55 protein-coding genes, 3 tRNA genes and 1 pseudogene (1 of these 59 cut by a window edge) are annotated in these 54,685 nt (G+C 67.9%); 12 read left to right on the plus strand and 47 right to left on the minus strand.

The features are described from left to right. Window positions 1-340: 340 nt before the first annotated feature. Window positions 341-925, plus strand: coding sequence for a hypothetical protein (locus CSC71_RS01915; protein ID WP_162372661.1), 585 nt, complete (start codon window positions 341-343; stop codon window positions 923-925). Here the strand turns inward: CSC71_RS01915 and CSC71_RS01920 are convergent. The 5 genes from CSC71_RS01920 to truB all read right to left on the minus strand — a co-directional run bounded on the left by CSC71_RS01920 (window position 922) and on the right by truB (window position 5,493). Continuing rightward, complete coding sequence (locus CSC71_RS01920) at window positions 922-1,410, minus strand: YciI family protein (protein WP_162372662.1); 489 nt, start codon at window positions 1,408-1,410, stop codon at window positions 922-924. The genes CSC71_RS01915 and CSC71_RS01920 overlap by 4 nt on opposite strands. A 201-nt stretch (window positions 1,411-1,611) precedes the next feature. Beyond that, window positions 1,612-1,702: transfer RNA gene (locus CSC71_RS01925), tRNA-Ser, on the minus strand. A 131-nt stretch (window positions 1,703-1,833) separates the two neighbouring features. Further along, on the minus strand, window positions 1,834-3,933 hold the full coding sequence (pnp, locus tag CSC71_RS01930) for a polyribonucleotide nucleotidyltransferase (protein WP_162372663.1): 2,100 nt from the start codon (window positions 3,931-3,933) through the stop codon (window positions 1,834-1,836). Window positions 3,934-4,084: 151 nt separating this feature from the next. Further along, window positions 4,085-4,345 carry a 30S ribosomal protein S15 gene (gene rpsO, locus CSC71_RS01935; RefSeq protein WP_162372664.1) on the minus strand — a complete coding sequence of 87 codons (261 nt, stop codon included), beginning with the start codon at window positions 4,343-4,345 and terminating at the stop codon, window positions 4,085-4,087. A 194-nt stretch (window positions 4,346-4,539) separates the two neighbouring features. Beyond that, window positions 4,540-5,493, minus strand: a complete 954-nt coding sequence (truB, locus tag CSC71_RS01940) for a tRNA pseudouridine(55) synthase TruB (protein WP_162372665.1) — start codon at window positions 5,491-5,493, stop codon at window positions 4,540-4,542. Between the two features lie 111 nt (window positions 5,494-5,604). Between truB and CSC71_RS01945 the strand changes: the two genes are divergently transcribed. Continuing rightward, the gene (locus tag CSC71_RS01945) at window positions 5,605-6,051 is read left to right on the plus strand and encodes a nuclear transport factor 2 family protein (RefSeq protein WP_162372666.1); all 447 of its coding nucleotides are present in this window, start codon (window positions 5,605-5,607) and stop codon (window positions 6,049-6,051) included. A 10-nt stretch (window positions 6,052-6,061) separates the two neighbouring features. On the opposite strand, the gene rbfA is transcribed toward CSC71_RS01945, so the two are convergent. The 7 genes from rbfA to CSC71_RS01980 all read right to left on the minus strand — a co-directional run bounded on the left by rbfA (window position 6,062) and on the right by CSC71_RS01980 (window position 13,774). Beyond that, a complete protein-coding gene (gene rbfA, locus CSC71_RS01950; protein WP_162372667.1) occupies window positions 6,062-6,421 on the minus strand; it encodes a 30S ribosome-binding factor RbfA in 360 nt (119 codons plus the stop codon). Continuing rightward, window positions 6,421-9,042, minus strand: a complete 2,622-nt coding sequence (gene infB, locus CSC71_RS01955) for a translation initiation factor IF-2 (RefSeq protein ID WP_162372668.1) — start codon at window positions 9,040-9,042, stop codon at window positions 6,421-6,423. The genes rbfA and infB overlap by 1 nt, the downstream gene beginning before the upstream one ends. 95 nt (window positions 9,043-9,137) lie before the next feature. Continuing rightward, window positions 9,138-10,649, minus strand: a complete 1,512-nt coding sequence (gene nusA / locus CSC71_RS01960) for a transcription termination factor NusA (RefSeq protein WP_162372669.1) — start codon at window positions 10,647-10,649, stop codon at window positions 9,138-9,140. 3 nt (window positions 10,650-10,652) lie between these two features. Then, window positions 10,653-11,240 (minus strand): ribosome maturation factor RimP, encoded by a 588-nt coding sequence (gene rimP, locus CSC71_RS01965; RefSeq protein ID WP_162372670.1) that lies wholly within the window; start codon window positions 11,238-11,240, stop codon window positions 10,653-10,655. A 336-nt stretch (window positions 11,241-11,576) separates the two neighbouring features. Next, a complete protein-coding gene (locus CSC71_RS01970) occupies window positions 11,577-12,491 on the minus strand; it encodes a nucleotidyl transferase AbiEii/AbiGii toxin family protein (RefSeq protein WP_162372671.1) in 915 nt (304 codons plus the stop codon). Then, window positions 12,488-13,225, minus strand: coding sequence for a type IV toxin-antitoxin system AbiEi family antitoxin domain-containing protein (locus tag CSC71_RS01975; RefSeq protein ID WP_162372672.1), 738 nt, complete (start codon window positions 13,223-13,225; stop codon window positions 12,488-12,490). Before CSC71_RS01975 ends, CSC71_RS01970 begins: the two co-directional genes overlap by 4 nt. 204 nt (window positions 13,226-13,429) lie before the next feature. Beyond that, the gene (locus CSC71_RS01980; protein WP_162372673.1) at window positions 13,430-13,774 is read right to left on the minus strand and encodes a hypothetical protein; all 345 of its coding nucleotides are present in this window, start codon (window positions 13,772-13,774) and stop codon (window positions 13,430-13,432) included. Here CSC71_RS01980 and CSC71_RS01985 point away from each other — a divergent pair. Both CSC71_RS01985 and CSC71_RS15720 read left to right on the plus strand, forming a co-directional pair. Then, window positions 13,755-14,327: a hypothetical protein gene (locus CSC71_RS01985; RefSeq protein ID WP_246191927.1), complete on the plus strand. Its 573-nt coding sequence runs from the start codon at window positions 13,755-13,757 to the stop codon at window positions 14,325-14,327. The two genes, CSC71_RS01980 and CSC71_RS01985, sit on opposite strands and share 20 nt — an antisense overlap. Further along, a pseudogene (locus CSC71_RS15720) lies at window positions 14,239-14,601 on the plus strand (recombinase family protein); the annotation flags it as partial. The gene CSC71_RS01985 and the pseudogene CSC71_RS15720, both read left to right, overlap by 89 nt. Before the next feature lie 3 nt (window positions 14,602-14,604). On the opposite strand, the gene CSC71_RS01995 reads toward CSC71_RS15720, so the two are convergent. From CSC71_RS01995 to tpiA, 19 genes are all read right to left on the minus strand, one after another. After that, a complete protein-coding gene (locus CSC71_RS01995; protein WP_162372674.1) occupies window positions 14,605-14,985 on the minus strand; it encodes a hypothetical protein in 381 nt (126 codons plus the stop codon). A gap of 133 nt (window positions 14,986-15,118) precedes the next feature. After that, a tRNA-Met gene (locus tag CSC71_RS02000) sits at window positions 15,119-15,195 on the minus strand. Between the two features lie 89 nt (window positions 15,196-15,284). Beyond that, a complete protein-coding gene (gene nuoN / locus CSC71_RS02005; RefSeq protein ID WP_162372675.1) occupies window positions 15,285-16,733 on the minus strand; it encodes an NADH-quinone oxidoreductase subunit NuoN in 1,449 nt (482 codons plus the stop codon). A 10-nt stretch (window positions 16,734-16,743) separates the two neighbouring features. Next, a complete protein-coding gene (locus tag CSC71_RS02010; protein ID WP_162372676.1) occupies window positions 16,744-18,258 on the minus strand; it encodes an NADH-quinone oxidoreductase subunit M in 1,515 nt (504 codons plus the stop codon). Window positions 18,259-18,277: 19 nt separating this feature from the next. Continuing rightward, window positions 18,278-20,431, minus strand: a complete 2,154-nt coding sequence (gene nuoL / locus CSC71_RS02015; protein WP_162372677.1) for an NADH-quinone oxidoreductase subunit L — start codon at window positions 20,429-20,431, stop codon at window positions 18,278-18,280. Window positions 20,432-20,438: 7 nt separating this feature from the next. Beyond that, a complete protein-coding gene (gene nuoK, locus CSC71_RS02020; RefSeq protein WP_162372678.1) occupies window positions 20,439-20,744 on the minus strand; it encodes an NADH-quinone oxidoreductase subunit NuoK in 306 nt (101 codons plus the stop codon). Then, window positions 20,741-21,382: an NADH-quinone oxidoreductase subunit J gene (locus tag CSC71_RS02025; protein WP_162372679.1), complete on the minus strand. Its 642-nt coding sequence runs from the start codon at window positions 21,380-21,382 to the stop codon at window positions 20,741-20,743. Before CSC71_RS02025 ends, nuoK begins: the two co-directional genes overlap by 4 nt. A 21-nt stretch (window positions 21,383-21,403) precedes the next feature. Continuing rightward, complete coding sequence (gene nuoI, locus CSC71_RS02030; RefSeq protein WP_162372680.1) at window positions 21,404-21,892, minus strand: NADH-quinone oxidoreductase subunit NuoI; 489 nt, start codon at window positions 21,890-21,892, stop codon at window positions 21,404-21,406. Window positions 21,893-21,896: 4 nt separating this feature from the next. Then, window positions 21,897-22,994: an NADH-quinone oxidoreductase subunit NuoH gene (gene nuoH / locus CSC71_RS02035; protein WP_162372681.1), complete on the minus strand. Its 1,098-nt coding sequence runs from the start codon at window positions 22,992-22,994 to the stop codon at window positions 21,897-21,899. Beyond that, entirely contained in the window at window positions 22,991-25,240 is a 2,250-nt protein-coding gene (nuoG, locus tag CSC71_RS02040) for an NADH-quinone oxidoreductase subunit NuoG (RefSeq protein WP_162372682.1), read from the minus strand. Before nuoG ends, nuoH begins: the two co-directional genes overlap by 4 nt. Continuing rightward, entirely contained in the window at window positions 25,237-26,598 is a 1,362-nt protein-coding gene (gene nuoF / locus CSC71_RS02045) for an NADH-quinone oxidoreductase subunit NuoF (RefSeq protein ID WP_162372683.1), read from the minus strand. Before nuoF ends, nuoG begins: the two co-directional genes overlap by 4 nt. Window positions 26,599-26,606: 8 nt before the next feature. Next, complete coding sequence (nuoE, locus tag CSC71_RS02050; protein ID WP_162372684.1) at window positions 26,607-27,134, minus strand: NADH-quinone oxidoreductase subunit NuoE; 528 nt, start codon at window positions 27,132-27,134, stop codon at window positions 26,607-26,609. Beyond that, window positions 27,131-28,360: an NADH-quinone oxidoreductase subunit D gene (locus CSC71_RS02055; RefSeq protein WP_246191935.1), complete on the minus strand. Its 1,230-nt coding sequence runs from the start codon at window positions 28,358-28,360 to the stop codon at window positions 27,131-27,133. The genes nuoE and CSC71_RS02055 overlap by 4 nt, the downstream gene beginning before the upstream one ends. 71 nt (window positions 28,361-28,431) lie before the next feature. Continuing rightward, window positions 28,432-29,178: an NADH-quinone oxidoreductase subunit C gene (locus CSC71_RS02060; protein ID WP_162372686.1), complete on the minus strand. Its 747-nt coding sequence runs from the start codon at window positions 29,176-29,178 to the stop codon at window positions 28,432-28,434. 57 nt (window positions 29,179-29,235) lie between these two features. Continuing rightward, the gene (locus tag CSC71_RS02065; protein ID WP_162372687.1) at window positions 29,236-29,823 is read right to left on the minus strand and encodes a NuoB/complex I 20 kDa subunit family protein; all 588 of its coding nucleotides are present in this window, start codon (window positions 29,821-29,823) and stop codon (window positions 29,236-29,238) included. Further along, window positions 29,814-30,170: an NADH-quinone oxidoreductase subunit A gene (locus CSC71_RS02070; protein WP_162372688.1), complete on the minus strand. Its 357-nt coding sequence runs from the start codon at window positions 30,168-30,170 to the stop codon at window positions 29,814-29,816. The genes CSC71_RS02065 and CSC71_RS02070 overlap by 10 nt, the downstream gene beginning before the upstream one ends. 316 nt (window positions 30,171-30,486) lie before the next feature. Then, window positions 30,487-30,571 (minus strand) — tRNA-Leu (locus tag CSC71_RS02075). Between the two features lie 26 nt (window positions 30,572-30,597). After that, window positions 30,598-31,035, minus strand: coding sequence for a preprotein translocase subunit SecG (gene secG / locus CSC71_RS02080; RefSeq protein WP_162372689.1), 438 nt, complete (start codon window positions 31,033-31,035; stop codon window positions 30,598-30,600). Between the two features lie 35 nt (window positions 31,036-31,070). Then, on the minus strand, window positions 31,071-31,823 hold the full coding sequence (tpiA, locus tag CSC71_RS02085; protein ID WP_162372690.1) for a triose-phosphate isomerase: 753 nt from the start codon (window positions 31,821-31,823) through the stop codon (window positions 31,071-31,073). A gap of 41 nt (window positions 31,824-31,864) precedes the next feature. Between tpiA and CSC71_RS02090 the strand changes: the two genes are divergently transcribed. Further along, complete coding sequence (locus CSC71_RS02090) at window positions 31,865-32,704, plus strand: SDR family NAD(P)-dependent oxidoreductase (protein WP_162372691.1); 840 nt, start codon at window positions 31,865-31,867, stop codon at window positions 32,702-32,704. 144 nt (window positions 32,705-32,848) lie between these two features. Then, complete coding sequence (locus tag CSC71_RS02095) at window positions 32,849-33,067, plus strand: hypothetical protein (RefSeq protein WP_162372692.1); 219 nt, start codon at window positions 32,849-32,851, stop codon at window positions 33,065-33,067. Between the two features lie 210 nt (window positions 33,068-33,277). Here the strand turns inward: CSC71_RS02095 and CSC71_RS02100 are convergent, their stop codons facing one another. The 7 genes from CSC71_RS02100 to CSC71_RS02130 form a co-directional block, all read right to left on the minus strand. After that, the gene (locus CSC71_RS02100) at window positions 33,278-34,216 is read right to left on the minus strand and encodes an isopenicillin N synthase family dioxygenase (RefSeq protein ID WP_162372693.1); all 939 of its coding nucleotides are present in this window, start codon (window positions 34,214-34,216) and stop codon (window positions 33,278-33,280) included. 73 nt (window positions 34,217-34,289) lie between these two features. Then, window positions 34,290-35,669, minus strand: coding sequence for a phosphoglucosamine mutase (gene glmM, locus CSC71_RS02105; protein ID WP_162372694.1), 1,380 nt, complete (start codon window positions 35,667-35,669; stop codon window positions 34,290-34,292). A 46-nt stretch (window positions 35,670-35,715) separates the two neighbouring features. Continuing rightward, the gene (accD, locus tag CSC71_RS02110; RefSeq protein WP_162372695.1) at window positions 35,716-36,609 is read right to left on the minus strand and encodes an acetyl-CoA carboxylase, carboxyltransferase subunit beta; all 894 of its coding nucleotides are present in this window, start codon (window positions 36,607-36,609) and stop codon (window positions 35,716-35,718) included. A 48-nt stretch (window positions 36,610-36,657) separates the two neighbouring features. Continuing rightward, complete coding sequence (gene trpA / locus CSC71_RS02115) at window positions 36,658-37,458, minus strand: tryptophan synthase subunit alpha (protein WP_162372696.1); 801 nt, start codon at window positions 37,456-37,458, stop codon at window positions 36,658-36,660. Then, a complete protein-coding gene (locus CSC71_RS02120) occupies window positions 37,458-37,838 on the minus strand; it encodes a DUF3144 domain-containing protein (RefSeq protein ID WP_162372697.1) in 381 nt (126 codons plus the stop codon). Before CSC71_RS02120 ends, trpA begins: the two co-directional genes overlap by 1 nt. Before the next feature lie 41 nt (window positions 37,839-37,879). After that, complete coding sequence (gene trpB / locus CSC71_RS02125) at window positions 37,880-39,112, minus strand: tryptophan synthase subunit beta (protein ID WP_162372698.1); 1,233 nt, start codon at window positions 39,110-39,112, stop codon at window positions 37,880-37,882. Window positions 39,113-39,326: 214 nt separating this feature from the next. Next, window positions 39,327-39,980, minus strand: coding sequence for a phosphoribosylanthranilate isomerase (locus CSC71_RS02130; protein WP_162372699.1), 654 nt, complete (start codon window positions 39,978-39,980; stop codon window positions 39,327-39,329). A gap of 140 nt (window positions 39,981-40,120) precedes the next feature. On the opposite strand from CSC71_RS02130, the gene CSC71_RS02135 reads away from it, so the two are divergent. Then, complete coding sequence (locus CSC71_RS02135; protein WP_162372700.1) at window positions 40,121-40,480, plus strand: DUF4242 domain-containing protein; 360 nt, start codon at window positions 40,121-40,123, stop codon at window positions 40,478-40,480. A gap of 49 nt (window positions 40,481-40,529) precedes the next feature. Here the strand turns inward: CSC71_RS02135 and truA are convergent, their stop codons facing one another. The 6 genes from truA to prmB all read right to left on the minus strand — a co-directional run bounded on the left by truA (window position 40,530) and on the right by prmB (window position 47,402). Beyond that, window positions 40,530-41,339, minus strand: coding sequence for a tRNA pseudouridine(38-40) synthase TruA (gene truA, locus CSC71_RS02140; RefSeq protein WP_162372701.1), 810 nt, complete (start codon window positions 41,337-41,339; stop codon window positions 40,530-40,532). A 4-nt stretch (window positions 41,340-41,343) separates the two neighbouring features. Beyond that, a complete protein-coding gene (locus CSC71_RS02145) occupies window positions 41,344-43,056 on the minus strand; it encodes a FimV/HubP family polar landmark protein (protein WP_246191928.1) in 1,713 nt (570 codons plus the stop codon). A 125-nt stretch (window positions 43,057-43,181) separates the two neighbouring features. Then, entirely contained in the window at window positions 43,182-44,204 is a 1,023-nt protein-coding gene (locus CSC71_RS02150; protein WP_162372702.1) for an aspartate-semialdehyde dehydrogenase, read from the minus strand. Window positions 44,205-44,392: 188 nt separating this feature from the next. Continuing rightward, window positions 44,393-45,385, minus strand: coding sequence for a 2-hydroxyacid dehydrogenase (locus CSC71_RS02155; protein ID WP_162372703.1), 993 nt, complete (start codon window positions 45,383-45,385; stop codon window positions 44,393-44,395). Beyond that, the gene (gene aroC / locus CSC71_RS02160) at window positions 45,382-46,476 is read right to left on the minus strand and encodes a chorismate synthase (protein WP_162372704.1); all 1,095 of its coding nucleotides are present in this window, start codon (window positions 46,474-46,476) and stop codon (window positions 45,382-45,384) included. The genes CSC71_RS02155 and aroC overlap by 4 nt, the downstream gene beginning before the upstream one ends. Next, window positions 46,473-47,402 (minus strand): 50S ribosomal protein L3 N(5)-glutamine methyltransferase, encoded by a 930-nt coding sequence (gene prmB / locus CSC71_RS02165; RefSeq protein WP_162372705.1) that lies wholly within the window; start codon window positions 47,400-47,402, stop codon window positions 46,473-46,475. Before prmB ends, aroC begins: the two co-directional genes overlap by 4 nt. A 93-nt stretch (window positions 47,403-47,495) precedes the next feature. Between prmB and CSC71_RS02170 the strand changes: the two genes are divergently transcribed. Both CSC71_RS02170 and asd read left to right on the plus strand, forming a co-directional pair. Beyond that, window positions 47,496-48,152 (plus strand): SCO family protein, encoded by a 657-nt coding sequence (locus CSC71_RS02170; RefSeq protein WP_162372706.1) that lies wholly within the window; start codon window positions 47,496-47,498, stop codon window positions 48,150-48,152. Next, window positions 48,149-48,991, plus strand: a complete 843-nt coding sequence (asd, locus tag CSC71_RS02175) for an archaetidylserine decarboxylase (protein ID WP_162372707.1) — start codon at window positions 48,149-48,151, stop codon at window positions 48,989-48,991. The genes CSC71_RS02170 and asd overlap by 4 nt, the downstream gene beginning before the upstream one ends. A gap of 88 nt (window positions 48,992-49,079) precedes the next feature. Here the strand turns inward: asd and CSC71_RS02180 are convergent, their stop codons facing one another. Together CSC71_RS02180 and CSC71_RS02185 are read right to left on the minus strand one after the other, a co-directional pair. Beyond that, window positions 49,080-49,940, minus strand: a complete 861-nt coding sequence (locus CSC71_RS02180) for a hypothetical protein (protein WP_162372708.1) — start codon at window positions 49,938-49,940, stop codon at window positions 49,080-49,082. Window positions 49,941-49,946: 6 nt separating this feature from the next. Beyond that, window positions 49,947-51,521, minus strand: coding sequence for a transglycosylase SLT domain-containing protein (locus CSC71_RS02185; protein WP_162372709.1), 1,575 nt, complete (start codon window positions 51,519-51,521; stop codon window positions 49,947-49,949). Between the two features lie 162 nt (window positions 51,522-51,683). Here CSC71_RS02185 and CSC71_RS02190 point away from each other — a divergent pair, with 162 nt between their 5' ends. The 3 genes from CSC71_RS02190 to greB are packed head-to-tail and all read left to right on the plus strand — an operon-like array spanning window position 51,684 to window position 54,160. Then, window positions 51,684-53,189, plus strand: a complete 1,506-nt coding sequence (locus CSC71_RS02190; protein ID WP_162372710.1) for a helicase HerA-like domain-containing protein — start codon at window positions 51,684-51,686, stop codon at window positions 53,187-53,189. A gap of 5 nt (window positions 53,190-53,194) precedes the next feature. Next, window positions 53,195-53,656, plus strand: a complete 462-nt coding sequence (locus CSC71_RS02195) for a hypothetical protein (protein ID WP_162372711.1) — start codon at window positions 53,195-53,197, stop codon at window positions 53,654-53,656. 3 nt (window positions 53,657-53,659) lie between these two features. Then, complete coding sequence (gene greB / locus CSC71_RS02200; RefSeq protein WP_162372712.1) at window positions 53,660-54,160, plus strand: transcription elongation factor GreB; 501 nt, start codon at window positions 53,660-53,662, stop codon at window positions 54,158-54,160. Between the two features lie 93 nt (window positions 54,161-54,253). Here the strand turns inward: greB and CSC71_RS02205 are convergent, their stop codons facing one another. Beyond that, window positions 54,254-54,685: the 3' portion of a hypothetical protein gene (locus tag CSC71_RS02205; RefSeq protein WP_162372713.1), read on the minus strand. The gene runs 111 nt beyond the window's last position; the window shows 432 of its 543 coding nt (coding positions 112-543); the start codon falls outside the window, past its right edge; the stop codon is at window positions 54,254-54,256.

Here is a 54,685-nt window from a genome sequence, read left to right on the forward strand (position 1 = left end):
GGCTGGCTGGCCTGCTCAACCGCACCGCGCTTGAACTCGGTGCTGAACTTCCTTCGCTTCGACATGAACACTCCTCATGGCCTTGATCGGCCTTCTCGTAAGTGTCCGTGAAAACGGGGGTGAACCCCTGGGTCGGCTGAGGCGCCTGGCTACGATTACGGTCCATTGCTAGATCTTCTCAACGGCCAGCGGGTCGAGCGGGTAACGTTTTACACAGAAGCGGAGCTGGCTCGGCTTGTCGAGCCAGCTCCCTAATAATTCATCCAAGCCGAAGCCACTCCACGGCGCGGCTTAATTCAGGCGCCAAGCACAACGGCTGTACCTCCATCGACCTGGAGTCATGAAGATGCGCAAAGTCTTTCCGGCTCTTCTATGCCTGGCCCCACTCGTCGCCATCGCCGGGGAGCCACTCAGCAAGTTCGGATGGTTCGCCGACATGGTCGGGTCATGCTGGAAAGGGACGCTTCCGGACGGCGTCACCGAGCATTCCCACTGCTACAGCGGCCAGTTCGACCAATTCATCCGCGGCACCGCGACGCTTTCCGCGCAGCAGGACGGCAAGAGGGTGGAGCAATTCCAGGGCGACTCCCTGTTCGCATGGGACGACGAAAACCGGGAAATCATCTACTACATCTGGGGCTCGAACGGCTCGCATAGCCGGCACAAGGCCATGTATGCGGACGGCGACCTGGCATTCCCGATCGAAAGCAAGAAGGAGCCCGGGCGCATCGCGCACCGCCCGCTGCGGCATCGCATCGACAACGACCCGTTCGAAGTGCGGCGCGAAGTGCCCGACGGAGACGGCTGGAAGACCGAGCTGACCGTCCTGTACCGAAGGTCGCCCGGCAACCAGGGCCGCACCCGGCAACCCATCCGGGTCGATGCCGCGTCGCGGCCCGGCTGGATCCGGGCGCTGCGTCCCTAGAACTTCTCCTTGGCGATCTTCCCGTGCAGGCCGTTGACCTGCATCAGTGCCGCCGAGCCGTAGTGCTTGTGGTATTCGGCGACCATCTCGCCGTTGACGATCACCGGGTCGGTCGCCACCAGCTTCTTCGCCTCCTCGATGTCGTCCACCGCAAAGACGAAGATGCCGCGCCAGCCGTCCACCCCGTCGAGCGGCCCGGCGTAGGCCAGCTTGCCCTCGCCCGCCAGCCGCTCGATGTTGGCCATGTGGCCCTTGAACATTTCGTCGCGCGCCTCGCCGTCCGGCACCCGTGTCGGCCCGGTCTTCAGCACCACGAACACGTAGCTGCGCATGCCGTAATCATCGGCGCCCAGTGATTTCGCCAGCTCGGCGTCGTAGGCGGCGGGTTCGCCTTCGGCGACCGCGCCGGCAGGGGGCGTTTGCGCGAAGGCGCAGAAGGCCAACGACAGGCAGACGATGACGGCGGTCGGTTTCGCGATACGCATGGTTCGTCCCCTGGTGGAAGATGCGGGCATCCTACGCCGGGGGATTCACTCGGGCCATCCATGGTCCTCGCCCTGCGGGCGACTGCGCCGTGCGAAGTCGTGCCAATCGGCAATCCTGCCGATTGGCCGAACCCTGCGGCGATTCCCTCCGCCGCATCCTGCAGACAACAAAAAACCCCCTTGCGGGGGCTTTTTGTTGTCTGGCGGGAAGGGGGGGATTCGAACCCCCGGTACGCTATAAACGTACGCCTGATTTCGAGTCAGGTACATTCAACCACTCTGCCACCTTCCCGGGATGGCTTTCCCGGCGCCGTGCGCCGGGGTCGTGCATTTTAGGGATTCGGGGCCTTGCGGACAAGCAAAGCGCCCCTCGCCCGCCCTTCGGGCGCCATCTCCCCACGAGCGGGGAGATGGAGTCGGGGATCAGGCGGTTTCGCCTTCTTCCACGGCCTTCATCGACAGGCGGATGCGGCCCTGCTTGTCGACTTCCCGCACCTTGACCTTGACGATGTCGCCTTCCTTCAGCTTGTCGGACACCTTCTCGACGCGCTCGCTGGAAATCTGCGACACGTGGACCAGGCCGTCCTTGCCCGGGGCGATGGTGACGAACGCGCCGAAGTCCATCAGCTTGGCGACCTTGCCCTCGTAGATGCGGCCCGGCTCGATGTCGCTGGTGATCTGCTCGATGCGCGCCTTCGCGGCCTGCGCGGCGGCGCCGTTGACCGAGGCGATGGTGATGGTGCCGTCGTCCTGGATGTCGATCTGGGTGCCGGTGTCCTTGGTGATCGCCTGGATCACCGAACCGCCCTTGCCGATCACTTCGCGGATCTTGTCCGGGTGGATCTTGATGGTCAGCAGGCGCGGGGCGTATTCGCTCAGCTCGGCGCGCGGCGCGGTCAGCGCCTTGCTCATTTCGCCGAGGATGTGCAGGCGGCCCTGCTTGGCCTGGGCCAGCGCGACCTTCATGATCTCTTCGGTGATGCCGTCGATCTTGATGTCCATCTGCAGCGCGGAGATGCCTTCGGCGCTACCGGCCACCTTGAAGTCCATGTCGCCGAGGTGGTCTTCGTCGCCAAGGATGTCGGACAGGACGACGAAACGGTCGCCTTCCTTCACCAGGCCCATCGCGATGCCCGCGACCGGCGCCTTGACCGGCACGCCCGCGTCCATCAGCGCCAGCGAGGAACCGCAGACCGAGGCCATCGACGAGGAACCGTTCGACTCGGTGATCTCCGAAACCACGCGGATCGTGTACGGGAACTCTTCCAGCGACGGCATCACGGCGAGCACGCCGCGCTTGGCCAGGCGGCCGTGACCGATTTCACGGCGCTTCGGCGCGCCGAAGCGGCCGCACTCGCCCACCGAGAACGGAGGGAAGTTGTAGTGGAACAGGAAGTTCTCTTTGTACTCGCCGGCGATGGCGTCGATGATCTGGCCGTCGCGGGCGGTGCCCAGCGTGGTGATGACGATGGCCTGGGTTTCGCCGCGGGTGAACAGCGCCGAGCCGTGGGTGCGCGGCAGCACGCCGGCCTTCACGCTGATCGGGCGCACGGTGTCGAGGGCACGGCCGTCGATGCGGACCTTGGTGTCCAGCACCGAGTCGCGCATGGTGCGGTATTCGAGCTCGCCGAATTCCTTCGACAGCTCGGCCTTGTCCCAGCCTTCGGCCTCGATGCGGCCGGCCAGCTGCTCGGTCACGTCCTTCTTGATCGCGGCGATGGCGTCGCGGCGCTGCAGCTTGTCGTGGATCTTGAACGCATCGGCCAGCTTGCCGCCGATGGCGGCCTTCAGCTCGGCGATCAGCGCGTTGTTCTTGGCCGGGGCGACCCAGTCGCTGGGCTTGGTGCCGGCTTCGACGGTCAGCTCGTTGATCGCGTTGATGACCTTCTGCAGTTCGCGGTGGCCGAAGGTCACGGCGCCCAGCATCACTTCCTCGCTCAGCAGCGCGGCTTCGGATTCGACCATCAGCACGGCGTTGCTGGTGCCGGCGACGACCAGCTCAAGCTTCGATTCCTTCAGCTCGGACACGGTCGGGTTGAGGATGTACTGGCCATCCTTGTAACCGACCTTGGCCGCGCCGATCGGGCCCTGGAACGGCGTGCCGGCCAGCGCCAGCGCAGCCGAGGCGCCGATCATCGCCGGGATGTCGCCGTCGACTTCCGGGTTCAGCGAGATCACCTGGGCGATGATCTGCACTTCGTTCTTGTAGTCCTCGGGGAACAGCGGGCGGATCGGGCGGTCGATCAGGCGCGAAACCAGCGTTTCCTTCTCGGTCGGACGGCCTTCGCGCTTGAAGAAGCCGCCGGGGATGCGGCCGCCGGCGTAGAACTTCTCGACGTAGTCGACGGTCAGCGGGAAGAAGTCCTGGCCCTCGCGCGCGCTCTTGGCGGCGACGGCGCTGACCAGCAGTACGGTGTCGTCCATGTTGACGATGACGGCGCCGCTGGCCTGGCGGGCGATCTCGCCGGTCTCCAGGGTGACGGTGTGCTTGCCGTACTGGAAGGTTTTGGTGATTTTTGCCACGTTGGTTCCTTGATCTCTGGTTGGACCGCGCGCGACCCCTGCCGCGGGCGGGTGGCCGGATGGCCCGGCCTGTAACTATTGGCGTGAAACTGCTTTTGGTTCCGGAAAAACGAACCGCGGCGCATCGCTGCGCCGCGGCGGGTATCTCGAATTAACGACGCAGGCCGAGTTTCTCGATCAGGGCCTTGTAGCGCTCGACGTCCTTCTTCTTCAGGTAGTCGAGCAGGCTGCGGCGGCGGTTGACCAGCTGCAGCAGGCCGCGGCGGCTGTGGTGGTCCTTCTTGTGGATCGCGAAGTGCTCGCCGAGCTGGGTGATGCGGGCGGTCAGCAGGGCGACCTGCACTTCCGGCGAACCGGTGTCGTTGGCGCCGCGCGCGTTGTCGGCGATGACTTTCTGGGTGTCGATGGACATGGTGTTTTCTCTGTGATGACGCGTGGCCGGCAGGAACGCGGGCTGTCCTCCGCGCGCACCACCTGGTCCGCCTGTCGCTTGTGGAATGGCCGAATGGCCGGGTGCCCGGAAATGGGCGCGCATATTGTAGACGCAGGGGCCTTTTGGAACAAGGCTTTAACCCGCGTTCGGCAGGGGGACGGGCGGCGCGCGCGCTACGGGACCTGCCAGTTGAACAGCCGCTGCGGGGCCAGCCGGCGTTCCGCGTTCAATTCGCCCAGCCCCAGCGCCCGCCCGCTGGCGGCGAACACCGCCACCGTGCCGGCGGGGCCCGGGACCCCGCCGATGCGCTGGCCCTGGACGAAGCGGGCCGCCGCCTCGTCGGTCAGGTCGATCCGTGGCAGGCCGATCAGCCCGGCCTCGACCGGCAGCAGGCAGGCGTCGAGCGCCCGCGGGTCGCGCTCGGCCAGCGCCTGCAGGGCCTCCAGCGTCCACATCCGCGGTTCGCGGAACGGGGCGACCCACAGCCGGCGCAGTTCGGCCACGTGCGCGCCGCAGCCCAGCGCCTCGCCGAGGTCGCGGACCAGGCTGCGCACGTAGGTGCCGGAGCCGCATTCGACCCGCAGCCGCAGCAGCGGCTCGCCGCCGTCGAGCAGGTCGGCGGCCGACAGCAGGTCGAACCGGAAGACCTCGACCGGCCGGCTCTCGACCTCGATGGCTTCGCCCCGCCGGGCCTTGGCGTACAACGGCTCGCCGCCGCGCTTGAGCGCCGAATAGATCGGCGGGCGCTGCTCGATTTTCCCGGTCAGGCCGCGCAGGGCCTTGTCGATCTGCTTGATCGTGTAACGCCCGACTTCGCGCGCGCGCAGCGGCTGGCCATCGGCGTCGTCGGTATCGGTGACGATGCCGAGGCGCGCCACGGCGTCGTAGGCCTTGCGCGAGCCGAGCAGGTTGCCGGCGATCTTGGTCGCCTCGCCGAAGCACAGCGGCAGCAGGCCGGTGGCCAGCGGGTCGAGGCTGCCGGTATGCCCGCCCTTCTCGGCGCGGAACAGCCGCCGCGCCTGCTGCAGCGCCTGGTTCGAGCTGAGCCCGCGCGGCTTGTCGAGCAGCAGGATGCCGTCGAGGCGGCGGAAGGCGGTCTTGGCCGGCTTGGCGGGCTTTTGCGTCATCGGCGCGATTGTAGTGGCCGTGGCCGGAACCTGTGCACTACGCGCGGCCCCATCCACCCGTTATCGTCGGCAGCCGTATCCTTGGCGGCGGGATCATCGCGGCGAATCTCCATGAAGACCGTTTCCATCCTGCTGCTTGCCACTTTCCTGCTACCGCACTTCCCTGCCATGGCCAACGAAGATCCCCATGCCGCCCTCCCCGACGACCTCCGCCAGGCTGTCGCCGATTTCGATCGCGCCCAGTTGCGCAGCGACGAAGCGGAACTGGATCGACTGCTCGCCGACGACTACGTCCTGTACAACAGCCAGGGCCAGGTGGAAGACAAGCGGCAGTTCATCGAGGACTACCGCGGCATGCGTCTGGAACCGTTCCATGTCGAGGACGAGACGGTCCGCCTGCTCGGCGATGCAGTGGTGATGGCAGGCGTGGCAACGCTGAAGGGCACCGACCTCGCCTCCGGTCAGCCCTTCACGGTACGGCTGCGATTTTCGGACATCTGGCGCAAACGAGACGGCCGCTGGCAGGTCGCGTTTACCCAGGCGACACGGGCGCCCTGACGCCGAGGAGCTACTCGCCTTCGCCCAGCGGCTTGTCGCGCAGCAACTGATCGATGCGTTCGCCGCGATCGACCGAATCGTCGTAGTGGAAGTGCAGCTCCGGCACGTGGCGCAGCTTCATCGCCCGCGCCAGCTGCATGCGGATCTCGCGCGCCAGCTGCTGCAGGCCCTTCACCGCTTCGGCCGACTTCTCCGGCATCAATGCGGTGACGAAGACCTTGGCATGGGCCAGGTCGCGGGTGACCTCGACGTCGGACACGCTGACCGACGGCAACCGGTGCTCGCGTACCGCGACGTGCACCAGCGTGCCCAGCTCGCGGCGGAGCTGGGCGGATACGCGGTCGGTGCGATGGAACGACTTGGTCGGCATTACAGCGTCCGCTGCACCTCGATGCGTTCGAAGCACTCGATCTGGTCGCCGGGCTTGACATCGTCGTAGGCCTTCACGCCGATGCCGCACTCGGTGCCGTTGCGCACTTCCTCGACGTTCTCCTTGAAGCGGCGCAGCGATTCCAGCTCGCCTTCGAAGATGACCGTCGAGTCGCGCAGCACGCGGATCGGCTTGTTCTTCTTGACCACGCCTTCCACGACCATGCAGCCGGCGACCGCGCCGAACTTGGAGCTGCGGAACACGTCGCGGACCTCGGCGATGCCGATGATCTCCTCGCGGATCTCCACGCCCAGCAGGCCGGAAGCCACCTGCTTCACCTGGTCGATCACGTCGTAGATGATCGAGAAGTAGCGCAGGTCGACGCCGTTGGCCTCGATGATCTTGCGCGCCGAGGCATCGGCGCGGACGTTGAAGCCGATGACCGTGGCCTTCGAGGTGACCGCGGTATTGGCGTCGGACTCGGTGATGCCGCCGACGCCCGAGGCGATCACGTTGATGCGGATCTGCTCGTTGCTGAGCGCGGTCAGCGCCTGCTTCAGCGCCTCCACCGAACCCTGCACGTCGGCCTTGACCACCAGGTTCAGCACCTGCTGCCCGCCGCCCTTGCCCATCTGCGCCAGGATGTCTTCCATGCGGTTGCCCGCGGCCTGGACCAGGCGCGATTCGCGGCGCTTGGCGTCGCGCTGCTGCGCCACGTCCTTGGCCAGGCGCTCGTCCTCGACCACGACGAAGTCGTCGCCGGCATCCGGCACGCCGGACAGGCCGAGCAGCTGCACCGGGATCGACGGGCCCGCCGACTCCGGCTGCTTGCCGGTTTCGTCGAACAGCGCGCGCACGCGGCCGTACTGGATGCCGCAGACCAGGTAGTCGCCCTTCTTCAGCGTGCCCTGCTGCACCAGCACCGTCGCCACCGGGCCGCGGCCCTTGTCCAGCGAGGACTCGATGACCACGCCGCTGGCGCGGCCATCGACGACCGCCTTCAGCTCGAGCACTTCGGCCTGCAGCGAGATCGCGTCGAGCAGGTTGTCGATGCCCTGCCCGGTCTTGGCCGAGATCTCGACCATCTGGGTGTCGCCGCCGAAATCCTCGGCGACCACTTCCTCGCCGAGCAGCTCGTTCTTGACCCGCGACGGGTCGGCGTCGGACTTGTCGATCTTGTTGATCGCGACGATCAGCGGCACCTTCGCCGCCCTGGCGTGCTGGATCGCTTCCTTGGTCTGCGGCATCACGCCGTCGTCGGCGGCGACGACCAGCACGACGATGTCGGTGAGCTTGGCGCCGCGCGCGCGCATCGAGGTGAACGCGGCGTGGCCGGGGGTGTCGAGGAAGCTGATCGTGCCCTTCGGCGTGTCGACGTGGTAGGCGCCGATGTGCTGGGTGATGCCGCCGGCCTCGCCGGAAGCGACCTTGGTGCGGCGGATGTAGTCCAGCAGCGAGGTCTTGCCGTGGTCGACGTGGCCCATGATGGTGACCACCGGCGGACGCGGCAGCAATTCGCCCTGCACTTCCCCGGAATGCGCCAGCAGCGCGTCCTCGGCGTCGTTGGTATCGGCGCGCACGGCCTTGTGGCCGAGCTCCTCGGTGACCAGCACCGCGGTGTCGTGGTCGATGGTCTGGGTGATGGTGGCCATCACGCCCATCTTGAACAGCGCCTTGACCACCTCGCCGCCCTTCAGCGCCAGCTTCTGCGCCAGGTCGGCCACGGTGATGCTGTCGCCGATCGCGACCTCACGCACGGTCGGCGCGGTCGGGCGCTCGAAACCGTGCGAACCGCCGCGCGAATCCAGCGTGCGCTTGACCGGCTTCGGCTTGCCTCGCGCGGCGCCGCGGCGGGCGCGGTCGGCGGCCGACAGGTGCAGCTGGCCGGCGAAACGGCTGGCCGCGTCGTCGTCCTCGACGCCGGCGACCATCGCATGCGAGCCGCGCGGCTTGAGCTTGTGGGCGCCCGCGCCGCGGTCGTCGACGCGCGCCGGCTCCTTGGCCTTGGCCGGCGTGCGCGGCACGTGGTGGCCGCCCGTGCGCGGCGGCCGCGCCGATTCGTCGCCGTCCTCGGCGGCCAACGCCGCCGCTTCGGCCTCGGCGCGCAGGCGCGCGGCCTCTTCCTCGGCGCGCGCGGCCTCTTCCTGGCGCTTGCGCTCCAGCTCCTCGGCGCGCTTGCGGTCGCGCTCGGCGAGCTGCTGCTGCTCCTGCAGGTTGCGCTGCTTGGATTCCTCCAGCTTGCGCAGGATCTCGGCGCGCTCGGGGTCCGTCTCGGTCGCCGAGGTCGGCGCCGGCGCATCGTTCTCGGTCGGCTTGACGTAGGTGCGCTTCTGCCGCACCTCGACCGCGACCGTGGACTTGGTGCGGCCGGCGCTGACGGTCACTTCCTGCACCTTGCGCCGGTTCAGGGTGATCTTCTTCGGCACGTCGGCGTCGGCGGCCTTGTCGGCCTTGCCGTGCGCCCGCTTCAGGAAGCCCAGCAGCTTGACCTTCTCCATGCTGGTCACGACCTGGTCGGGGCCGCTGAACTTCATGCCGGCCTCGGCCAGCTGTTCCAGCAGTTTTTCGACCGGCGTGTTGACCAGTTCGGCGAGCTTGCGGATGGTGGTTTGTTGCGACATTCGGATCCCGTGGCTTGTGGGCGCTCCCGCGCCGTCGGCACGGGAAACGCTAGATTCTAAGCCCTGCACGAAACAGGGCGGCGTTCATCGCAGTTTCATTCGCCGCGCTCCAGACGGGCGATCTCCTCGGCGCGCGCGGCCAGGATCAACGCGGCGGCGCGCTTTTCGTCCAGCCCCTCGATGCCGAATTCGACCACTTCGTCGGCGGCGAGGTCGGACAGGTCCTCGCTGGTGCGCACGCCGTGCGAGGCCAGCGCGTAGGCGGTTTCCTCGTCCATGCCCTCCAGCGCCAGCAGGTCCTCGGCCGGCTGGTGCTCCTCCAGCACCTCCTCCTCGGCCAGCGCCTCGTTCAGCAGCGCGTCGCGGGCGCGCGAGCGCAGTTCCTCGACGATGTCCTCGTCGAAGCCCTCGACCGCGAGCAGCTCGCCGACCGGCACGTAGGCGATTTCCTCGACCGTGTTGAAGCCTTCGCTGACCAGGATCGCGGCGATTTCCTCGTCGACTTCCAGCTTGTCCATGAACAGCTGGCGGGCGACGGCCTGTTCGGCCTCGGACTTCGCCTGCACCTGGTCGGCGGTCATCACGTTGAGCTGCCAGCCGGTCAGGCGGCTGGCCAGGCGCACGTTCTGCCCGCCCTTGCCGATCGCCTGCGCCAGCCGGTCCTCGGCCACCGCCAGGTCCATCGAGTGCTTTTCCTCGTCGACGATGATCGACTGCACCTCGGCCGGCGCCATCGCGTTGATGACGAAATTGGCCGGGTTCTCGTTCCACAGCACGATGTCGACGCGCTCGCCGTTGAGTTCGTTCGACACCGCCTGCACGCGCGAGCCGCGCATGCCGATGCAGGCGCCGATCGGGTCGGTGCGGGTGTCGTGGGCGATCACCGCGATCTTGGCGCGGTCGCCGGGGTCGCGCGCGCAGGCCTTGATCTCGACTAGGCCCTGGCCGACTTCCGGCACTTCCAGCTTGAACAGCTCGATCATGAATTCCGGCGCGGCGCGGCTGATGAACAGCTGCGGGCCGCGCGGTTCGCTGCGCACGTCGTACAGGTAGCCGCGCACGCGGTCGCCGGCGCGCAGCACGTCGCGCGGGATGCCCTTGTCCTTCGGGATGAAGGCCTCGGCGTTGCCGCCGAGGTCGACGTAGATGTTGCCGCGCTCGGCGCGCTTCACGACGCCGGTGACCAGCTCGCCGACGCGGTCCTTCCACGCATCGACGACCTGCTGGCGCTCGGCCTCGCGCACGCGCTGCACGATCACCTGCTTGGCGGCCTGCGCGGCGATGCGGCCGAAGTCGGGGTTCTCGATCTGCTCCTCGATGTAGTCGCCGACCTCGACGCCCTCGGCCTCTTCGACCGCGTCCATCAGGCGGATCTGCCGGTCCGGCGATTCCATCACCACGTCGTCGGCCACGACCTCCCAGCGGCGGAAGGTTTCGTAGCTGCCGTCCCGCTGGTCGATGGAGACGCGGGTCAGCACGTCCTGGTCGGGGTAGCGCTTCTTCGCCGCCGACGCCAGCGCGGCCTCGATCGCATCGAAGATCGTTTCGCGCGGCACGCCCTTTTCGTTGGCGACCGCATCGACGACGAGCAACAGTTCCTTACTCATTTCTCACTCCGCACGCGGCTGCTTCGCCGCAGGTTGCTTTGGGGTTTTCTTGGCTTTGCCGGCGGGCTTGCCCGCCGACGGCTTCTTCTTCGGTTGCGGCGCCAGGCCCAGCGCCACCCAGTCCGGCACCAGCTTCGCCTTCTCGATGTTGTCGATGGCGACGGAAAACTCGCCGGCGCCCTCGACCGCGAACACCACGTTGTCGCCGTCGACGCGAAGGATCTCGCCCTGCAGGCGGCGGCGGCCGTCCTGCGGCAGCTTCAGCACCGCCTTCGCGGTCTCGCCGGCGAAGCGGGCGAAATGCTCCAGCGCGAACAGCGGGCGCTCGATGCCGGGCGACGACACCTCCAGCGTGTAATTGCCGGAGATCGGGTCTTCCACGTCCAGCTGCGCCGACACCTCGCGGCTGACCTTCTCGCAGTCGTCGATGTCGACCACGCGGGTCTCGCGCTCTGCCTCGGCCACGTCGATGTACAGGCGCAGCGTGGCGCTGCCCGGCGCCGGCAGGTATTCGACGCCCAGCAGTTCCAGCCCGAGGGATTGCACCGTCGGGGCCAGCAACGCCGAGATTTGCTTCGCCTTTTCGCTCACGTGTCGACCAAGTGCTGTTGATGCGCCGGAAACGGAAATCCAGAAACGACAAAGGGCCCGATGGGCCCTTGTCCGATGACGCTGGATGCGAACGCATGGAGCACTGAGCGTTCGCGAGCCCAAGCCCGGGCCAGTAAAAAAGCCTCGGTATTCGGAGGCTTCCATGAACCGGAAATGGTAGCGGGGGCTCGATACCTCCCCTATCTGACATCGCAGATCAGGGTGCCGATCCCTCGCCGAGGCCGGGCATGATACGGGAAAGCGGTAGCTGAGCCAAGCCCGAGGCTGCCGCGAAGAACTCACTCCAGCCGTCCCTCTTCAGGCTCGGGACAGGGCTTAGCGGGACAAGCGGTCCTCCAGCAACCGCGACTGCTCGGCGAATCTTGCCGGATCCGCATCCCGCAACCGCAGCAGGTTCTGCAGCTTCCATCGAATGCCCGGCAGCTGTTCGAGATGGGGCATGCCCAGCAGGGACCAGTCAGGCTCCCCCGCGACCAGCGACAGCAGGAATTGCCGCTCCTGCCCGTCCAGCCCCTCCTGGAGTTCGCGGATCAGGCGATCACGCGCGGCGAGCAACGCGTCGATCGACACGGGTTCGTTGGTCATGCCAACGAAGTTGCGGTCATAGTCGTGCCGGACATCCCGCAGCACGGGGAACAGCACTTCGTGCACGGGCCGGTTGTGGCTGGCCAGATACACGACGAAGGCGCGTCGGATGCCCGGCGTGATGCCCTCGTGCTCGAACAGCTGCATCACGTCGAACAGGTCGCGAGGATGCTGGCGATCCATCGCCGCGACCAGCTTGCCCCCGTACAGATCCTCCAGGGACACCATGGGCACCTCAAGGTCGGCGAGCAGCGTGTCGCGGGCAACGGGCATGAGCCCGGCTCGTCGCACCGGCTGGACGGTACCGCGCATCACGTAATTGACCTCGACCTTGACCTCGATGCCTCCCCGCCGGACCAACAGCTTCGTCTCGGCGCCATCGTCGCCCGGGGCATACGTCTGGAATCCCCGTGTCCCCAATCGCTCGCCGGCCAGCCGGAGGGCCGCACGGATCCGTTCCAGCGCCTGCTCACGCGGCAAGGTGTGGTCGGGGAACACCAGATCCAGATCGACCGACAACCGCGGCATGTCGCGCACGAACAGGTTGATGGCCGTGCCGCCCTTCAGCGCGAAGGTGTCATCGCCCAGGATCATTGGCGCAACCTGCACCAGCATGCGCGCGGTTTCGAGATAGGCAGGCGTCATTGCTTCAGCACCAGTAGCCCTTCGGCCGATCGGGACACCCAGGGACGATCGCTGCCGGTCGGTAGCGTGGCCGGGTCGAGTTTGGCCACCCAGGGCAGCGAGGCTTCCCGGCCAAGTTGCAGGCACAAGCGTACGGTCTTGACGCTGGTGCAGCGCTGCAACAGTTCGCGCAACACGTCCGCGCGCAGGCTATAGGTGCTCTCCACGAGTTCCCGAGCCTCCTGCAACGGCTGGCGGACCCCCACTTCGCTCAGCAATTCCAGCAACGCCCGCTCGGGCATCGAGACCTGGGGTGCCCCTTCGCGCTTCTCGAACGGACCCACATGCAACAGGGCTTCCGGCAGCTCGTCGAACAACCGCTTGCGGTGATACTCGGCGGGGAACCGCTGCACGAACCAATCCGGCAAGCGACCCGCCGCCCAGCCATACAGGTCCAGCACCGGCTGTTGCGATACGTAGTGGCGCAGGCCATGCCAGTCCAGCGCGGTCTTGCCCCCCACGTGCAGGCCCTCCAGCTTTCGTTGCAGTAGGACAAGGCTGGGATGCAGGGCCAGGGGCTCGTTGGGGCGGCAATACACGCCGCGCGCCAGACGGGTCAGCCACCCTGCCCGGACGTAGTGCACGGCCAGATCGGCAGATATGCCCAGTGCTGCCAGATCTTCGGAAGCCACGGGGGCTCCCAGCCTGACCTGGGCATAAAGGGCATTTAGCTTGTTTTTTCCTATCGTAGCCATGCTACGACTATTTCACCCTTTTCAAATAAAGTCAATTTGAAAAAGTAAGTACTGTCGTATTCTAACTACGATTCGTTCAAATATATCAAATGCTTGCGTCGTCAAGGCACTGGTTACCTTGTCAGCGCCTGCCTGACCAACGCAGGAGCCAGCCCTACCCTCTTGCGGGATTCGGGCGGAATGAGCGCGGCAAACCAGGCGACATCATGGCTCCAAACGCCAATCTTGCTTGACGCGCCGCAGACGCCACCCGCAAGTCGTCATCGTAGTGATCGATGCAATCAGCAGCACCAGTTGCACGAACACCAGGAACTCGACTGCCATCGGCGGATGCGACACCCACGCAAGCCAGGCAAAGCCGACCGACATCAGTGCCAATGCGGCAGGAAGGACAAACACGGTCGAAAGAACCAGCTTGCTGAAATCTGCTTCCAACTCCTGCGCTTGAGTCGAATGCTCCCGATTCGAGCGTCCTGCATGCATCAACAGCACCCGACGCCAGTGCCGTGCATGCAATGCGTAACGACGGATGCTCAACAGGCGCGTCATCTGTGCAGCGAGTATCCGTCTGATCGTCCACAAGACTGCTGGCAGCCTGCTGCTCTGCTACGTCGATCACCACGACAAGGCCTATCAGTGGGCCGAGCGTCGCATGCTGGAAACACACCCCACCACCGGCGCTGCACAGCTGGTCGAGATCCGCGAGCGCGTACAGGAAATCTCCATTCCCAAGTACGTGGAAACGGCCAAGCCAGCGCCGAAGACACTGTTCGCCAAATACAGCGACGAACAGTTGCTTGCTTACGGCGTGCCCCCGGAGTGGCTGGGGGATGTGCGCGTGGCGGATGAAGACAGTCTGCTGGAACTGGTGGATCACCTCCCCGGTGAGGCTGCCGAGGCCCTGCTGGAGCTGGCGACCGGTGGCACGCCGGTCGTGCCCAGGCCCATTGAGAAGTTCGAAGAACCAAGAACACATTCCTTCTGCTCGCGGCGGTACCTGGTCGTGGACCGCCATCCGTGGCGACCAGAAGCAGGGCTGCGGCATCCTGGCAAATCCCATCTATGTGGGTCGACAGATCTGGAACCGCAGCGACTGGGTTAAACACCCGGATACCGGGCGTCGCATCCGGAAAGAACGGCCCATGAACGAATGGGTCATTACCGACAAGCCAGAGCTGGCGATCATTTCCCAGGAAGTCTGGGATGCGGCCCAGGCACGTCAAAAGGCGCTCAGCAATCGCAGCGTCAATCCGGGACGACACCCCCGCTACCTTTTCAGCGGCTTTCTGCGCTGCCCTCAATGCGGAGGTCCGATCGTCGCCATCGATCGCTACCGGTATGGATGCAGCACGTTCAAGGACCGCGGCCCGTCCGTTTGCTCAAACAGGCTTCGCTTCCCTCGCGCCGATGCGGATGCAGCGTTGCTTGCCGGCATCAAGGAGCAGTTGCTCACGGACGAAGCATTCGAGCGATTCCAGCAAGGAGTAAAGCTCGCATTGGAACAGGCAAGAGCGCAGGACGACACCAGGGCGCGGCTTGCAGCCGCCGAGCGCGAGCACGAGAACCTGATGCGGGCGATCCTCGCGGGGATCGTCACACCCGCGACGAAATCCCGGCTCATCGACCTGGAGAACCGGATCTCTGCCCTTCGTGCCGAAATGGCATCCGCAGCGCAATCCGAACCGGCACAGCTGATTCCCCGGCTGCGGGAGATCTGGCGGAAGATAGTTGCGTCCCTCGAGGACTACAGTCGCGACCACGCCGCGGCTCGGGAAGCCATCAGGGAGCTCATTGGCGAGCGGATCTACATAAAAGAAGAAGGCGGCGACCTCGTTGCCGAGATCACCGCCTCTTCAGAACACTCTGACTCGGAGCAGCCAAGTCAGATAACGGTGGTAGCGGGGGCAGGATTTGAACCTGCGACCTTCGGGTTATGAGCCCGACGAGCTGCCAGACTGCTCCACCCCGCAGCAGAAGCGGAATTATGGTGATTGGCGCCGGCTTTTGCAAGCCCGCGGTCCGATCCCCCGGCCGCGGCGACCGGAAGGACGGGTTCGGTTCAGGCCGCGAACGCCTTCACGCACCACGCCATGATCGGGTTCCACCACAGGCCCAGCGCCAGCAGGCCCAGCGCGTTGATGCCGAACACCACCGGCAACACGCGGCCCGCGCGCGGCGGATGCGCCTCGCCGACCGGCTCGTCGAAGTACATCACCTTGATCACGCGCAGGTAGTAGAACGCGCCGACCACCGCGCAGACCACGCCGAGGATCGCCAGCCAGACCAGGTCGCCGCCGAGCGCGGCGCGCAGCACCGCCAGCTTGGCCCAGAAGCCGAGGAACGGCGGCACGCCGGCCAGCGACGCCATCACGCACAGCACCAGGCCGGCCTGCCACGGGCTGCGCGCGTTCAGGCCCTTGAAGTCGTCGATCTGCTCGGCCTCGAAGCCCTGCCGCGACAGCACCACGATCGCGCCGAACGACGCCACCGACATCAGCGCGTAGCTGATGCCGTAGAACAGCGACGCGGCGTAGCCGGTGGCGCCGCCGCCGGCGAGGCCCAGCAGCAGGAAGCCGATGTGCGAGACCGTCGAATACGCCAGCATGCGCTTGAGGTTGGTCTGGGCGATGGCGACCACGTTGCCGATCACCAGGGAGACCGCGGCCAGCCCGGCCAGCAGCAGTTGCCACTGCTCCGACAGCGGGCCGACGCCGCCCTCGAGCAGGCGGTAGGCCATGCCGAACGCGGCCAGCTTCGGCCCGGCGCTGATGAACAGCGTGATCGGGGTCGGCGCGCCCTGGTAGACGTCCGGCAGCCACATGTGGAACGGCGCCGCGCCCAGCTTGAAGGCGATGCCGGCGACCAGGAACACCACGCCGGTCAGCAGCAGCGCACGGTCCGGGGCGTTGGCGATGGCGGAATGGATCGCGTCGAGGCGCAGCGTGCCGGTGGCGCCGTAGATCAGCGACATGCCGTACAGCAGCAGGCCCGAGGCCAGCGAGCCGAGCACGATGTACTTCATCGCCGCTTCGGTCGACAGCCCGTCGTCGCGGTTCAGCGCGACCAGCGCGTACGAGCACAGCGCCAGCAGCTCCAGGCCCAGGTAGGCCATCACCAGGCTGCCGGCCGAGACCAGCACCATCATGCCGGCGGTCGCGAACAGCACCAGCACCGGCACTTCGCCCGGATACAGGTTGCGCTCGCGCAGGTACGGCCAGGCGTAGACCAGCGACAGGCCGCTGACCAGCAGGATCACCACCTTGGCCACGTCGGCCAGGGTGTCGCGCACGAACATGCCGTTGAACACCGTGCCCTGCCCGCCGCAGCCGGCGGCGATCATCCACAGCACGCCGGCCAGCAGCAGCAGGGTCAGCGCGTGGGTGACGATGCGCCGGCGGTTGTCCACGAACAGGTCGAGGATCAGCAGCACGAAGGCGCCGGCGACCAGGGTCACTTCCGGCAGCAGCGGCAGCAGGTCGGCGGTGGAGGGGAGCAGCGGAGTGGTCATGCGTTCTTCCTTACAGCAGCTTGCTGTTGGCCAGCTGCAACGCCAGTTGCGCGATCGACGATTCCATCAGGTCGGTCAGCGGCTTCGGATACAGGCCCAGCGCCAGCGTGCCGGCGGCGAAGCCGCCCAGCACCAGCGCCTCGCGCCAGTTCACGTCGCTCAGCCCGGCCACGTGCGAATTGGCGACCTCGCCGTAGACCACGCGCTTGACCAGCCACAGGGTGTAGGCCGCGCCGATGATCAGGGTCAGCGCCGCGGCGAAGGCGATGTACGGGTGCTTCTGGAAGCTAGCCAGGATCACCATGAACTCGCCGACGAAGCCGCTGGTGCCCGGCAGGCCGGCATTGGCCATGCCGAAGAACACAAACAGCACCGCGAACCACGGCATGGTGTTGGCCACGCCGCCGTAGTCCTTGATCATGCGCGTGTGCATGCGGTCGTAGAGCACGCCGACGCAGGAGAAGGTCGCGCCCGAGACCAGGCCGTGCGAGATCATCTGCACCATCGCGCCCTGCAGGCCCAGCCGGGCCGCGTCGAGGTTGGCGAAGTCGCGGACCAGGCCGAAGCCGATGAAGGTGCCCAGGGTGACGAAACCCATGTGCGCGACCGACGAGTACGCGATCAGCTTCTTCATGTCGTCCTGGACCAGCGCGACCAGGCCGACGTAGATCACCGCGATCAGCGACAGCGCGATCACCAGCCATGCCCACTCGTGGCCCGCGTCCGGCAGGATCGGCAGGCTGAAGCGCAGGAAGCCGTAACCGCCGATCTTCAGCGCGATCGCCGCCAGGATCACCGAACCGGCGGTCGGCGCCTCGACGTGCGCGTCCGGCAGCCAGGTATGCACCGGGAACATCGGCACCTTGACCGCGAACGCGACCAGGAAGGCGAAGAAGATCCAGGTCTGTTCCTGCATCGTCAGCGGCAGCGCGTACAGGTCGGCGAACTGGAAGCTGCCGCCCTTCAGGTACAGGTAGATCAGGCCCACCAGCATCAGCACCGAGCCGAGGAAGGTGTACAGGAAGAACTTCAGCGCCGCGTAGATGCGCCGCGGCCCGCCCCAGACGCCGATGATCAGGAACATCGGGATCAGCATGGCCTCGAAGAACACGTAGAACAGGATCGCGTCGGTGGCGGCGAAGATGCCGACGGTGACGCCCTCCAGGATCAGGAACGCGGCCACGTACTGGGTCACGCGCTTGCTCACCGAGCCCCACGCGCCGAGCAGGGTCAGCACGGTGACGAAGGTGGTCAGCAGGATCAGCGCGATCGAGATGCCGTCGGCGCCGAGCGCGTAGCGGATGTCGAAGCTCGGCACCCACGCATGGTCCTCGACGAACTGCAGCGCCGGGTTGGCGCGGTCGTAACCGGTCCACAGCGGCAGGCTGAGCGCGAAGGTCGCCAGCGCGACCGCCAGCGACGACCAGCGCGCCATGCGCACGCGTTCGTTGCCGAGGAAGAGGATCAGCGCGCCGCCGATGATCGGCAGCCAGATCAGGATACTGAGCAGGGGCCAGTTCGCCACGAGGTCTTGTCCGTGCAGGTCAGCGCCAGTACTTGATGAGCGCGGCCAGAAGAACGATCAGGCCGAGGATCATCGCGAAGGCGTAGTGGTAGAGGAAACCGGACTGGGTGCGGCGCAGCAGGCTGGCGGCCACGTCGACCACCCGCGCGCTGCCGTTGACCGCGACGCCGTCGATCAGCTTGCTGTCGAAGAAGCGCGACAGCTTGCCCAGCTGCACGCCGCCGCCGGCGAAGCCGTTGATCCACAGGTGGTCGGCCCAGTATTTCTGGTCGAGGATGTTGGCGAGGAACGCGCCGAGCTTGCTGTGGCGCATCTTCGCCGGCAGTTCCGGGCGGAACAGGTACAGGAAGGTCGCCAGGGCGAAGCCGGCCAGGGTCAGCCAGAACGGCCACGCGGTGAAGCCGTGCAGCGCGAACCGGACCGGACCATGCCAGGCTTCCTCGCCGACCGTGGCGACGGTGTCGCGCGCCGATTCGTAGAACTGGATCGCCGCGCCGAAGAAGTTCGTCGCCGGCCACGGGCCGTGTTCGGCGGCGTGGTGGCCCAGCCAGTCGGTGCCGAACAGCATCGGACCCGCGGTGAAGAAGCCGATCAGGACCGACGGGATCGCCAGCAGGATCAGCGGCACGGTCACCACCTTCGGCGATTCGTGCGGCGTGTGCGCGTGGCGGTCGTCGTGGCCGTGGCCGTGCGTCTCTTCGTGCTCGTGCGCGAGTGCTTCCTCGTGCTCGGTGGAATCCGCTTCCGGCGCGATGTAATGGTCCGGCGCCGGGTCGTGGAAGCGTTCCTTGCCGTGGAAGGTCAGGTACAGCAGGCGGAAGCTGTAGAAGCTGGTCACGAACACGCCGGCCAGCACCGCCCAGTAGCCGTAGCTAGCGATCCAGTTGTGCGCCTCGTGGGCGTGGACCGCGGCGGCTTCGATGATCGTGTCCTTCGAGTAGAAGCCGCTGAAGAACGGCGTGCCGACCAGGGCCAGCGTGCCGATCACGCTGGTGGCATAGGTGATCGGCATGTACTTGCGCAGGCCGCCCATCCGGCGCATGTCCTGCTCGTGGTGCATGCCGATGATCACCGAGCCGGCGGCCAGGAACAGCAGCGCCTTGAAGAAGGCGTGGGTCATCAGGTGGAACACCGCCGCCGAGTACGCCGACACGCCCAGCGCCACGGTCATGTAGCCCAGCTGCGACAGCGTCGAGTACGCGACCACGCGCTTGATGTCGTTCTGCACGATGCCGATCAGGCCGGTGAAGAACGCGGTGGTGGCGCCGATGAACAGCACGAAATTCAGCGCCGTTTCCGACAGCTCGAACAGCGGCGACATGCGCGCGACCATGAAGATGCCGGCGGTGACCATCGTCGCGGCGTGGATCAGCGCCGAGATCGGGGTCGGGCCCTCCATCGAGTCCGGCAGCCACACGTGCAGCGGCACCTGCGCCGACTTGCCCATCGCGCCGATGAACAGGCAGATGCAGATGATCGTGGCGATCTGCCACGGGTGGCCCGCGACCAGCTCGACGCTGGCGCCGGCGATCAGCGGCGCGCTGGCGAACACCTGGCCGTAGTCCAGCGTGCGGAACACCAGCAGCACCGCGGCGATGCCGAGCAGGAAGCCGAAGTCGCCGACGCGGTTGACCAGGAACGCCTTCAGGTTGGCGAAGATCGCCGTCGGCCGCTTGAACCAGAAGCCGATCAGCAGGTACGAGACCAGGCCCACCGCTTCCCAGCCGAAGAACAGTTGCAGGAAGTTGTTGCTCATCACCAGCATCAGCATGCTGAAGGTGAACAGCGAGATGTAGCTGAAGAAGCGCTGGTAGCCCGGGTCGTCGGCCATGTAGCCGATGGTGTAGACGTGGACCAGCAGCGAGACGAAGGTCACCACGACCATCATCATCGCGGTCAGGTTGTCGACCATGAAGCCGACATGGAACGAAAACGCGCCGGTCTGCAGGAAGGTGTAGACGTTCTGGTTGAACGGCGAGGCGCCCTGCCCGACCAGCTGGTACAGCACCCAGCACGAGATGGCGCAGCTGGCGGCGACGCCGAGGATGGTGACCCAGTGCGCGCCGGCGCGGCCGACCTGGCGGCCGAACAGGCCGGCGACGATGCTGCCCAGCAGCGGCAGCAGCGGCACCAGCAGCAACAGGTTCTTCGAAAGGACGATTTCTTCGGTCATCGGGACATCAGCCTTTCAGGGAGTCGACTTCGGCCACGTTGATCGTGCGCCGGCTGCGGAACAGCGCGACCAGGATCGCCAGGCCGATTGCCGCTTCGGCGGCCGCGACGGTCAGGATGAAGAACACGAACAGCTGCCCGGCCGGGTCGCCGAGCTGGCGCGAGAACGCGACGAAATTGATGTTGACCGACAGCAGCATCAGCTCGATCGACATCAGCAGCACGATCACGTTCTTGCGGTTGAGGAAGATGCCGGCCAGGCTGATGCAGAACAGCACCGCGCCGAGGAAGAGGATGTGTCCGAGGGCGATCACGGCTGGGCCTCCTTGGTTTCGGCGACGGCCGGCGCCGGCGTCTCCGCCGGCATGCGGACCAGGCGGACGCGGTCGGAAGCCTTCACCCGCGACTGCTCGCCCGCGTTCTGCATCTTCACCCCGGTGCGCTTGCGCAGGGTGAGCATCACCGCCGCGATCACCGCCACGGTCAGGATCACCGCGGCGAATTCGAACGGCAGCAGGAATTCGGTGAACAGCGTGTTCGCCAGCCAGGTGATGTTCGAGGCGTCGGCGGCCTGCGACGCGGCGTTGGCCGGCAGCGGGTCCATGCTCTTGGCCTTGATCCCGATCAGCGCCAGCATCTCGACCAGCATCGCCACCGCGACCACCAGGCCGACGGGCAGGAACCTGACCCAGCCTTCGCGCAGCTTGGCGACGTCGATGTCGAGCATCATCACCACGAACAGGAACAGCACCATCACCGCGCCGACGTAGACCAGCACCAGCGCCACGCCGAGGAATTCGGCGCCGACCAGGATCCAGGTGCAGGCCACCGAGAAGAAGGTCAGGATCAGGCACAGCACCGCGTGCACGGGGTTGCGCAGGCTGATCACGCCGAGCGCGGCGATGGCCGCGATCAGGGCGAAGGCGTCGAAGGTAATCAGTACCCAGTCCATCGTGCTCTCTTCGTCGTGTTCTCAGCGGTAGGCGGCGTCGGCGGCGCGGCGCTCGGCGATCTCGGCTTCCAGTCGGTCGCCGATCGCCAGCAGCTGCGGCTTGGTGACGATGTTCTCGCCGCGCTTCTCGAAGTGGTAATCCAGGATGTGCGTCTCGACGATCGAGTCCACCGGGCAGCTTTCCTCGCAGAAGCCGCAGTAGATGCACTTGAACAGGTCGATCTCGTAGCGCGTGGTGCGGCGGGTGCCGTCCTCGCGCCGGGTCGAGTCGATGGTGATCGCCAGCGCCGGGCACACCGCCTCGCACAACTTGCAGGCGATGCAGCGCTCCTCGCCGTTCGGGTAGCGGCGCAGCGCGTGCAGGCCGCGGAAGCGCGGCGACTGCGGGAAGCGCTCGAACGGGAAGATCATGGTGTATTTCGGCTTGAAGGCGTACTTCAGCGTCAGCCACAGGCCGCCGAGCAGCTCCAGCAGCATCAGGCTCTTGAAGTAATGGACGATCTTGTTCATTTCCTCAGACACCCTTCTGCACGTAGCCGTAGAACACCAGCAGCGCCGCGACCGCGATCCAGGCGATGGTCAGCGGGATGAACACCTTCCAGCCCAGGCGCATGATCTGGTCGTAGCGGTAGCGCGGGAAGCTGGCGCGGAACCAGATGTAGGCGCTCATGAAGAAGAACACCTTGACGAACAGCCACGGCCAGCCGCCCTTCCACAGCCAGTCGACGAACGGCGAGACGTCGCCGAGGTCCAGCCAGCCCTGCACCGGGCTCAGCCAGCCGCCGAGGAAGAAGATCGTGATCAGGAAGCTGATCAGGATCATGTTGGCGTATTCGGCCAGGAAGAACAGCGAGAACGCGGCGCCGGAGTATTCGACCATGTGGCCGGCGACGATCTCCGATTCGCCCTCGACCACGTCGAACGGCGCGCGATTGGTCTCGGCCACGCCGGACACCCAGTACACGACGAACAGCGGCAGCAGCGGCAGCCAGAACCACTCGAACAGGCCGGCGTCGCCGCGCTGCGCTTCGACGATCCCGGACAGGTTCAGCGTGCCGGCGGCGATCATCACGCCGACCAGGGCGAAACCCATCGCGATTTCGTAGCTGACCACCTGCGCGGCCGAGCGCATCGCGCCGAGGAAGGCGTACTTCGAGTTCGACGCCCAGCCGGCGAGGATGATGCCGTACACGCCGAGCGAGGTCATCGCCAGCAGGTACAGCAGGCCGGCGTTGGCGTTCGACAGCACCAGCTGCACGTCGAAAGGCACCACCGCCCACGCGGCGAAGGCCGGGGCCAGGGTGATCAGCGGGGCGAGGATGTAGATCGTCTTCTGCGCGCTGCTCGGCTCGATGACTTCCTTGAACAGCAGCTTGAACACGTCGGCGAAGGCCTGGAACAGGCCGCCGAAGCCGACGTACATCGGCCCGTGGCGGACGTGCATCCAGCCGATCAGCTTGCGCTCCCAGACCACGTAGAAGGCCACGGCGACGATGACCGGCACCGCGATCACCAGGATCTTCAGCACGGTCCACAGCACCAGTCCGCCGGCGCCGAGGGCGAGGAACCAGTCGCGCAGCGGGCCGGCCAGGTTGATCAGCAACTCGTTCATGCGGCCACCACCGTGATGCGTCCGGCGCCGAGCGGCGCGGTCGCGCCATGCCCGGCTTCGATCCAGGCCGCACCTTGCGCGACCGCCTTGTCGACGACGACCGGCAGGCTGGCGGTGCCCGCGGCCGAGCCGACCTTGGCCACCTGCCCCGCCGCCACGCCCGCGGCCTGCGCGTCGGCCGGGTTCAGCACGATGCGCGGGCCGACGTTGAGCGGATGCGCCTGCAGCGCGGCGGCGCGGCGCACCGTGGCGTCGGGGCGGTAGATGCCGGTGGCGGCGACGGCCTCGAGGCCGCCCGTTTCGACCGCGGGCGCGGCCGACGCGTTCGGCGCGAACGCCCCATTGCGCGCGCCGACCAGCGCGCGCGCGCCGGCCAGGTCGGTGAATTCGAACGCCGGCAGCCCCAGTTCGCCGCCGAGCGCGCGCAACACGCGCCAGCCGTCGCGCGCCTCGCCCGGCTGCTTGCCGCCCGGCAGCGCGATCTGCACGGTGCCGTCGAGGTTGACCAGCGTGCCCTCGATTTCCGGCAGCGCGCCGATCGGCAGGATCACGTCGGCGACCGCGCGGGTGGAAGCGCAGGCGTAATGGCTGAACGCGACGACCCTGGCCGCGCCCAGCGCCTGCATCGCGGCCGCGGGATCGGCGAAGTCGAGGCCCGGCTCGATGCCGTAGATCACGTAGGCCTTGCGCGGGTCGGCGAACTGCGGGGCGACGGCGCGGCCCTTCGGCAGGAAACCGATCTGCGCGAGGCCCAGCGCATTCGCGCCCTGCGGGATGCGGCACAGCTTCGCGCCGGTCGCGGCGGCGAAATCGCGCGCGGCCTTGCGCAGCTGCGCGGCCTGCGGGTGGTTCTCGGCGATCGCGCCGACGATGACCGCCGCGTGGTTCGCGCCCTTCGCCGCCTCGACCAGCGCGGCGTCGCCGAGCGCGCCGGCCAGTTGCGACGGCGGCACGATGCGCTTGCTCGCCGCGGAGAAGGTGAAGTCGAAGTCGACCGGGTTGACCACGTGCACCTTCGCGCCGTTGCGCACCGCCTTGCGGATGCGCTGGTGCAGCAGCGGCAGTTCGTGGCGGATGTTGCTGCCGAAGACCACGATGGCGTCGGCCTTCTCGATCTCGGCCAGCGGCATCGCGAACGGCTCGGCCACGGCGGCATCGGAGAAGTCGCGGTTGGAGATGCGGTGGTCGATATTGCCGCTGCCCAGTTCCTCGGCCAGCGTGGCGAGCAGGCCGCCCTCTTCCGCCGAAGTCGCCGGATGCGCCAGCACGCCGAGGTCGTCGCCCCGGTTGGCGCGCAGGATTTCCGCGGCGGCGTTCAGCGCCTCGGCCCACGACACCTCGCGCCATTCGCCGTCGATCTTGCGCAGCGGCTTCACCGCGCGGTCTTCGGCGTACAGGCCCTGGTGCGAATAGCGGTCGCGGTCGGACAGCCAGCACTCGTTGACCGCCTCGTTGTCGCGCGGCACGGTGCGCAGCACTTCACCGCGGCGCACGTGCAGGAACAGGTTGCTGCCCATCGCGTCGTGCCAGCCCAGCGACGGGCGCGCCTGCAGGTCCCACGGCCGCGCGCGGAACTGGAACACCTTGTTGGTCAGCGCGCCGACCGGGCACACGTCGACGACGTTGCCGGACAGCTCGGTGGTCAGCGGCTTGCCGTCGTAGGTGCCGATCTGCAGGTTCTCGCCGCGGTACATGCCCCCCAGCTCGTAGGTGCCGGCGATCTCCGCGGTGAAACGGATGCAGCGCGTGCACTGGATGCAGCGGGTCATCTCGGTGGCGACCAGCGGGCCGATGTCCTCGTCCGGCACGGTGCGCTTGCGTTCCTGGAAGCGGCTGACCGAACGGCCGTAGCCCAGCGACAGGTCCTGCAGTTCGCACTCGCCGCCCTGGTCGCAGATCGGGCAGTCGAGCGGATGGTTGATCAGCAGGAACTCCATCACGTTGCGCTGCGCCTTCAGCGCCTTCTCGTTGCGCGTGAACACCTTCATGCCGTCGGCCACCGGGGTGGCGCAGGCCGGCGACGGCTTCGGCGCGGAACGACCGCCCATCTCGGTGTCGACCAGGCACATGCGGCAGTTCGCCGCGATGGCCAGCTTGTCGTGGTAGCAGAAGCGCGGGATCGCGATGCCGGCCTTGTCCGCGGCCTGGATGATCATCGAACCCTTCGGCGCGGCCAGTTCGACGCCATCGATGAAGATGGTGACGTGGTCCGGCGGAAGGTTCGGGTTGACGGGCTGGGCGCTCATGCGGCCACCTTTTCGATCACGGTTCCCGCCTTGATGTCGTCGACCAGGAAGCGCTTGTTGACGATCGCGTATTCGAATTCGTGCCAGAAGTGGCGCAGGAAGCCCTGCACCGGCCACGCCGCGGCTTCGCCGAAGGCGCAGATGGTGTGGCCTTCGATCTGCCCGGCGGCGGTGCGCAGCATCTGCAGGTCTTCCAGCGTCGCCTTCTGCTCGGCGATGCGGGTCAGCATGCGGTACATCCAGCCGGTGCCTTCGCGGCACGGCGTGCACTGGCCGCAGCTTTCCTTGAAATAGAAGCGGCTGATGCGCTGGCAGGCGCGGACCATGCAGGTGGTCTCGTCCATGACCACGACCGCGCCCGAGCCGAGGCCGGAGCCGGCCTTCTGGATGCTGTCGTAGTCCATGGTCAGGCCCATCATCGTCTCGCCCGGCAGCACCGGCATCGACGAGCCGCCCGGGATGACCGCCTTGATCTTGTGGCCGTTGCGGATGCCGCCGGCCATTTCCAGCAGCTCGGCGAACGGCGTGCCGAGGCGGATCTCGTAGTTGCCCGGCCTGGCGACGTGGCCGGAAACCGAGAAGATCTTGCAGCCGCCGTTGTTCGGCTTGCCCAGGTTGAGGAACCACTCCGCGCCGTTGCGCACGATCGCCGGCACCGAGGCGTAGGTCTCGGTGTTGTTGATCGTGGTCGGCTTGCCGTACAGGCCGAAGTTGGCCGGGAACGGCGGCTTGAAGCGCGGCTGGCCCTTCTTGCCTTCCAGCGACTCCATCAGCGCAGTTTCCTCGCCGCAGATGTAGGCGCCCGCGCCCAGCGCGTTGTAGATGTCGATGTCGACGCCGCTGCCGAGGATGTTCTTGCCCAGCCAGCCGTTGGCGTAGGCCTCGGCGGTGGCTTCCTCGAGGTGCTCGAACGGCTCGTGGTGGAACTCGCCGCGCAGGTAGTTGTAGCCGACGGTCGAGCCGGTGGCGTAGCAGGCGATCGCCATGCCCTCGATCACCGCGTGCGGGTTGTAGCGCAGGATGTCGCGGTCCTTGGCGGTGCCCGGCTCGGATTCGTCCGAATTGCAGAGGATGTACTTCTGCATGTCGCCCTTGGGCATGAAGCTCCACTTCAGGCCGGTCGGGAAGCCCGCGCCGCCGCGGCCGCGCAGGCCGGACTGCTTGACCATCTCGACGACGTCGGCCGGCGGGATCTTCTCGGTCAGGATCTTGCGCAGCGCCTGGTAGCCGCCGGTCTTCAGGTAGTTCTCGTACGCCCACGGCTTGTCGAAGTGCAGCGTGGTGTAGACGGCCTGGTGCTCCTTCGGCGCGGGGCCGACGGGGCCATAGCCTTCGGATTTGTGCGGGTGGTGTGCCATGCCGCGACTCACTCCAGTCCGTCGAGCAGCTCGTCGACCTTCTCGGGCGTGAGCTTCTCGTGGTAATGACCGTTGATGACGACCACCGGCGCGCCGCAGCACGCGGCCACGCACTCTTCCTCGCGCTTGAGGTAGACGCGGCCGTCGGCGGTGGATTCGCCCAGCTTGCAGCCGAGCTTCTTCTCGGCGTGCGCGACCAGGTCCTGCGCGCCGTTGAGCCAGCAGCTGATGTTGGTGCAGAAGGCGACGTTGTTGCGGCCGACCTTCTCGGTCTCGAACATCGAGTAGAAGCTGGCGACCTCGTAGGCCCACACCGGCGGGATTTCCAGGTACTTGGCGACCGCGGCGATCAGCTCGTCGGTCAGCCAGCCGCCGTTCTGCTCCTGCGCCGCGTGCAGCCCCTGCAGTACCGCGGAACGCTTGCGGTCCGGCGGGAACTTGGTCAGCCAGTGGTCGATGTGCGCGCGGGTTTCCGCGCTCAGCGCGACCAGCGGATCGACCGCCCGCGCCTTTTCGAAATTGCCCGTGGCCCTCATCGGTCCACCTCACCGAATACCAGATCGTAGGTGCCGATCATCGCGACGACGTCGGCGAGAAGATGCCCGCGCACCACGCTGTCCATCGACGACAGGTGGGCGAAGCCCGGCGCGCGCAGGTGCACGCGGAACGGCTTGTTGGCGCCGTCGGAAACCAGGTAGCAGCCGAACTCGCCCTTAGGCGCCTCGACCGCGGCGTAGGTCTCGCCGGCCGGCACGCAATAGCCTTCGCTGAACAGCTTGAAGTGGTGGATCAGCGCTTCCATGTCGTCCTTCATGGCCTCGCGCTTCGGCGGCGCGACCTTGAAGTTGTCGACGATCACCGGGCCGGGGTTGGCCTTCAGCCACTTCACGCACTGGCCGATGATGCGGATCGACTGGCGCATTTCCGCCACGCGCACCAGGTAGCGGTCGTAGCAGTCGCCGTTGACGCCGACCGGGATGTCGAAGTCGACCTCGGCGTACTTGGCGTACGGCTGCTTCTTGCGCAGGTCCCACTCGATGCCCGAGCCGCGCAGCATCACCCCGGTCATGCCCCACGCCTTGGCGTGTTCCGGGCTGACCACGCCGATGTTCACGGTGCGCTGCTTCCAGATGCGGTTGTCGGTCAGCAGGGTTTCGTATTCGTCGAAGCGCTTCGGGAATTCCTCGACCAGGTTCTCGAGGAAGTCGAGCATCGTGCCTTCGCGCGCGGCGTTCATCTTCTGCAACGCCTTGCCCTTGTGCCAGCGCGATTCCTTGTACTTCGGCATGCGGTCCGGCAGGTCGCGGTAGACGCCGCCCGGGCGATAGTAGGTCGCGTGCATGCGCGCGCCGCTGACCGCCTCGTAGCAGTCCATCAGCTCCTCGCGCTCGCGGAACGCGTACAGCATCACCGCCATCGCGCCGAGGTCGAGCGCGTTCGAACCGACCCACATCAGGTGGTTGCGGATGCGGGTGATCTCGTCGAACAGGGTGCGGATCCACTGCGCGCGCTCCGGCACCTCGATCCCCATCAGGTTCTCGATGGCGCGCACGTAGGCGTGCTCGTTGCACATCATCGACACGTAGTCGAGGCGGTCCATGTAGCCGATCGACTGGTTGAACGGCTTGGACTCGGCCAGCTTCTCGGTCCCACGGTGCAGCAGGCCGATGTGCGGGTCGGCGCGGACCACGGTTTCGCCGTCCATCTCCAGGATCAGGCGCAGCACGCCGTGCGCGGCCGGGTGCTGCGGGCCGAAGTTCATCGTGTAGTTGCGGATCTCCTGCCTGCTTTCGGCGGGGTTGCTCGCAAAAGCCACGTTGGCGGGGTGTGCGCTCACTTCTTCGCTCCTTCGCGCTGCTCGCCCGACGCGGTCGCATAGCGGGCATCGTCGCGGATCACGCGCGGCACGCCGACGCGCGGCTCCACCGAGGTCACCGGCTCGTAGACCACGCGCTTCTTCTCTTCGTCGTAGCGGACCTCGACGTTGCCGATCAGCGGGAAATCCTTGCGGAACGGATGGCCGACGAAGCCGTAGTCGGTCAGGATGCGGCGCAGGTCCGGATGGCCCTCGAAGACGATGCCGTACAGGTCGAAGGCCTCGCGCTCGAACCAGTTGGCGCCCGGCCACACGTCGACCACCGAAGCCACCACCGGCACGTCGTCGTTCGGGGCGAAACAGCGCACGCGCAGGCGGCGGTTGTGCCGGTACGACAGCAGGTGCGCGACCACGGCGAAACGGTTTTGCGGTGCGGCGACGGGCTGCGCGCCGGCGTCGCCCTGCTCAGCGGTCAGCGCCTCGCCCCAGGCGAAGCGGCCGGCGCCCTTGCCTTCGACGCCGCGGCTGAAGCCCTGCGACGACACGTCGCTGGTATCCCACTCGTCGCTGCCGTAGCTGAAGTAATCGACGCCGCACAGGTCGACCAGCTGCTCGAAGCCGAATTCGTCGCGCAGCGCGACCGCGGTGTCGTGCCACTGCGGCGAGGGCACCTCGACGGTGGTCTCGCCGCGCGCTTCGGTCACGGTCGCGCCGGCGAAGCGCGCGCGCAATTGTTCGGCGAAGTTTTGGGCTTGCTCTGCCATGGGGCGTGGCGTGCCTTGCTCTTGGGTATTGAGGGGGATTACCGGGCTTCCGGACGCTTACTTGCCCGCAACCAGGACTTTCTTTTCCTGCTTGTTGGCGATGCTCTGCGTGCGCCAGATCTTCTTCTGCAGCTGCAGGATGCCGTAGACCAGCGCCTCGGCGGTCGGCGGGCAACCCGGCACGTAGATGTCGACCGGCACGATGCGGTCGCAACCGCGCACCACCGAGTACGAGTAATGGTAGTAACCGCCGCCGTTCGCGCAGCTGCCCATCGAGATCACCCATTTCGGGTCGGGCATCTGGTCGTAGACCTTGCGCAGCGCCGGGGCCATCTTGTTGACCAGGGTGCCGGCCACGATCATCACGTCGGACTGGCGCGGCGACGGGCGGAACACCACGCCGTAGCGGTCCAGGTCCAAGCGCGCGGCGCCGGCGTGCATCATCTCGACCGCGCAGCAGGCCAGGCCGAAGGTCATCGGCCACATCGAGCCGGTGCGCGCCCAGTTCATCAGCGCATCGACGCTGGTGGTCACGTAGCCCTTGTCGAGCAGCGGGTTCTCGCCCTCGGGGCGCAGGATGTCGTCGACCCGCCCTTCCGGGATCGGGTTGTTCATCAGTTTGTCGAGGGTCTGGATCACTCCCATTCGAGGGCTCCCTTCTTCCACACGTAAACGAAGCCCAGGAACAGCATGCCCACGAACAGGCCCATGGTGACCAGCGAGCGCGCGCCGATGTCCATGAACACCTGGGTCCACGGCACGATGAAGATGATTTCGAGATCGAACACGATGAACTGGATCGCGATCAGGTAGTAGCGCACGTCGAACTTCATGCGCGCGTCCTCGAACGCCTCGAAGCCGCATTCGTACGGCGACAGTTTCTCCGCGTCGGGCCGGCGCGGGCCGAGGAAACGACCGGCCACCATCAGCGCGACGCCGATGCCGGTGGCGACGATCAGGAACAGCAGGGTCGGCAGGTAGTTGGCGAGCACTCGCGATTCTCTGGTTCTGGTCCGGTTGGCCGGCGCGGAAGACCCCGCCCGGCGTGCGCTCCACCCTTCCGCGGCGTCCGTGGACGCGTTCGTACCGGGTGGCCCGATGAACAGGAGAATTGTAGCGGCAGGCGAACTGCCGCGTAAACGTTTTGCGGCGCGGCAAACGCGATTCCGGCGGAAAACCGCCATGCTTGCGGCGAACGGATGCGAGGCGATCGCGCTTGCGCGCGGCCCGAAGCGCGTCGCCGGCGCGGCCAAAGGCGAACCGCCGTTCGTCCGGAAAAGAAAAACCCCGGCAAGGCCGGGGTCTGTATGGTGCCCAAGAGGGGACTCGAACCCCTACGGATCTCTCCGCTACCACCTCAAGGTAGTGCGTCTACCAATTCCGCCACCTGGGCTGAAGCTGCGCTGCGTATTGTAGCGATTACTGGCCCTGCGCCGGAACGGGAGGCGCGGGCTGCTGCGGTTGCGGCTGCGCCGGTTCCGCGCCGGCCGGGGCCGGAACCGTGGACGGCGAACCCTGCGTGGCCGCGGGCGCCGGGATCGCCGACGCCGGCAGGCCGCCGGCGCCCTGCGGCGCGGCCGGCTGCTCGGTCATCACGCCCAGGTTGACCTGCTGCGCGGGACGGGCGCCGTGCGCGGCGCGCCATTCCATGAACAGGGCGATGGCGAAGAAGGCCACCGCCAGCCACTTGGTGCTCTTGGACAGGAAGTTGGACGCGCCGCGCGCGCCGAACACGGTGCCGGAGGCGCCCGCGCCGAAGCCGGAGCCGGCCTGCGCGCCTGCGCCGCGCTGCATCAGCACCAGGGCGATGATCGCCACGGCGATCAGCACGAACAGCACGTTGAGGATCAACATCATGAGAACGGTACTCTCGGGTGAATTGCTTGCGTCGGTCAGCGGACCGCCGCGCGGGCGATGGCGAGGAAATCCGCCGCCACCAGCGAAGCGCCGCCGATCAGCCCGCCGTCGATGTCCGGCTGGGCGAACAGCGCCGCGGCGTTGTCCGGCTTCACGCTGCCGCCGTACAGCACCGGCAGCGAACTGGCGATTCTAGCATCCCGCGCGGCCACCTGGCCACGGATGAAGGCGTGCATCTCCTGCGCCTGCTCCGGTGTCGCGGTGCGCCCCGTGCCGATGGCCCAGACCGGCTCGTAGGCGACCACCGCGCCGGCGAAGGCCGCCACGCCGGCGCGTTCCAGCACCGGCTGCAGCTGCGCGGCGATCGTTTCCTCGGCCTGGCCCGCCTCGCGCTGCTCCAGGGTTTCGCCGACGCAGAGGATCGGAACCAGGCCGGCATTCTTCGCCGCGACGAATTTCTTCGCGACCAGGTCGCTGTTCTCGTAATGGTACTGGCGGCGCTCGGAATGGCCGACCAGGCCATACCGCGCGCCGACGTCGGCCAGCATCGCCGCCGAGACCTCGCCGGTGAACGCGCCCTTCTCGTTGTGGCTGACGTCCTGTGCGCCGAATCCGAGTTCGACCTGCTCGAAGTCCTCGATCAGGTCGCCCAGGTACGGCAGCGGCGGCAGAATCACCACGTCGACGCCCGGCAACGGCAGCGCCCCGGCGATTTCGGCGACCAGCGCGGTGGCAAAGCCGCGGGTGCCATGCAGTTTCCAGTTTCCGGCTACGATCTTCCGTCGCACAAGACCAGTTCCATTCCAATTCGGACGCGCAAGGATACCCGATGAATCGAGTTTCGCCCGCCGCCGCCGCAAGCGACGCCTCCCCTGCCCGCCCCGGCCATGCGCTGGTCACCGGGGCATCCAGCGGCATCGGCGAAGCGATCGCCCGCGAATACGCGCGCCGCGGCGTGCCGCTGGTGCTGGCCGCGCGACGCATGGACCGGCTGGAAAAGCTGGCGAACGAGCTTCGGGCGCAGGTGCCGGTCGAAACCATCGCGGTCGACCTGTCCGATCCCGCCGCACCGGCGGCGCTGGTCGACGAAATCCACAGGCGCGGGCTGAAGGTGCGCATCCTGGTGAACAACGCCGGCTACGGCGTTGCCGGCCGCTACCTGAAGAACGACTGGCCGACGCACGCGGCCTTCCTGCAGGTGATGATCGGCGCGGTCAGCGAGCTGGCCTGGCGCCTGCTGCCGGACATCCGCGAAAGCGGGAACGGCCGCATCATCAACGTGTCGTCGGTCGCCGGGCTGGTGCCGGGCGCCGACGGGCAGACGCTGTACGCGCCGGTGAAGTCGTACATGGTGAAGCTGAGCGAATCGCTGCAGTTGGAAAACCTCGACCGCGGCGTCAACGTCACCGCGCTGTGCCCGGGCTTCACCTGGTCGGAATTCCACGACGTGACCGGCACCCGCGGGATGATGGACAGGCTGCCGAAGTGGATCTGGCTGCGGGCCGACGACGTGGCGCGCGCCGGCATCGACGCGGTCGAACGCGGACAGGTGATCGTGGTGCCAGGGTGGCGCTACAAGCTGCTGGTGTTCGTCGCCAAGCACCTGCCGGACTCGTGGATGCTGGGCTTGATGAAGCGCAATTCGAGGAGGTACCGGAAAGTGGATTGACGTAGGGCGGGTCTTGACCCGCCCTACCAGTTCTGCGTCATTGTCGCCGGAGGAAATCCCGCAAGACATGAAGAACCATCTCGGATTCTGAGACAAGCCGAATGCAGCCTTCGGCTTCCACACTCTCTGTCGGAGACAGGCTAGATGGATGTCATCGAAACCTTCATTTCGGGAATGATGATGGCGGCCGGATGCCTAGTGGTCTGCATACTCCTATTCGTGGCGGGAATCCTGGCAATCTCGTTTTGGCCCGTCACCTTGATTGCCACTGCTCTCGCATTCCTGCTGCTTTTCGGCTACTTGGCCGAAAAACGCCGGAAGGCCTTGGCAGGCACAACAGCGCCAACCGACCGCAAGGAATGAAAAGTCTTTCTCTCCCTTGAGACGATCAAGCCCTGCCCACATTGCGCTTGATCGAAAAAGCACGCAGATCGGGGCCAAGCTCGCACGGCGCGCCAGGCATTGCCGAGCGCGGAACGTTAAACAGCCGAGCGAACTCGACTCCATGAAAGCGAAGGACGGGTTTCCCCGCCCTTGCGCCCAAAGTAAAGCATCGCGCCCTGCGCTGCGCTCCTACTTCAGCTTGATTTCCTTCAGGCGCTGCTCGAGGAAGCCGTGCGCGGTGATCGGCTCAGGATAGCGGTCCGGGTTGTCCGCCGTGATCGTCGACGGCAGCGTCTTGATCAGGAAATCCGGGTTCGGGTGCAGGAAGAACGGCACCGAGTAGCGCGGCTTGCGCGCCTCCTCGCCCGGCGGGTTGACCACGCGGTGGATGGTCGACGGATACACGTGGTTGGTCAGGCGCTGCAGCATGTCGCCGATGTTCACCACGATGGTGTCCTCGTCCGAGGTGAACGGTACCCACTCGCCCGCGCGCGACTGCACTTCCAGCCCCGCCGCGCTGGCGCCGACCAGCAGGGTGATGAAATTGATGTCGCCGTGCGCGCCGGCGCGCACGTTGGGGATGTCGTCGGTGGTGATCGGCGGGTAGTGGATCGGGCGCAGGATCGAGTTGCCGAAGTTGGTCTTGTCGGCGAAGAAATGTTCCGGCAGGCCGATGTGCAGCGCCAGCGCGCACAGCACGCGCGAGCCCAGCCTGTCGAGCGCGTCGTACAGCGCGTAGCCGTATTCGCGGAATCCCGGCACTTCCTCCGGCCAGATGTTCGGCGGCATGACCTCGCGGTACTTCGAGTCGTCCGGGATCTCGCGGCCGATGTGCCAGAACTCCTTCAGGTCGAAGTACTTCGAACCCTTCGCCGTCTCCACGCCGAATGGGGTGTAGCCGCGCGCGCCGCCGCCGCCGGGCACGTGGTACTTCTTCTTCACCTCTTCCGGCAGCGCGAAGAACTTCCTGAACGCATCGTAGGCGTTGTCGATCAGCGACTGCGGGATGCCGTGGTTGCGGATGCCGGCGAAACCCCATTCGCGGTAGGCGGCGCCCAGCTCAGCGACGAAGGCGTCGCGGTCGCGGTCGTAGCGGGTGATGTCGAGGGTGGGAATGCGGGAAGCCATGTCTCGTCGTTTGCTCCGTGGAAGGGCCTGGCGGCATGTTCCTGCGCCACCGCCGGGAACGCATTGATCCGGATCAGGTCGCGGCGGCACGCACCGCCTCGGCCAGCCAGCCGAGGGTGGATTGCATCAGCGCATCGTCGTCGGCCTCGACCGTGACCCGCACCACCGGCTCGGTGCCGGACGGGCGCAGGAAGGCGCGGCCGCGGCCGGACACCGCCGCCTGCGCCGCGGCCAGCGCGGCCTGCACGCCGGCGGCTTCGACCACGCCCCTGGCGTTGCCGTTCAGGCGCACGTTGACGGTCTGCTGCGGCAGCATTTCCAGCCCGGCCAGCGCCTCGCGCAGGCCCTTGCCGTTGCGCCTCAGCGCCTCCAGCACCTGCAGCGCGCTGACGATGCCGTCGCCGGTGTTGACCCGGTCCAGGCACAGGATGTGCCCCGATGCCTCGCCGCCGAGGATGCCGTGGCCCTCGACCAGCGCCTGGTGCACGTAGCGGTCGCCGACCTTGGCCCGCAGGAACGGAATCCCGCGCTCGGCCAGCGCCTTTTCCAGGCCGTAGTTGCTCATCAGCGTGCCGACCACCGTGCCGCGCAGGCGACCGCTCTTGTGCCAGTCGCAGGCCAGCACGTAGATCAGGCCGTCGCCGTCGACGATGCCGCCGTTGCCGTCGACGAACATCACCCGGTCGCCGTCGCCGTCGAAGGCGATGCCGAGGTCGGCGCCGGTTTCGACCACGCGCGCGGCCAGCTTTTCCGGATGGGTGGAACCGACGCCATCGTTGATGTTCAGGCCGTTCGGCGCATCGCCGATGACATCGACCTGCGCGCCGAGTTCGCGGAACACGATCGGCGCCACCTGGTAGGTCGCGCCGTTGGCGCAGTCCATCACGATGCGCAACCCGGCCAGGTCGAAGCGGCGCGGCACCGTGCCCTTGCACGCCTCGACGTAGCGCCCCACCGCGTCGCGGGTGCGCACCGCCTTGCCGAGCGCGTCCGACGCGACGGTGACGAACGGCAGTTCCAGCGCCGCCTCGATCGCCGCCTCGGTCGCATCGTCGAGTTTCTCGCCCTCGGCGGAGAAGAACTTGATGCCGTTGTCGTGGTGCGGGTTGTGCGAGGCCGAAATGACGATGCCGCCGTCGGCGCGCAGCGCGCGGGTCAGGTGCGAGACCGCCGGGGTCGGCATCGGCCCCATCAGCTGCACGTCGACGCCCGCGGCGACCAGGCCCGCTTCCAGCGCCGCCTCGAACATGTAATTGGAGATGCGCGTGTCCTTGCCGATGATCACCTGCGGCTTGCGCCAGGCCGCGGACTGCCCCGCCCTGGCGCGGTCCTTCGCCGACGCGACCAGCGACTGGCCGTAGGCGTTGCCCAGGCGCAGGATGAAATCCGCGGAGATCGGCGCGATGCCGACGCGGCCGCGGATGCCGTCGGTGCCGAAGTATTTGCGGCTCATGCGATTGCTCCCTGTCCGGCCGCCGGAAACCGGCGGCCCGCCCCGATTACGCCACCGTCTCCACGTCCGCGGCCGGTTGCGGCTGTTTCATCAGCAACGCGAACAGGTCGGCCAGGCGGTCGCGCAGCTCGCGGCGGTCGCAGATCTGGTCGATCGCGCCGTGCTCGAGCAGGAATTCGGAACGCTGGAAGCCTTCCGGCAGGGTCTCGCGCACGGTCTGCTCGATCACCCGCGGGCCGGCGAAGCCGATCAGCGCGCCCGGCTCGGCGATGTTGATGTCGCCCAGCATCGCGAACGAAGCCGACACGCCGCCGGTGGTCGGATGGGTCAGCACGGAGACGTACGGCAGGCCCGCCGCGCGCAGCTTGCCCAGCGCGGCCGAGGTCTTGGCCATCTGCATCAGCGAGAACAGGCTTTCCTGCATGCGCGCGCCGCCGCTGGCGGAGAAGCTGACGAACGGGCAGCCCAACTCCAGCGCCTTCTCCGCGCCCAGCGAGAAACGCTCGCCGACCACCGAGCCCATCGAGCCGCCCATGTAGGCGAAATCGAAGGCGCCGGCGACCAGGTCGCGGCCCTTCAGCTTGCCGCGCAGGGTGATGAACGCGTCGCGCTCACCGGTGTTCTTCTGCGCCACCTTGATCCGTTCGGAATACTTCTTCTGGTCCTTGAACTTGAGCACGTCGGTCGGGCCCAGCGCCGCGCCGATCTCCTCGGTCGGACCGGCGTCGAACAGCGCCGCCAGCCGCGCGCGGGCGCGGATCGGGCGGTGGAAGCCGCACTTCGGGCAGACCTCGAGGTTCTCTTCCAGCTCCGGGCCGTACAGCACCGCGCCACAGCCCTCGCACTTTTCCCACAGGCCCTCGGGCACGCTGCGCTTGGCCCTGGCGGTCTTGGCCTCGGTACGGATGCCCGCGGGCATCAGTTTGTTGATCCAGCTCATGGGTTCGTATTTCCTGTCCGGGCCGGTGCCCGGAGCCAACGCTGCAGTTTAGCGCACCGCGTCCAGCGCCCGCCGCAGCGGGGCCAGGAACTCCGACGCGGTCCGCACCGGATCGGCCGCTTCGGCCAGCGCCGCGACCAGCGCGCTGCCGACCACCACGCCGTCGGCATCGGCCGCCATCGTCCCGGCGCTGGCGGCGTCCTTGATGCCGAAGCCGGCGACCACCGGCGCCCTGGCCTGCGCACGGATCCGGCGCAGGCGTTCCGTGGCGGCGGCCGTGTCCAGGCGGTCGGAAGCGCCGGTGACGCCGGCGAAGCTGACGTAGTACAGGTAGCCCTGCGCCTGCTCGCAAAGCGCGGCCAGGCGCGCGTCCGAGGTGGTCGGCGCGGCCAGCGCGATCAGGTCGAGGCCGTGGCGGTTGAAGATGGCGCGGGTCTCGGCCGCCTCCTCCGGCGGCAGGTCGACCAGCAGCACGCCGTCGACGCCGGCTGCCGCGGCTTCCCGGGCGAAGCGCTCGCTGCCGTGGATTTCCACCGGGTTGAGGTAGCCCATCAGCACGATCGGCGTATCCGCGTCGGTCTTGCGGAACCCGGCCACGACCTGCAGCACGTAACGCAGCCCGGCGCCGCGCGCCAGCGCGCGCTCGGAGCTGCGCTGGATGGTCGGGCCGTCGGCCATCGGGTCGGAGAACGGCACGCCGAGTTCGATCACGTCGGCGCCGGCCGCCACCAGCGCGTGCAGCACCGGCACCGTCGCGTCCAGCGACGGGTCGCCGGCGGTGACGAAGGGGACCAGCGCCTTGCGGCCCGCGGCGGACAGCGCGGCCAGGCGCGACGCGATGCGGCCCATCAGGCGTCGGTTCCGTCGCCCGCCGCCTGCTGCGCGGCCGCGGCGGCCGCGTATTCGGCGGCCAGCTCGGATTCGCCGACCTCGATGCCACGCTCGCTGCCGAGGCCGTCGATGTGCTCGTTGAGCATGCGCCGGTACATGTTGGTCATGTAGTCGAGGAATTCCTTGCGCGAGGCCGGCACGTCGCCCTCGACCGACAGGTAGACGTGCGCGTTGAAGCGCGCCGCCGCGTACAGCGAGGCCACGCTGATGCGCTTGAGGCCCTGCTGCTTGGACTGGCGGTTGGTCAGTTCCAGGTATTCGTTGACGCAGGTGAAGAAGGCCGGGTCGAGGTTGTTCGGCTTGCCGGGATTGCCACCCTGGGGATTCTGTTCGCTCATTTCGGTCTGCTGTTGCCGGGTTGGGTTCGGAAGGTGGTGCTTCAAAGGACAATGTTCTCGCGCGCGGCGATGGTATGCACGTCCTTGTCGCCGCGGCCGGACAGGTTGCACAGCACCAGCGCATCCTTCGGCAGTCCGCGGGCCAGCTTGATCGCCTGCGCGACCGCGTGGCTGGATTCGAGCGCAGCGAGGATGCCCTCGGTGCGCGCCAGGGCGTGGAACGCGGCCAGCGCCTCGTCGTCGGTGACGCCGACGTATTCGGCGCGGCCGCTGTCCTTCAGGAACGCGTGCTCGGGGCCGACGCCGGGATAATCCAGGCCGGCGGACACCGAATGCGTTTCGACGATCTGCCCGTCGTCGTCGCAGATCACGTAGGTGCGGTTGCCGTGCAGCACGCCGGGACGGCCGGCGGACAGCGACGCGGCGTGGCGGCCGGTGGCGATGCCGTCGCCGGCCGCCTCCGCGCCGACGATGCGCACGCCGGCGTCGTTGAGGAAGGCGTGGAACAGGCCGATCGCGTTGCTGCCCCCGCCGACGCAGGCGGTGATCGCGTCGGGCAGGCGGCCGTAGTCTTCCAGCATCTGCGCGCGCGCTTCGCGCCCGACCACCGCGTTGAAGTCGCGGACCATGCGCGGGTACGGGTCGGGGCCGGCGACGGTGCCGATGATGTAGAAGGTATCGGCGACGTTCGTCACCCAGTCGCGCATCGCCTCGTTCAGCGCGTCCTTCAGCGTGGCCGAGCCCGATGTCACCGGCACCACGCTGGCGCCGAGCAGCTTCATCCGGTAGACGTTGATCTTCTGCCGCTCGATGTCGGTCGCGCCCATGTAGACCACGCATTCCAGCCCGAGCCGCGCGGCGACGGTGGCCGACGCGACGCCGTGCTGGCCGGCGCCGGTCTCGGCGATGATCCGGGTCTTGCCCATGCGCGACGCCAGCAGCGCCTGGCCGATGGTGTTGTTGATCTTGTGCGCGCCGGTGTGGTTCAGGTCCTCGCGCTTGAGCAGGATGCGCGCGCCGCCGACCTCGCGCGAAAGCCGCTCGGCTTCGTAGATCGGGCTGGGCCGGCCGACGTAGTGCTTGAGGTCCTTCTCGAACGCGGCGACGAAGGCCGGGTCGACCCGCGCCGCGTCGTAGGCCGCGGCCAGTTCTTGCAGCGGGCCGATCAGGGTTTCGGCGACGAAGCGCCCGCCGTAGCGGCCGAAATGGCCGGAGGCGTCGGGATACCGGTTGTAATCGATCGCCGCGCGCGGCGCGGCCGGGGAAGCAGGCATAGACAAGGGAATCTCCAGAACCTTGGGAAGCGGTCGCGATGGATGTCGCGGAGCCGGCGGAATGCCGGGGTGCCCTGGCGCGCCGGTTACCTGACGGCAGCCGCCGGCACGCGACGCCAGCGGTGAAGCGAGCGGCCAAACGGTGCGGGGCGGCGGCGAACGTTCATGGAGTGGCCATAGCCTACCCGATCCGGCGCCTTTCCGCCGCAATCATTCACTCGGCCGCCGCATCCGCCGCGCGCACCGCGTCGGCGAAGCGCCGCATCTTTCCCGCGTCCTTGTGCCCCGGTGCGGATTCGATGCCGCCGGCCTCTATCCCGCTCGAAACGTCCACCCCCCATGGCCGCGCGGTGCGGATCGCCAGCCCGACGTTGTCCGCCGAAAGCCCCCCGGCCAGCAGCACCGGCTTGCCTGCCGCCTGCGGCACCCGGCTCCAGTCGAAGCGCCGGCCGCTGCCGCCGGGCTCGCCGGCGCCGTGGCCGTCGAGCAGGAACGCCGACGCCGAAGGGAACCGCGCGAATTCGGCCGCCGCGTCGACGCCCTCCCCGCCCATCGCCACCGCCTTCCAGAACGGCAGCCCGAACACCGCGCAGAACGCGTCGTCCTCGCGGCCGTGGAACTGCAGGATGTCCGGCTCCACCGCTTCGACGATCGTGCGCGCCTCGTCGGCCGGATTGTCCATCAGCAACGCGACCACGCCGATTTCCGCCGGCACCGCCGCGCGCAGCGCTTTCGCCTGTTCCACGCCCAGGCGGCGCGGGCTGCGCGGCGCGAACACCAGGCCGACGTAGTCCACGCCGAGTTCCACCGCCAGCGCGAGGTCGGCAGCGCGGGTGAATCCGCAGAATTTGATCCGGGTACGGGACATGCGGCGAAGCGTAACCGCTTTGCTGGCCGCTCCGCACCGCCTTCGTCGTTGCCACCATTGGCGCCCGGCACCGGCTGCGATCCGGCCGGCGATGCCCGCGTCCTTGTGTCCCCCGCTTCCACCCTGAGAGGAACCCAGGCATGAAGACCAAGTCCGTCCTGTTCGCCGCACTGCTGCTCGTCCCCGCGCTGGCGCTGGCCGCCCCCGGCGACGGGAAATCGAAAGAAGAACCGAAGGCGGAGGCCGCGCACCGCTACGTGATCGAGCGGACCTTCCCCGCGGGCGCCCTGGATGGCCTCAACGACGAGGCCAAGGCCAGGATCAACGCCACCAACGCGAAGTTCGGCGTGAAATGGCTGGTTTCCTACGCCAACGCCGACAAGACCAAGACCTACTGCGTCTATGAAGGCCCGAGCGAGGCGGCCGTGCGCGAGGCGGCGCAGGCCAACGAGATCCCCGTGGACAGCGTCACCGAAGTGCCGGTGACCTTGACGCCGTGACCCCGACGCCCGCGCCTGCGGCGCCGTAGGGGCGCGACGCAACGCGCCCCTACGCCGGCAGGCTGACTTCGGCCGGCAAGCCCCATTTCGCCGGATACAGCGGGCCGAGGAACAGCAATCCTCCCGCCGGCGCGGTCGGGCCGGCGGCGCTGCGGTCGCGGCCGGCCAGGAGTTCGGCGATCCAGCCTTCCGGGCGTTCGCCGCGCCCCACCAGGGTCAGCGAGCCGACGATGTTCCGCACCATGTGGTGCAGGAACGCATTCGCCTGCACGTCGACGACGACTTCGTCGCCATCGCGACGGACCGAGATCGACTGCAGCTCGCGCATCGCGTGCGTGGCCTGGCATTCGGCGCTGCGGAACGCGCTGAAGTCGTTCTCGCCGAGCAGCGCCTGCGCGGCGCGGTGCATCGCGCCGGCATCGAGGCGGCCGCGCTCCCACGCCAGGTACTGCCGCTGCAGCGAAGGCCGCACGCTGCGGTTGAGGATGCGGTAGCGGTAGCGCCGCGCCACCGCGGAGAACCGCGCGCTGAAATCGTCCGGCACTGGCACGCACCACAGCGCGCCCACCGATGGCGGCAGGCGGCTGGTCGTACCCAGCGCCCAGCCGCGCGGGTCGCGCACGGCGCCGGTGTCGAAATGCACGACCTGGCACTGCGCGTGCACGCCGGCGTCGGTGCGGCCGGCGCAGATGGTCGCGACGGACTCGGCGGCGACCGACGAAAGCGCCAGTTCCAGCGCCTCCTGCACGGTGTTCGCTTCGGCGGCGCTGGCGGCTTCTTCCGCCGAACCGACCCTGCTCAGGCGCTGCCAGCCGAGGAAGCCGCTGCCGTCGTATTCGACGCCCAGCGCGTAGCGCATCGGCTCAGCCCAGCTCCCGCAGCAGCCGCGTCGCCTGCGCGCGCGCCTCGGCGTCGCTGCCGGCGACGACTTCGTTGAGCAGGCTGCGGGCGGTCGCCTTGTCGCCAAGGTCGAGGTAGGCGATGGCCAGCTCCAGCCGCTCGCGGCCGGCGGGCGCGGCATTCAGCGGCGCGACCGCGAGGCTGGGGTCGGTGTGCCAGGTCGGCTGGCCCGACGCGAGAAGCTCCCCTTGCCCCGGCGCATCGGCCTGGGCGGGCGCGGTTTCCGCGGCTTGCGGATTGCGCGCGGCGGCGGCGAACGCCGGCGGCACCGCCGCCTCCAGCGTGGCCGCGTCGAAGCGCGACGGCGGCGCCGGCTTCTCCTTGCGCCGGCGTGGCAGCAGCCAGCCGGCGACGAGGCCGGCGACCAGCAGGGCCAGCCCCGCCCACAGCCACTGCGGCTGGATGCCGGCGCCTTCCTGCGATTGGCCGAGGCGCTGCTGCGCCGCGGCCAGGTCGCTGTCCTTCATCGCGATCAGCTTTTCCTGCTGCTGCTTGATCTTCTCCAGCTCGGCCACCTGGGCGCGCAGCTCCTGGATTTCGGATTCGCGCGAAGCCAGGTCTTCCTTCGCCTGCTGCACCTGTTGGTTCGCCAGCATGTCGCCCTCGCCGCCGGCCTGCAGGCCGGATGTGGTTCCTGTGCGTTTCGCCGCGTCGGCCACCGCCGGCGCGATTTCCAGCCGGGCCGCGTCGACCGGCGCCGCAGCGCCCGGATTCGCCGTCGCCGCGGCCGGGGCGGCCGCCACCGGTTGCGGCACCGGGCGCCGTGCCTGCCGCCATTCGGCGACCTGCTGGCTGACCAGCGCGTTGGCCTCGGCGCGGCTGAGCCGGGTCAGTTCCTCCGACGGCGGCATGCGCAGCACCGCACCCTGCTTGAGCAGGTTGATGTTGCCGTTGATGAAGGCGTCGGGGTTGGCGCGCAGCAGCGCCAGCATGGTCTGGTTGAGGCTGGCGCCGCTGCCCAGGTCGCGTGCGATCTGCGACAGGGTCTGGCCACGGCGCACGGTCAGCGCGTCGCCGGGCCGCATCGGCGCGGCCGCGGCCACCGGCGCGGACGGACGCGGCGCGGGCGGCGGTGCCTGTTCGGGCCGTGGCTCGGGCGCGGCCTGCGCGACATCGGCCGGCGGCGCTTCCGGTGCGGCGGGTTCAGAGGCCGGTGCCGGTTCGCGCACGATGGTGTCCGAGGGCACGGCGGCCGGCGCGTCGATCGCCGGTTCGCTGACCGCGGCGACGGTACCCGGCGCGTTGACCAGCGCGGCGTATTCGCGCACCAGCCGGCCCTGCCCCCAGTCGACTTCGATCAGGAAGCTGACCACGTCCTGGTTCACCGGCGCCCGGCTGGTGACGCGGATGATCGGCTTGCCCTCGTCGGACACGCCGATCATGAAGTTCAACTCGCTGACCAGGCCGGTCGGACGCTGCAGGCCGACGCGCTCGAACGTGGCCGGCGACGCCAGCCGCGCCTGCAACTGCTCCATTTCCGCCGGATCGCTGGAAATGATCGGGATCTCGGCGACCAGCGGCTGGCCCGGCTGCGACTTCACGCGGATTTCGCCCAGGCCCAGCGCCATCGCCGCACCGCTGGCGAGCAGCAGCGCGGCGCCGGACAACCAGCGCCCCAGCGGCATGCGCAAACCCCGTCCCATCCGCGACTTCATCCGCGATCCCCGTTCAGCCATGCGGCAAATATAAGCCGAAACAAGGGTGTGGCGCAGCTTCCTGCGTCGCAGTCTAGGCGGTGCGGGTACGAATCGGGCCCACGCCACGCGCTTTCCCACGCAAGCGCGGGCGGCGCCGGACCGGCTCAGCCGCCTGCGGCGACCAGCTCGGCCAGCTGCACCGCGTTCAGCGCCGCGCCCTTGCGGATGTTGTCGGCGACCACCCACAGGTTGAGCCCGCGCGGGTGCGAGAAGTCCTCGCGGATGCGGCCGACGTAGACCGGATCGGTGCCGGAAGCATGGGTCACCGGGGTCGGGTAGCCGCCCGGCTTGCGGTCGTCGACGACGACCACGCCCGGCGCCTTGGCCAGCAACTCGCGCGCCTGTTCCGGGGTGATCTTCTTCTTGGTCTCGATGTTCACCGCCTCGGAGTGGCCGTAGAACACCGGCACGCGCACCGCGGTCGGGTTCACCTGGATCGACTTGTCGCCGAGGATCTTCTGCGTCTCCCAGACCAGCTTCATTTCTTCCTTGGTGTAGCCGTTGGGCTGGAAGTCGTCGATGTGCGGGATCAGGTTGAAGGCGATCTGCACCGGGAAGCGCTGCGGGTCGATCGACTGGAAGTTGAGCAGTTGCGCGGTCTGCTTGCCCAGCTCCTCCAGCGCCGAACGGCCGCCGCCGGATACCGACTGGTAGGTGGCGACGTTGACGCGCTCGATCCCGTACAGGTCGTGGATCGGCTTCAGCACCGGCATCAGCTGCATCGTCGAGCAGTTGGGATTGGCGATGATGCCGCGCGGGCGGTTCTTCGCCGCCTCGGGGTTGACCTCGCTGACCACCAGCGGCACGTCGTCGTCGTAGCGGAACGCCGAGGAATTGTCGATCACCACCGCGCCGGCGGCGGTGAACTTCGGCGCGTATTCCTTCGATACGCCGCCGCCCGCGGAGAACAGCGCGATGTCGACGCCGGTCGGGTCGAATTGCGCCAGGTCCTCCACGTCGATTTTCCCGCCGCCGAAGTCGACCTCGCCGCCCGCGGATTTCTCGCTGGCCAGCGCGACCAGTTCCGAAACCGGGAACTTGCGCTCGGCCAGGATGGACAACATGGTTTCGCCGACGGCGCCGGTGGCGCCGACGACCGCGACTTTGAAGCGGCGGGGTGCGTTCATTTCTTCGACAGGTGGTGGGGGTGTGCTTTCGCAGGAGCGCGCTTGGGCGTGACCGGAACCCCCGGCGACGACGGAATCCCATCGCCGCGTGGCGTCCGCGGTCGCGCCCAAGCGCGCTCCGGCAGGAACTGCGAAGGATAGCCGAAACGCAGGTTTCCCGCGGCGACGGTTGCCGATGAAACCGGCACTCAGCGTTGCGTCGTTATCGCGTTCGGCGGGCGTCCGGCATCCGGGCCGAAGCCGAGCGCCGCGATCAGGTTGTCGACCGCCAGCGCCACCATCGCCCGGCGCGTGGCCAGGCTGGCGCTGCCGATGTGCGGGGTCAGCACGACGTTGCGCAACGCCAACAGTTCCGGTCGCACCGCCGGTTCGCCTTCGTAGACGTCGAGGCCGGCGGCGGCGAGGCGTCCGCCGGCAAGCGCGTCGGCCAGCGCCGGCTCGTCGACCAGGCCGCCGCGGGCGATGTTCACCAGCGTCGCGGTCGGCTTCATCTTCGCCAGCGCGGCGGCGTCGATGACGTGGTGGGTCTGCGGCGAGTACGGCAGCACGAGGACGAGGTGGTCGGCGCGGGCGAGCAGATCGTCGAAGCCGACGTAGCGGGCCTTCGCTTCGGCCTCGACCGTTTCCGGCAGGCGGTTGCGGTTGTGGTACAGCGTGCGCATGCCGAAACCGGCGGCGCGGCGGGCGATGCCCTGCCCGATCCGGCCCATGCCGAGGATGCCGAGCGTGCTGCCGTGCAGGTCGCACCCGAGCAGCGTGTCGAACGACCACTTGGTCCACTGCCCCGCGCGCAGCCAGCGCTCGGCCTCGGTGATGCGCCGTGCCGCCGCCATCAGCAGGGCGAAGCCGAGGTCGGCGGTGGTTTCGGTCAGCACGTCAGGGGTGTTGGTGGCGACGATGCCGCGTTCGCCGAGCGCCCGGATGTCGAGGTTGTCGTAGCCGACGGCGACGTTGGCGACGGCGCGGAGGTTCGGCGCATTGGCGATCTCGTTCGCGCCGATGCGCTCGACCAGCGTCACCAGGGCGCCGTCGGCGCCGCGCAGGTGGTCGGCGACCTCCGCCGACGAGTATTCGTCGCCCGCCGGGCTCGTGCGGACGACGTCGAAATATTCGTCGAGCCGGCCGCTGATGTCCCCGAACAACGGCCGGGGAAGCCAGACCCGCGGGCGCGACCCGCTCATTCGACGCTGCCGGGGATCCTCGGCGATACCTCGCCGACGTCGCCGCACTGGGCGCGATGGCGCAGCGCCTGGTCGATCAGCACCAGCGCCACCATCGCCTCGGCGATCGGCGTGGCGCGGATGCCGACGCAGGGATCGTGCCGGCCGGTGGTGACAACTTCGACCGGCTCGCCGTGGATGTCGACGCTCTGCCCCGGGATGCGCAGGCTGGAAGTCGGCTTCAGCGCAATCGAAGCGACGACGGGCTGCCCGGTGGAAATGCCGCCGAGGATGCCGCCGGCGTGGTTCGACAGGAACCCCTGCGGCGCGATCAGGTCGCGGTGCTCGGTGCCCTTCTGCGCGACGACCGCGAAGCCGTCGCCGATCTCGACGCCCTTGACCGCGTTGATGCTCATCAGCGCCGACGCCAGTTCACCGTCGAGCTTGCCGTAGATCGGCTCGCCCCAGCCCGGCGGCACGTTGTCGGCGACGACATTCACCCGCGCGCCGACCGAATCGCCGGACTTGCGCAGGGCGTCCATGTAGTTTTCCAGCTCCGGCACCTGTTCCGCGCACGGCCAGAAGAACGGATTGCCTTCGACCGCGCTCCAGTCGAACGACCGCGGCGCGATGTCGCCGATCTGCGACAGGCAGCCGCGCACGACGACGCCGAAGCGCTGCGCCAGCCACTTCTTCGCGATCACCGCCGCGGCCACGCGCATCGTGGTCTCGCGCGCCGACGAACGCCCGCCGCCGCGCGGATCGCGGATGCCGTACTTCTGCCAGTAGGTGTAGTCGGCGTGGCCGGGGCGGAACTGCCCGGCGATCTTCGCGTAGTCCTTGCTGCGCTGGTCGGTGTTGCGGATCAGCAGCGCAATCGGCGTTCCGGTGGTTTTCCCTTCATGCACGCCGGACAGGATTTCGACCTCGTCGGCCTCGTGCCGCGCCGAGGTGTGGCGGGTCTTGCCGGTGGCGCGGCGGTCCAGGTCGTGGCGGAATTCTTCCGGTGCGATCTCCAGCCCCGGCGGGCATCCGTCGATCACGCAGCCGATCGCCGGCCCGTGCGATTCGCCGAAGGTGGTGACCCGGAACAGGCGGCCGAAGGAATTCATGCGCGCGCGTCCGCCAGTTCGCGAATCCGCGGGTGGTGCACGATCAGTTCCGAGCACTCGACCGCGAACACGCCCATCTGCCCGACCTTGAACTCGATCCAGACGAATTCCACGTCCGGCAGCAGCCTGACCAGCGCGCGTTCGGATTCGCCGACCTCGCAGATCAGCAGGCCTTCCTGGCTCAGGTGCAGCGGCGCGTCGCGCAGGATCTTCAGCACCAGGTCCAGGCCGTCGTCGCCGGCGCGCAGGCCCAGTTCGGGTTCGTACGAATATTCCCTGGGCAGCGCGTCGGTCTCGGCGTTGGTCACGTACGGCGGGTTGGTGACGATCAGGTCGTAGTGGGTGCCGAGCACGCCCTCGAACAGGTTCGACTTGAGGAAATGCACGTTGTCGGCGTGCAGCCGCTCCTTGTTCTCGTTGGCCAGCGCCAGCGCATCGTCGCTGATGTCGATGCCGTAGACGTGCCAGTCCGGGTTGTAGTGCGCCATCGCGATGGCGATGCAGCCCGAACCGGTGCACAGGTCGAGCGCGCGGTGCACCGGGCGTCCGCCCAGCCACGGCTCGAAGCCGGATTCGATCAGCTCGGCGATCGGCGAACGCGGCACCAGCGCGCGGCGGTCGCTCTTGAAGCTGAGCCCGGCGAACCAGGCCTCGCCGGTCAGGTAGGCGGCGGGAATGCGCTCTTCGATGCGCCGCTTGAACAGGGCCAGCACTTCCGCCTTCTCTTCCGTGGTCACCCGCGCCTGGCCGTACGCCGGGCCGATGTCCGGCGGCAGGTGCAGGGTGTGCAGGACGATGTGGGTCGCCTCGTCCAGCGCGTTGTCGTGGCTGTGGCCGAAGGTCAGCCCGGCGGCGTTGAAGCGGCTGGCGCCATAGCGGATCAGGTCGATGATCGTGTGCAGCTCGGCGGCCGGTTCGGCGGTCATGGCGGGCTTCGTCCCTTGAATATCGGCCCGGGATTATAGAGGTAAGCCCGTCGCGGCCCGGTATCATTGGGGTTTGCCATTCCGGGCTACCCCATGTTCCAGCGCAAGTTCGGCTATTTCCTGCTCGTCGCCGTCGCCGCCGTCCTCGGCCTGCTGGCCGGGCGCAAGCTGTTTCCCGGCGACAAGGCCGGCGCGCCGGCGCTGCCGGCATTGCAGACGGTGGTGGCCTACCCGCAGCCACGCGACCTGCCCGCCTTCTCGCTGCGCCAGTCCGACGGCACCCAGCTCACGTCCGGCGAATTGAACGGGCACTGGACCCTGGTCTTCCTTGGCTTCACCTCGTGCCCGGACGTGTGCCCGATCACCCTGGAACAGTTGGCGCAGGCGCAGCAGCAATGGCGGGCGTTGCCCGACAGCACCCGTCCGCGCGTGCTGTTCGTGTCGGTCGATCCGGAACGCGACACCGCCACACGCATCGGCGAATACGCGCACGGCTTCCACCCCGACACGCTGGCGGCCACCGCCGACGGCCCGGCGCTGGAGGACTTCGCCAAGGCGCTGGGCTTCGTGTTCATGAAGGTACCCGGGCCGCATTTCGCCGAGAACCCGAACGACTACACGATGGACCACAGCGCCGGCATCGCCGTGCTCGATCCGCAAGGCAGGCTCGCCGGGCTGATCCGTCCGCCGCTGCGGCCGGCGGCGATCGCCGCCGACATGGCCGAACTGACCCGGGCCGACGCGCGATGAGCCCGGTCACCGCGCTGACGTACGTGTTGCCGCATCGCCTGCTGTCGTCGCTGGCGCGCAGGCTGGCCTATTCGCGCACACCATGGCTGAAGCAATGGCTGATCGACGCGGTGGTGCGCCGCTTCGGCGTGAACCTCGGCGAAGCCGCCGAACCCGACCCACGCGCCTATCCCAGCTTCAACGCCTTCTTCACCCGCGCCCTGAGGCCCGGCGCACGCATGGCCGATGCCGATCCGCGCGCCTTGCTGGTGCCAGCCGACGGCCATGTCAGCCAGTGCGGGAAAATCGAGGCCGGCACCATCTTCCAGGCCAAGGGTCGCGCTTTCACCGCCGCCGAACTGCTCGGCGACGCGGAAGCGGCGAAGCCGTTCGCGGACGGCCTGTTCGCCACCGTGTACCTGTCGCCGCGCGACTACCACCGCGTGCACATGCCGTGGACCGGCACGCTGCGCGAGACCGTGCACGTGCCGGGCCGGCTGTTCAGCGTCGGCACGGTGGCGGTGCGCGACGTGCCGCGGCTGTTCGCGCGCAACGAGCGGCTGGCCTGCCACTTCGACACCGACTTCGGCCCGATGGCCTGCGTGATGGTCGGTGCCTTGCTGGTTTCCGGCGTCGAAACCGTGTGGAGCGGCGTCGAGATTCCGGAATACGCCAGCGAAATTACGCGCAAGGACTGGCGCGGCAAGGGCGTTACGGTCGAACGCTTCGCCGAGATGGCGCGCTTCAACTACGGCTCGACGGTGATCGTGCTGTTGCCGCCGGGCGTGGCGAGGCTATCGGATGAACTGAAGGCGGAAGCGCCGGTGCGACTCGGCCAGAAGCTCGCGGCGCTGTTGTAGTGTCGGGGGTTACGCCCCCGACGCATACAGACTCCGAAGACATGGCGCATCGGCTGCATAGGGCCAACCTACAACAGCCGGAGGCGGCCTATACGCGCTGCCCGAACAGCTTGCCCCACGCCCACTGCAACGCGCGATTCAGAAAGGCTGGCACGAAGAACCAATTGAGGAAAATCCATACGAAAGCGAATACGGGCAAGGACACCATTACGAAGGTCAAGCCAAATACCGGCAGCAAATCCCGCTTGCCTGCGGAATATTCATCCCACATCGGCGCGCAAATCGCCAGCGCCATCAATGCCCAGATCGAATAGCCGAACAGCCAGCCGAACACGCGCAGCGCCTTGATCCAACCCGCGCGGCGGCCATGCAGGCGAATCTGCGCGCCCAAGTCGATCCAGTAAAGGATGCTGAAAGCCGGCGCACCGAATATCGACCAGAGTGCGATTAGATCGAAGTGGGTCAGACCAAGCAGCACCATCGACAGCGGCCAGGATAAAACCGCCAGGGCAAACTTCAACGCGGCCTTCTGCACGCCGGAAGGATCCAGCACCACATCGTTTGCGCCTTCTGCAACCCAGCTCAGCGCTTCAATGAGGGTGAACCGATTGCATTCCTCAGGTGCTTGTTCCCGATCGCTTTCACACACCAGTTCAATGCCCGGATTGAACTCGATCGGGAAGTGGCCGATTGCCGAGCACGCAGCGGCATCGGCAACTACCGCCATGAACGCCTTCTCGCTGTTCGTCGCGATCAGAAAATGCTGGCAGCCGATCTGGTCATTCTGCAAAACGAAGGCCAGGCTCCCGGAGTGCACGTGGCCGCGAAAATCCTTCGCAGGAATCTCACGCACGTATTTGCACCAATCGAAATTCGCCATCCCGGCATCCACTTCGCGGACGTCGGCCTGCAGTAATTTCCGATACTGCCGGAACGACAGTTGGCGCATCCGCAGTTACTTCCCGCACCCTTCCAGCTTCAACGACTGCCCCGGCTTCACCACATAGCTCGGCGCGCGCAGGCCGTTCGCCCTGGCCAGCTGTTTCAGGCTGCAGTCGTATTTGTTGGCGATGCGGCCCAGCGTATCGCCCTTCTTGACCTTGTAGCGCTTGACCGGCGCCGGCTTCGGATTCTTTTTCGACGCCGGACCGCCGGCGCGCTCCGCCGTCGCGGCGCCTGGCAGCGAAGTGACGTCGCCGACCGCCACGGTGCCGGTCGGCAGGGGATTGCCGGTGCGCACGATCGCCGCGCCGACGTTGGCGTTGTTCAGCATGCGCGCCAGTTCCGCGCGCGGGCCCTTGTCGCAATAGCGCCGGTACAGGCGGACGATGCGCGTGTTCGCCCTCAGGTCGGTGCCGTAGGGAATGAGGCTGTCGGGCTGGTAGCGCGGATTGAGGTTGCGCAGCGTGCGCAGGAAGCCATCGCGGGTGCCGCCGTTGCCCAGGCACATGGTCAGTTCGTTGAGGCTGCTGGCGCGCGCCAGCTGCAGCAGGGCCGGCTTCGGGTTCACCCGCGGGAACTTCAGCCCGTACTGCCTGGGGTGCAGGAACAGCCAGCCCGCCGCGATCACCATCGGCACGTAGTCGCGGGTTTCGGCCGGGAACTGGTAGTAGACCTCGTCGTCCCAGAAGCTGCGGCCCGGATGCTGCTGGTAGACGCGCAGCGCGCGGCCTTCGCCGCCGTTGTACGCGGCCAGCGCCAGCTCGATGCTGCCGCCGAGTTCGGCCATGCGTTCCTTGAGGTAGTCGGCGCTGGCGTAACCGGCGCTGCGCGGATCGTAGCGGGTATCGAAACCGGTGCCGTCCGGGCCCAGGCCGAAGCGGAGGCCGGTGGCCGGCATGAACTGCAGCGGCCCGGCGGCGCCGGCGCGCGAGGTCACGTGCACCTTGCCGTTGGATTCCTTGGCCAGGATGCCGAACAGCAGCGGTTCGGGCAGGCCGTCGCGCTCCCACTGCGGGTAGATCTCGGCGCGCATGTTGCGGTAGTTCTCGTAGCTGTCGATCAGCTGCGGGCGCATGTCGGTCAGCCAGCGGCGGATGCCGGCCTCGATCGCCGGATTGAACCGCACCATCTTGTCGAAGTCGTGGCGCTGGTCGTTGAGCAGCCGCGCCATGCGCTCGCTTTCGGGCATGTTCGGCAGCAGCGCGTGGTCGTCGCTGGCCAGCGGCTCGTCCTCGTCCAGGTCGTTTTCGTCCTCGAGGCCGTCCTCGGTGCCGATCCGTGCCATCAGGGCGCTTTTGTAGGCGGCCAGCAACGGCGACACCTCGCAGCCGCGCTGCAGCGCGCAGGCGTCGAGCACCGCCTCCATTTCCGCCAGCGCCGCATCGCTTTCCTCGTCGCCGGCCGGGTCGCCCTCGGCACTGAGCTGCTGCGCGTTCTGGTAGCGCACCGTGGCGGCGGCCATGCGTTTGTGGATGGCCTCGATGGCGGCCTGCTCCCTGGCGGAAGCGGCCAGCGCGGCGGGGGCGAGGAAGGAAAACAGCAGGCCGGCCAGCGCCGTGCGGCGGAAGAACTTGGGGAAAGCGGACATCAGGAGCTGCGAATGTGATAGTGGGGGGAGGTTAGCTGCGACGGCGCGGGCACCGCAAGCGTCGCCGGCGTCGGCACGGCGGCCCGTGTACGACCGTTCAGCGCGGCCCGGGTTCAGCGGCTAGAATCGCGGCGAAGCGAACCCATCCGGAAAAGGAAGCCCATGGACCCCATCCTGCTCGGCAAAGGCATCACCGACGACATCGCCGTCACCCTGCTGCCGAAATTCGGCAACCGTCACGGTTTGACCGCCGGCGCCACCGGCACCGGCAAGACCGTGACCCTGATGACCCTGGCCGAGGGTTTCTCGCGGATCGGCGTACCGGTGTTCATGGCCGACGTGAAGGGCGACGTGTCCGGCCTGGCGGTGCCCGGCGCCACCAACGACAAGCTGCAGGCGCGGCTCGCCGAGATCGGCGTGCAGGGCTACGTCAACGAAGGCAGCCCGGTGATCTTCTGGGACCTGTACGGCAAGCTCGGCCACCCGGTGCGGACCACGGTCAGCGAGATGGGCCCGACCCTGCTGTCGCGCATCCTCGAACTCAACGACACCCAGAGCGGCGTGCTCGACATCGTGTTCAAGCTGGCCGACGACCGCGGCCTGCTGCTGCTGGACCTGGAGGACCTGCGCGCCCTGCTCGGCCTGGTCGCCAACGAGCGCAAGGACATCTCGACCAGCTACGGCCTGGTCAGCACGCAGTCGGTCGGCGCGATCCAGCGCGCCCTGCTGCGCCTGGAACAGGAAGGCGGCGAGATGTTCTTCGGCGAGCCGGCGCTGGAGCTGGCCGACCTGATGCGCACCAATACCGACGGCCGCGGCGTGATCTCGATCCTCGCCGCCGACCAGCTGATCCTGAAGCCGCGCCTGTATTCGAGTTTCCTGCTGTGGCTGTTGTCGGAACTGTTCGAGAACCTGCCGGAAGTCGGCGACCTCGACAAGCCGAAGCTGGTGTTCTTCTTCGACGAAGCGCACCTGCTGTTCGACGACGCGCCGCCGGCGCTGCAGCAGCGCATCGAGCAGGTGGTGCGCCTGATCCGCTCCAAGGGCGTGGGCGTGTACTTCTGCTCGCAGTTCCCCGACGACGTGCCGGACAACATCCTCGGCCAGCTCGGCAACCGCGTGCAGCACGCGCTGCGCGCGTTCACCCCGCGCGACCAGAAGGCGGTGAAGACCGCGGCAGAGACCTTCGTGCCGAACCCGAAGCTGGACGTGGCCCAGGCCATCTCCAAGCTCGGCACCGGCGAAGCGCTGGTCTCGACGCTGCAGGACAAGGGCGTGCCCTCGCCGGTGCAGCAAACCCTGATTTCGCCGCCGCGTTGCCGGATGGGCGCGGCCACCGAAGCCGAACGCGCGCAGGTGCGCGCCGGCAGCCCGGTCGGCGCCAAATACGACCAGGCCGTCGACCGCGAGTCGGCCGCCGAAATGCTGGCGAAGAAGGCCGAGGCGGCAACCGTCAACGCCAAGGCGCCCCCCGCGCGCAGCCGCGAGCAGGACGATGCCGACGAAGGCGGCTTCGGCCAGGCGGTGAAGGACGCCGTGTTCGGCACCCGGCGCCGCCAGGGCATGCTCGAAACCATGGCCAAGCAGACCACCCGCACCATCGGCGCCAAGCTGGGCAACCAGATCGTGCGCGGACTCCTGGGCAGCATCTTCGGCGGCAAGCGGTGATCGCCATGGACAAGCGCATCCTGCTCGCCCTGCCCGCCGTCCTCGCCGTCGCCGCGTGCAAGCCGCAACAGCCGGCCGCCGCGCCGGCGGCGAACGAACCCCGGCCCCTCGTCGAAGACCGGGCCGCGAACCCGCCGCCCGCCGGCACCGATGCCGTTTCCGTGGTCGACAACGCGCCCGCGGTCGAAATCACCGCGGCGTCCGGCGACAAGCTGGACAACAAGTCGCTGGCCGGGAAATTCACCGACGGCGAATCGATACTGGAACTGCGCGCCGACGGCGACTACGTGCAGACCCTGCACGTGGCCGGCAGCGAGATCAGCGGCGACGGCCACTGGTCGGCCGCGGGCGGCAGCGCCCTGCTGCTCGACCCGAACGGCAAGGAGACCGAGGACGCCCGCTTCGAAGTGGTTTCCGCCGACACGCTGAAGGGCGTCGACGGCCGCGAATTCGTCCGCATCAAGTAGGCCGTGGGACGCTGGCGGCCGCCCGCGGAGAAGAGCACCGCGCTGATCACGCCGGAAGGCCATGCGCGGCTGAAGGCCGAGCTCGACGAACTGTGGCGCGTGCGCCGGCCGGAAGTGGTCAAGGCGCTCGCCGCCGCCGCCGCCGAGGGCGACCGCTCGGAGAACGCCGAATACACCTACCGCAAGAAGCAGCTCGGCGAGATCGACCGCCGCGTGCGCTACCTGAGCAAGCGCCTGGAGGTGCTGCGCGTGGTCGCCGGCGCGCCGGCCGATCCCGGGGCGGTGTTCTTCGGCGCCTTCGTCGAACTGGAGAACGTTTCCAGCGGCGAACTGCTCGGCTACCGCATCGTCGGACCGGACGAAACCGACGCCGCGCGCGGCTGGATCAGCATCGATTCGCCGCTGGCGCGGGCGATGCTGAAGAAGCGGCTGGACGACGAATTTGAGGCCAGCCTGCCCGGCGGCATCGCCAGCTTCGCGATCGTCGGCATCCGCTATCCATAAGGCGCGCGGCTTCCCTTCGCGGGAGAACCCCCGGCACACTTCCCGCAATCGCCCGGCGGCAGGCGGCGCCGGGGCCCTGCCCGCCCCGCAGCGTCAATCCTGCATCGCCGGATGATGCCCGAGCCGGCCGCTGGCGTATGCCGCGTACGTCACGCCCAGCACGCCGCCATACGCCACGTGGGAGACCACCGCCACCCAGTTGCGCATCTGCGCGAACCACGGGAACAACGCCGTGAACAGGTAGAAGTTCACCACGTACACCGCCAGACCGAACGCCACGCCGGCCAGCGCATCGGCGGCCATCGAATGGCCCTTGCCGATGAAGGCGAACACGAGGGCATACACCATCGACAGCGTGAAGTGGACCACCAGCGAGGCAAGCACGGCGCCGAGGTCGAAGGCATCGATCGGGCTCAGCGCGCCCGACCCCTGGGTGATGGCGGCGATCATCCGCGGCGCCGCCCACGGGCTGGTGCCCAGGAACAGCGGCATCATGATCCCCATCAGGGCCAGGAACACGAAGCC

This window comes from Pseudoxanthomonas sangjuensis, from assembly GCF_010211755.1.
Lineage (GTDB): Bacteria > Pseudomonadota > Gammaproteobacteria > Xanthomonadales > Xanthomonadaceae > Pseudoxanthomonas_A > Pseudoxanthomonas_A sangjuensis.

What these genes read in the sequence shown, in the direction of transcription:
- nuoN (WP_162372675.1), bottom strand. Translation starts at nt 16,733, where the DNA reads ATGACCACTCCGCTGCTCCCCTCCACCGCCGACCTGCTGCCGCTGCTG.
- nuoE (WP_162372684.1), bottom strand. Translation starts at nt 27,134, where the DNA reads ATGAGGGCCACGGGCAATTTCGAAAAGGCGCGGGCGGTCGATCCGCTG.
- truA (WP_162372701.1), bottom strand. Translation starts at nt 41,339, where the DNA reads ATGCGCTACGCGCTGGGCGTCGAATACGACGGCAGCGGCTTCCTCGGC.
- CSC71_RS02060 (WP_162372686.1), bottom strand. Translation starts at nt 29,178, where the DNA reads ATGGCAGAGCAAGCCCAAAACTTCGCCGAACAATTGCGCGCGCGCTTC.
- prmB (WP_162372705.1), bottom strand. Translation starts at nt 47,402, where the DNA reads ATGACCGCCGAACCGGCCGCCGAGCTGCACACGATCATCGACCTGATC.
- nusA (WP_162372669.1), bottom strand. Translation starts at nt 10,649, where the DNA reads ATGAGTAAGGAACTGTTGCTCGTCGTCGATGCGGTCGCCAACGAAAAG.
- infB (WP_162372668.1), bottom strand. Translation starts at nt 9,042, where the DNA reads ATGTCGCAACAAACCACCATCCGCAAGCTCGCCGAACTGGTCAACACG.
- CSC71_RS02090 (WP_162372691.1), top strand. Translation starts at nt 31,865, where the DNA reads ATGAATCGAGTTTCGCCCGCCGCCGCCGCAAGCGACGCCTCCCCTGCC.
- CSC71_RS02185 (WP_162372709.1), bottom strand. Translation starts at nt 51,521, where the DNA reads ATGTCCGCTTTCCCCAAGTTCTTCCGCCGCACGGCGCTGGCCGGCCTG.
- CSC71_RS02190 (WP_162372710.1), top strand. Translation starts at nt 51,684, where the DNA reads ATGGACCCCATCCTGCTCGGCAAAGGCATCACCGACGACATCGCCGTC.
- trpB (WP_162372698.1), bottom strand. Translation starts at nt 39,112, where the DNA reads ATGCCTGCTTCCCCGGCCGCGCCGCGCGCGGCGATCGATTACAACCGG.
- rpsO (WP_162372664.1), bottom strand. Translation starts at nt 4,345, where the DNA reads ATGTCCATCGACACCCAGAAAGTCATCGCCGACAACGCGCGCGGCGCC.
- nuoG (WP_162372682.1), bottom strand. Translation starts at nt 25,240, where the DNA reads ATGAGCGCCCAGCCCGTCAACCCGAACCTTCCGCCGGACCACGTCACC.
- CSC71_RS01970 (WP_162372671.1), bottom strand. Translation starts at nt 12,491, where the DNA reads ATGACGCCTGCCTATCTCGAAACCGCGCGCATGCTGGTGCAGGTTGCG.
- CSC71_RS01920 (WP_162372662.1), bottom strand. Translation starts at nt 1,410, where the DNA reads ATGCGTATCGCGAAACCGACCGCCGTCATCGTCTGCCTGTCGTTGGCC.
- CSC71_RS02065 (WP_162372687.1), bottom strand. Translation starts at nt 29,823, where the DNA reads ATGGGAGTGATCCAGACCCTCGACAAACTGATGAACAACCCGATCCCG.
- CSC71_RS01975 (WP_162372672.1), bottom strand. Translation starts at nt 13,225, where the DNA reads ATGGCTACGATAGGAAAAAACAAGCTAAATGCCCTTTATGCCCAGGTC.
- CSC71_RS02095 (WP_162372692.1), top strand. Translation starts at nt 32,849, where the DNA reads ATGGATGTCATCGAAACCTTCATTTCGGGAATGATGATGGCGGCCGGA.
- CSC71_RS01915 (WP_162372661.1), top strand. Translation starts at nt 341, where the DNA reads ATGAAGATGCGCAAAGTCTTTCCGGCTCTTCTATGCCTGGCCCCACTC.
- CSC71_RS02120 (WP_162372697.1), bottom strand. Translation starts at nt 37,838, where the DNA reads ATGAGCGAACAGAATCCCCAGGGTGGCAATCCCGGCAAGCCGAACAAC.
- CSC71_RS02100 (WP_162372693.1), bottom strand. Translation starts at nt 34,216, where the DNA reads ATGGCTTCCCGCATTCCCACCCTCGACATCACCCGCTACGACCGCGAC.
- asd (WP_162372707.1), top strand. Translation starts at nt 48,149, where the DNA reads ATGAGCCCGGTCACCGCGCTGACGTACGTGTTGCCGCATCGCCTGCTG.
- CSC71_RS01945 (WP_162372666.1), top strand. Translation starts at nt 5,605, where the DNA reads ATGAAGACCGTTTCCATCCTGCTGCTTGCCACTTTCCTGCTACCGCAC.
- CSC71_RS01980 (WP_162372673.1), bottom strand. Translation starts at nt 13,774, where the DNA reads ATGACGCGCCTGTTGAGCATCCGTCGTTACGCATTGCATGCACGGCAC.
- nuoL (WP_162372677.1), bottom strand. Translation starts at nt 20,431, where the DNA reads ATGACCGAAGAAATCGTCCTTTCGAAGAACCTGTTGCTGCTGGTGCCG.
- CSC71_RS02135 (WP_162372700.1), top strand. Translation starts at nt 40,121, where the DNA reads ATGAAGACCAAGTCCGTCCTGTTCGCCGCACTGCTGCTCGTCCCCGCG.
- nuoH (WP_162372681.1), bottom strand. Translation starts at nt 22,994, where the DNA reads ATGAACGAGTTGCTGATCAACCTGGCCGGCCCGCTGCGCGACTGGTTC.
- CSC71_RS02130 (WP_162372699.1), bottom strand. Translation starts at nt 39,980, where the DNA reads ATGTCCCGTACCCGGATCAAATTCTGCGGATTCACCCGCGCTGCCGAC.
- rbfA (WP_162372667.1), bottom strand. Translation starts at nt 6,421, where the DNA reads ATGCCGACCAAGTCGTTCCATCGCACCGACCGCGTATCCGCCCAGCTC.
- CSC71_RS02180 (WP_162372708.1), bottom strand. Translation starts at nt 49,940, where the DNA reads ATGCGCCAACTGTCGTTCCGGCAGTATCGGAAATTACTGCAGGCCGAC.
- nuoI (WP_162372680.1), bottom strand. Translation starts at nt 21,892, where the DNA reads ATGAACAAGATCGTCCATTACTTCAAGAGCCTGATGCTGCTGGAGCTG.
- CSC71_RS02195 (WP_162372711.1), top strand. Translation starts at nt 53,195, where the DNA reads ATGGACAAGCGCATCCTGCTCGCCCTGCCCGCCGTCCTCGCCGTCGCC.
- trpA (WP_162372696.1), bottom strand. Translation starts at nt 37,458, where the DNA reads ATGGGCCGCATCGCGTCGCGCCTGGCCGCGCTGTCCGCCGCGGGCCGC.
- CSC71_RS02145 (WP_246191928.1), bottom strand. Translation starts at nt 43,056, where the DNA reads ATGGCTGAACGGGGATCGCGGATGAAGTCGCGGATGGGACGGGGTTTG.
- secG (WP_162372689.1), bottom strand. Translation starts at nt 31,035, where the DNA reads ATGATGTTGATCCTCAACGTGCTGTTCGTGCTGATCGCCGTGGCGATC.
- CSC71_RS02025 (WP_162372679.1), bottom strand. Translation starts at nt 21,382, where the DNA reads ATGGACTGGGTACTGATTACCTTCGACGCCTTCGCCCTGATCGCGGCC.
- aroC (WP_162372704.1), bottom strand. Translation starts at nt 46,476, where the DNA reads ATGAATTCCTTCGGCCGCCTGTTCCGGGTCACCACCTTCGGCGAATCG.
- CSC71_RS02170 (WP_162372706.1), top strand. Translation starts at nt 47,496, where the DNA reads ATGTTCCAGCGCAAGTTCGGCTATTTCCTGCTCGTCGCCGTCGCCGCC.
- truB (WP_162372665.1), bottom strand. Translation starts at nt 5,493, where the DNA reads ATGACGCAAAAGCCCGCCAAGCCGGCCAAGACCGCCTTCCGCCGCCTC.
- CSC71_RS01985 (WP_246191927.1), top strand. Translation starts at nt 13,755, where the DNA reads ATGCTCAACAGGCGCGTCATCTGTGCAGCGAGTATCCGTCTGATCGTC.
- accD (WP_162372695.1), bottom strand. Translation starts at nt 36,609, where the DNA reads ATGAGCTGGATCAACAAACTGATGCCCGCGGGCATCCGTACCGAGGCC.
- CSC71_RS02155 (WP_162372703.1), bottom strand. Translation starts at nt 45,385, where the DNA reads ATGAGCGGGTCGCGCCCGCGGGTCTGGCTTCCCCGGCCGTTGTTCGGG.
- nuoF (WP_162372683.1), bottom strand. Translation starts at nt 26,598, where the DNA reads ATGGCACACCACCCGCACAAATCCGAAGGCTATGGCCCCGTCGGCCCC.
- glmM (WP_162372694.1), bottom strand. Translation starts at nt 35,669, where the DNA reads ATGAGCCGCAAATACTTCGGCACCGACGGCATCCGCGGCCGCGTCGGC.
- CSC71_RS02055 (WP_246191935.1), bottom strand. Translation starts at nt 28,360, where the DNA reads ATGAACTTCGGCCCGCAGCACCCGGCCGCGCACGGCGTGCTGCGCCTG.
- CSC71_RS02150 (WP_162372702.1), bottom strand. Translation starts at nt 44,204, where the DNA reads ATGAACGCACCCCGCCGCTTCAAAGTCGCGGTCGTCGGCGCCACCGGC.